The sequence below is a fragment of the Chloracidobacterium sp. genome (genome assembly GCA_016720705.1).
Taxonomy (GTDB): Bacteria; Acidobacteriota; Blastocatellia; order Pyrinomonadales; family Pyrinomonadaceae; genus OLB17.
Map to the genome: position 1 here is coordinate 1,037,584 of JADKKB010000007.1, position 57,671 is coordinate 1,095,254.

52 protein-coding genes (2 of these 52 only partly in view) are annotated in these 57,671 nt (G+C 51.3%); 36 read left to right on the forward strand and 16 right to left on the reverse strand.

Annotated elements, in window-relative coordinates:
* A protein-coding gene (locus tag IPQ00_11905) for a M48 family metalloprotease (GenBank protein MBL0241261.1) crosses the window boundary here: on the reverse strand, window positions 1-721 show its 5' portion. Its footprint begins 674 nt before the window's first position; only the first 721 of its 1,395 coding nucleotides appear in the window; the start codon lies at window positions 719-721; its stop codon lies beyond the left edge, outside the window.
* A gap of 225 nt (window positions 722-946) precedes the next feature.
* Between IPQ00_11905 and phoU the strand changes: the two genes are divergently transcribed.
* The 7 genes from phoU (at window position 947) to lon (ending at window position 8,143) form a co-directional block, all read left to right on the forward strand.
* Complete coding sequence (gene phoU / locus IPQ00_11910; GenBank protein MBL0241262.1) at window positions 947-1,717, forward strand: phosphate signaling complex protein PhoU; 771 nt, start codon at window positions 947-949, stop codon at window positions 1,715-1,717.
* 81 nt (window positions 1,718-1,798) lie between these two features.
* Window positions 1,799-2,419: a DUF47 domain-containing protein gene (locus IPQ00_11915; GenBank protein ID MBL0241263.1), complete on the forward strand. Its 621-nt coding sequence runs from the start codon at window positions 1,799-1,801 to the stop codon at window positions 2,417-2,419.
* Between the two features lie 18 nt (window positions 2,420-2,437).
* Window positions 2,438-3,517 carry an inorganic phosphate transporter gene (locus tag IPQ00_11920; GenBank protein MBL0241264.1) on the forward strand — a complete coding sequence of 360 codons (1,080 nt, stop codon included), beginning with the start codon at window positions 2,438-2,440 and terminating at the stop codon, window positions 3,515-3,517.
* A 93-nt stretch (window positions 3,518-3,610) separates the two neighbouring features.
* Window positions 3,611-4,723 carry a quinolinate synthase NadA gene (gene nadA, locus IPQ00_11925; GenBank protein MBL0241265.1) on the forward strand — a complete coding sequence of 371 codons (1,113 nt, stop codon included), beginning with the start codon at window positions 3,611-3,613 and terminating at the stop codon, window positions 4,721-4,723.
* A gap of 74 nt (window positions 4,724-4,797) precedes the next feature.
* The gene (locus tag IPQ00_11930) at window positions 4,798-5,265 is read left to right on the forward strand and encodes a CBS domain-containing protein (GenBank protein MBL0241266.1); all 468 of its coding nucleotides are present in this window, start codon (window positions 4,798-4,800) and stop codon (window positions 5,263-5,265) included.
* 35 nt (window positions 5,266-5,300) lie between these two features.
* Window positions 5,301-5,663: an Hsp20/alpha crystallin family protein gene (locus IPQ00_11935; GenBank protein ID MBL0241267.1), complete on the forward strand. Its 363-nt coding sequence runs from the start codon at window positions 5,301-5,303 to the stop codon at window positions 5,661-5,663.
* Between the two features lie 20 nt (window positions 5,664-5,683).
* A complete protein-coding gene (gene lon / locus IPQ00_11940; protein ID MBL0241268.1) occupies window positions 5,684-8,143 on the forward strand; it encodes an endopeptidase La in 2,460 nt (819 codons plus the stop codon).
* Between the two features lie 11 nt (window positions 8,144-8,154).
* On the opposite strand, the gene IPQ00_11945 is transcribed toward lon, so the two are convergent.
* The 3 genes from IPQ00_11945 to IPQ00_11955 form a co-directional block, all read right to left on the reverse strand.
* Complete coding sequence (locus IPQ00_11945) at window positions 8,155-8,652, reverse strand: hypothetical protein (protein ID MBL0241269.1); 498 nt, start codon at window positions 8,650-8,652, stop codon at window positions 8,155-8,157.
* Entirely contained in the window at window positions 8,630-10,408 is a 1,779-nt protein-coding gene (locus tag IPQ00_11950) for a hypothetical protein (GenBank protein ID MBL0241270.1), read from the reverse strand. Before IPQ00_11950 ends, IPQ00_11945 begins: the two co-directional genes overlap by 23 nt.
* A 1,066-nt stretch (window positions 10,409-11,474) precedes the next feature.
* On the reverse strand, window positions 11,475-13,379 hold the full coding sequence (locus IPQ00_11955; GenBank protein MBL0241271.1) for a tetratricopeptide repeat protein: 1,905 nt from the start codon (window positions 13,377-13,379) through the stop codon (window positions 11,475-11,477).
* Window positions 13,380-13,544: 165 nt separating this feature from the next.
* Here IPQ00_11955 and IPQ00_11960 point away from each other — a divergent pair, with 165 nt between their 5' ends.
* From IPQ00_11960 to IPQ00_11990, 7 genes are all read left to right on the forward strand, one after another.
* Window positions 13,545-15,653, forward strand: coding sequence for a carboxypeptidase regulatory-like domain-containing protein (locus IPQ00_11960; protein MBL0241272.1), 2,109 nt, complete (start codon window positions 13,545-13,547; stop codon window positions 15,651-15,653).
* A 296-nt stretch (window positions 15,654-15,949) separates the two neighbouring features.
* Entirely contained in the window at window positions 15,950-16,996 is a 1,047-nt protein-coding gene (locus tag IPQ00_11965) for a rod shape-determining protein (GenBank protein MBL0241273.1), read from the forward strand.
* A gap of 91 nt (window positions 16,997-17,087) precedes the next feature.
* Complete coding sequence (mreC, locus tag IPQ00_11970; GenBank protein ID MBL0241274.1) at window positions 17,088-17,981, forward strand: rod shape-determining protein MreC; 894 nt, start codon at window positions 17,088-17,090, stop codon at window positions 17,979-17,981.
* A gap of 13 nt (window positions 17,982-17,994) precedes the next feature.
* A complete protein-coding gene (gene mreD / locus IPQ00_11975) occupies window positions 17,995-18,540 on the forward strand; it encodes a rod shape-determining protein MreD (GenBank protein ID MBL0241275.1) in 546 nt (181 codons plus the stop codon).
* A gap of 24 nt (window positions 18,541-18,564) precedes the next feature.
* A complete protein-coding gene (mrdA, locus tag IPQ00_11980; GenBank protein ID MBL0241276.1) occupies window positions 18,565-20,457 on the forward strand; it encodes a penicillin-binding protein 2 in 1,893 nt (630 codons plus the stop codon).
* 3 nt (window positions 20,458-20,460) lie between these two features.
* The gene (locus tag IPQ00_11985; GenBank protein ID MBL0241277.1) at window positions 20,461-21,576 is read left to right on the forward strand and encodes a rod shape-determining protein RodA; all 1,116 of its coding nucleotides are present in this window, start codon (window positions 20,461-20,463) and stop codon (window positions 21,574-21,576) included.
* A 13-nt stretch (window positions 21,577-21,589) separates the two neighbouring features.
* Window positions 21,590-24,157 carry a PBP1A family penicillin-binding protein gene (locus IPQ00_11990; GenBank protein MBL0241278.1) on the forward strand — a complete coding sequence of 856 codons (2,568 nt, stop codon included), beginning with the start codon at window positions 21,590-21,592 and terminating at the stop codon, window positions 24,155-24,157.
* A gap of 51 nt (window positions 24,158-24,208) precedes the next feature.
* On the opposite strand, the gene IPQ00_11995 is transcribed toward IPQ00_11990, so the two are convergent.
* Window positions 24,209-24,943: an esterase family protein gene (locus tag IPQ00_11995; GenBank protein MBL0241279.1), complete on the reverse strand. Its 735-nt coding sequence runs from the start codon at window positions 24,941-24,943 to the stop codon at window positions 24,209-24,211.
* A gap of 100 nt (window positions 24,944-25,043) precedes the next feature.
* Window positions 25,044-25,730: a lipoyl(octanoyl) transferase LipB gene (gene lipB / locus IPQ00_12000; GenBank protein ID MBL0241280.1), complete on the reverse strand. Its 687-nt coding sequence runs from the start codon at window positions 25,728-25,730 to the stop codon at window positions 25,044-25,046.
* 49 nt (window positions 25,731-25,779) lie between these two features.
* On the opposite strand from lipB, the gene IPQ00_12005 reads away from it, so the two are divergent.
* Window positions 25,780-26,307 (forward strand): hypothetical protein, encoded by a 528-nt coding sequence (locus IPQ00_12005; GenBank protein ID MBL0241281.1) that lies wholly within the window; start codon window positions 25,780-25,782, stop codon window positions 26,305-26,307.
* A gap of 1,257 nt (window positions 26,308-27,564) precedes the next feature.
* On the opposite strand, the gene IPQ00_12010 is transcribed toward IPQ00_12005, so the two are convergent.
* The 4 genes from IPQ00_12010 to IPQ00_12025 form a co-directional block, all read right to left on the reverse strand.
* On the reverse strand, window positions 27,565-28,410 hold the full coding sequence (locus IPQ00_12010) for a VWA domain-containing protein (protein MBL0241282.1): 846 nt from the start codon (window positions 28,408-28,410) through the stop codon (window positions 27,565-27,567).
* Window positions 28,411-29,083: 673 nt separating this feature from the next.
* The gene (locus tag IPQ00_12015; protein MBL0241283.1) at window positions 29,084-29,629 is read right to left on the reverse strand and encodes a hypothetical protein; all 546 of its coding nucleotides are present in this window, start codon (window positions 29,627-29,629) and stop codon (window positions 29,084-29,086) included.
* A 160-nt stretch (window positions 29,630-29,789) separates the two neighbouring features.
* Window positions 29,790-30,146, reverse strand: a complete 357-nt coding sequence (locus IPQ00_12020) for a helix-turn-helix transcriptional regulator (GenBank protein ID MBL0241284.1) — start codon at window positions 30,144-30,146, stop codon at window positions 29,790-29,792.
* Window positions 30,147-30,501: 355 nt separating this feature from the next.
* Window positions 30,502-31,167: a redoxin domain-containing protein gene (locus tag IPQ00_12025; protein MBL0241285.1), complete on the reverse strand. Its 666-nt coding sequence runs from the start codon at window positions 31,165-31,167 to the stop codon at window positions 30,502-30,504.
* Window positions 31,168-31,367: 200 nt separating this feature from the next.
* Here IPQ00_12025 and IPQ00_12030 point away from each other — a divergent pair, with 200 nt between their 5' ends.
* Window positions 31,368-31,799 (forward strand): hypothetical protein, encoded by a 432-nt coding sequence (locus IPQ00_12030; GenBank protein ID MBL0241286.1) that lies wholly within the window; start codon window positions 31,368-31,370, stop codon window positions 31,797-31,799.
* A gap of 75 nt (window positions 31,800-31,874) precedes the next feature.
* Here the strand turns inward: IPQ00_12030 and IPQ00_12035 are convergent, their stop codons facing one another.
* Window positions 31,875-32,642, reverse strand: a complete 768-nt coding sequence (locus tag IPQ00_12035) for a ribonuclease Z (protein MBL0241287.1) — start codon at window positions 32,640-32,642, stop codon at window positions 31,875-31,877.
* A gap of 134 nt (window positions 32,643-32,776) precedes the next feature.
* Between IPQ00_12035 and IPQ00_12040 the strand changes: the two genes are divergently transcribed.
* The 14 genes from IPQ00_12040 to IPQ00_12105 all read left to right on the forward strand — a co-directional run bounded on the left by IPQ00_12040 (window position 32,777) and on the right by IPQ00_12105 (window position 46,369).
* Window positions 32,777-33,256 carry an Rrf2 family transcriptional regulator gene (locus tag IPQ00_12040; GenBank protein MBL0241288.1) on the forward strand — a complete coding sequence of 160 codons (480 nt, stop codon included), beginning with the start codon at window positions 32,777-32,779 and terminating at the stop codon, window positions 33,254-33,256.
* 111 nt (window positions 33,257-33,367) lie between these two features.
* Window positions 33,368-34,807: a Fe-S cluster assembly protein SufB gene (gene sufB, locus IPQ00_12045; protein MBL0241289.1), complete on the forward strand. Its 1,440-nt coding sequence runs from the start codon at window positions 33,368-33,370 to the stop codon at window positions 34,805-34,807.
* A 93-nt stretch (window positions 34,808-34,900) separates the two neighbouring features.
* On the forward strand, window positions 34,901-35,281 hold the full coding sequence (locus IPQ00_12050; GenBank protein MBL0241290.1) for a RidA family protein: 381 nt from the start codon (window positions 34,901-34,903) through the stop codon (window positions 35,279-35,281).
* Entirely contained in the window at window positions 35,278-35,709 is a 432-nt protein-coding gene (locus IPQ00_12055) for a hypothetical protein (GenBank protein MBL0241291.1), read from the forward strand. Before IPQ00_12050 ends, IPQ00_12055 begins: the two co-directional genes overlap by 4 nt.
* On the forward strand, window positions 35,710-36,519 hold the full coding sequence (locus IPQ00_12060; protein ID MBL0241292.1) for a PhzF family phenazine biosynthesis protein: 810 nt from the start codon (window positions 35,710-35,712) through the stop codon (window positions 36,517-36,519).
* Between the two features lie 22 nt (window positions 36,520-36,541).
* The gene (locus IPQ00_12065; protein ID MBL0241293.1) at window positions 36,542-37,690 is read left to right on the forward strand and encodes an alpha/beta hydrolase; all 1,149 of its coding nucleotides are present in this window, start codon (window positions 36,542-36,544) and stop codon (window positions 37,688-37,690) included.
* Between the two features lie 104 nt (window positions 37,691-37,794).
* Window positions 37,795-38,547, forward strand: coding sequence for a Fe-S cluster assembly ATPase SufC (gene sufC, locus IPQ00_12070; protein MBL0241294.1), 753 nt, complete (start codon window positions 37,795-37,797; stop codon window positions 38,545-38,547).
* A complete protein-coding gene (locus IPQ00_12075) occupies window positions 38,548-39,150 on the forward strand; it encodes an isoprenylcysteine carboxylmethyltransferase family protein (GenBank protein ID MBL0241295.1) in 603 nt (200 codons plus the stop codon).
* Entirely contained in the window at window positions 39,151-41,250 is a 2,100-nt protein-coding gene (locus tag IPQ00_12080) for a glycosyltransferase family 39 protein (protein ID MBL0241296.1), read from the forward strand.
* Between the two features lie 2 nt (window positions 41,251-41,252).
* The gene (sufD, locus tag IPQ00_12085; GenBank protein MBL0241297.1) at window positions 41,253-42,386 is read left to right on the forward strand and encodes a Fe-S cluster assembly protein SufD; all 1,134 of its coding nucleotides are present in this window, start codon (window positions 41,253-41,255) and stop codon (window positions 42,384-42,386) included.
* A gap of 94 nt (window positions 42,387-42,480) precedes the next feature.
* A complete protein-coding gene (locus tag IPQ00_12090; protein ID MBL0241298.1) occupies window positions 42,481-43,701 on the forward strand; it encodes a cysteine desulfurase in 1,221 nt (406 codons plus the stop codon).
* 77 nt (window positions 43,702-43,778) lie between these two features.
* Complete coding sequence (locus IPQ00_12095) at window positions 43,779-45,479, forward strand: formate--tetrahydrofolate ligase (GenBank protein MBL0241299.1); 1,701 nt, start codon at window positions 43,779-43,781, stop codon at window positions 45,477-45,479.
* Window positions 45,480-45,515: 36 nt separating this feature from the next.
* Window positions 45,516-45,965, forward strand: a complete 450-nt coding sequence (locus IPQ00_12100; protein MBL0241300.1) for an SUF system NifU family Fe-S cluster assembly protein — start codon at window positions 45,516-45,518, stop codon at window positions 45,963-45,965.
* Window positions 45,965-46,369, forward strand: coding sequence for a group III truncated hemoglobin (locus IPQ00_12105; protein MBL0241301.1), 405 nt, complete (start codon window positions 45,965-45,967; stop codon window positions 46,367-46,369). Before IPQ00_12100 ends, IPQ00_12105 begins: the two co-directional genes overlap by 1 nt.
* Here the strand turns inward: IPQ00_12105 and IPQ00_12110 are convergent.
* Window positions 46,305-47,822: a glycerol-3-phosphate dehydrogenase/oxidase gene (locus IPQ00_12110; GenBank protein ID MBL0241302.1), complete on the reverse strand. Its 1,518-nt coding sequence runs from the start codon at window positions 47,820-47,822 to the stop codon at window positions 46,305-46,307. The two genes, IPQ00_12105 and IPQ00_12110, sit on opposite strands and share 65 nt — an antisense overlap.
* 176 nt (window positions 47,823-47,998) lie before the next feature.
* Here IPQ00_12110 and IPQ00_12115 point away from each other — a divergent pair, with 176 nt between their 5' ends.
* Window positions 47,999-48,538, forward strand: coding sequence for a DUF2585 family protein (locus IPQ00_12115; GenBank protein ID MBL0241303.1), 540 nt, complete (start codon window positions 47,999-48,001; stop codon window positions 48,536-48,538).
* Here IPQ00_12115 and IPQ00_12120 read toward each other — a convergent pair.
* The 4 genes from IPQ00_12120 to IPQ00_12135 all read right to left on the reverse strand — a co-directional run bounded on the left by IPQ00_12120 (window position 48,535) and on the right by IPQ00_12135 (window position 51,780).
* A complete protein-coding gene (locus IPQ00_12120) occupies window positions 48,535-49,326 on the reverse strand; it encodes a hypothetical protein (GenBank protein MBL0241304.1) in 792 nt (263 codons plus the stop codon). The genes IPQ00_12115 and IPQ00_12120 overlap by 4 nt on opposite strands.
* A gap of 5 nt (window positions 49,327-49,331) precedes the next feature.
* Window positions 49,332-49,859, reverse strand: a complete 528-nt coding sequence (locus IPQ00_12125) for a DUF4149 domain-containing protein (protein MBL0241305.1) — start codon at window positions 49,857-49,859, stop codon at window positions 49,332-49,334.
* 69 nt (window positions 49,860-49,928) lie between these two features.
* On the reverse strand, window positions 49,929-50,705 hold the full coding sequence (locus IPQ00_12130; GenBank protein ID MBL0241306.1) for a WecB/TagA/CpsF family glycosyltransferase: 777 nt from the start codon (window positions 50,703-50,705) through the stop codon (window positions 49,929-49,931).
* Window position 50,706: 1 nt separating this feature from the next.
* Window positions 50,707-51,780 (reverse strand): glycosyltransferase family 4 protein, encoded by a 1,074-nt coding sequence (locus IPQ00_12135; protein MBL0241307.1) that lies wholly within the window; start codon window positions 51,778-51,780, stop codon window positions 50,707-50,709.
* Window positions 51,781-51,937: 157 nt separating this feature from the next.
* Here IPQ00_12135 and IPQ00_12140 point away from each other — a divergent pair, with 157 nt between their 5' ends.
* From IPQ00_12140 to IPQ00_12160, 5 genes are all read left to right on the forward strand, one after another.
* Entirely contained in the window at window positions 51,938-53,434 is a 1,497-nt protein-coding gene (locus IPQ00_12140) for a sugar transferase (GenBank protein ID MBL0241308.1), read from the forward strand.
* Complete coding sequence (gene prmC, locus IPQ00_12145; protein ID MBL0241309.1) at window positions 53,431-54,276, forward strand: peptide chain release factor N(5)-glutamine methyltransferase; 846 nt, start codon at window positions 53,431-53,433, stop codon at window positions 54,274-54,276. The genes IPQ00_12140 and prmC overlap by 4 nt, the downstream gene beginning before the upstream one ends.
* 194 nt (window positions 54,277-54,470) lie before the next feature.
* Window positions 54,471-54,662, forward strand: a complete 192-nt coding sequence (locus IPQ00_12150) for a hypothetical protein (protein MBL0241310.1) — start codon at window positions 54,471-54,473, stop codon at window positions 54,660-54,662.
* A gap of 221 nt (window positions 54,663-54,883) precedes the next feature.
* The gene (locus tag IPQ00_12155) at window positions 54,884-55,447 is read left to right on the forward strand and encodes a NifU family protein (protein ID MBL0241311.1); all 564 of its coding nucleotides are present in this window, start codon (window positions 54,884-54,886) and stop codon (window positions 55,445-55,447) included.
* Window positions 55,448-55,648: 201 nt separating this feature from the next.
* Window positions 55,649-57,671 carry the 5' portion of a hypothetical protein gene (locus tag IPQ00_12160; protein MBL0241312.1) on the forward strand. The gene runs 71 nt beyond the window's last position, so only the first 2,023 of its 2,094 coding nucleotides appear in the window; it begins with the start codon at window positions 55,649-55,651; its stop codon lies off the right edge, out of view.

Here is a 57,671-nt window from a genome sequence, read left to right on the forward strand (position 1 = left end):
CGGGATGACTGCTAAGCCATTCGGGGCCACCTCCGCCGCCCTGTGCTGAAATGGTCTTAAACATATTTGCCAGATCGCGAGGGTCGTAGCCGGCATCCGCCATAATTCGAGCACCGAGCACGTCCGCCTGTGTCTCATATTCGCGACTGTATTTGGTCATCCACGCGGCAGCGCCCATCGCACCGAGTTGAGCCCCGGCTTCGCCTGCGAGAATAGCTCCACCCAGGATCATTCCGATTATTCCAAGTTGATTTCCGAAACTTCCCTGTTTAGTCTGTTGGGCAGTGGCGTGACGAAGGGCGACGTGGGATATTTCGTGTGCCATAACGCCGGCCATTTCACCCTCGTTACGTGCGGATTCGATCATTCCGCGATTGACGTACATCGGTCCGCCGGGCAGGGCAAAGGCATTGATGTCGCTTGCGTTAACAAGCTTAAAACGATACTCAAATGCTGTCTGTCTAAATTGAGTCGGAATCGCCGAAACGAGGCGTGCTCCTACACGCTCGATGTACCGAGTCGCGTCACCATCATTGAGGATCGGAAACTGCTTTTCGACCTCTGTCGATGCCTGTGCCCCGATCTTCACATCGTCCTGCACTTTGTATTTATTTTTGGGCATCTTGATCTGTGTCTGCGATATCGCGGCGATCGGGACGATTAGGATCGCAAACATCAGGGATGTGACGGCCAACTTTCGCTGTATCAGATTACTCTTCATTTTATACTCCATCGGTACTTAGACCATTTAACTCTTGAAACTGTATTGACGGAAATCACTAACCGTCGATCGTTCGGTTTCGATGAAACCCGCAGGGGTTCGCGTTTGCCGCCGAATGGTAACGAGCATTTTTAGGTTAATGTTAACTATATGTTACAGAACGAATGGGCAGTCCGTGAAATCGGAATATGTTAAGTATACTGTAAAGCTTTGGACGGTAGTGTTGTGCGAATAGATCTTGCGAATAGTCGGTTGGCAAAATCGCGTGACCATAACTATTACGGCAACTTAGCAGGAACATTATTCGCCTCGATCATAGTTAGTCCTTTATCGATGACAATTTTTGAGATCAAAACACAGCTTGATACGCTCCGCGATAAGGTGTTACTGCTTGGCGGTAAGACCGAGGATGCGGTGCATCGGGCAATGCGATCACTTAAGGAGCGAGATTCTGATCTCGCCCGTAGCGTTTGCGAAGATGACAAATTGATCGACCTGATGGAACTCGAGATCGATCAATTGGCGGTTGAAATACTTGCAACACGGCAAATGGCGGAGCACGACCTTAGGTTTGTAGTGTCGGTAGCCAAGATAACGCCGATCCTTGAGCGAATAGCTGATCACGCATCAAGCATCGCTGAGGCCGCGATCGTTCTCAATAACGAGCCGCAGATCGACAGCTATATAGATTTTTCATTGATGGCTGATATCGCCGGTGGTATGCTGAGCGAATCTCTCAATGCCTTTACATCAGAGGATGCCGGTGCATCGCGTGAGATCATCGGCCGTGACCGTGAATTGGACCGTTGTTACCGCCGCGTTTTTGACGGATTGATCCAGACAATGGTCAAGAGCCCGATGGCGGCCAACGGGGCCGCTCGCCTTTTGTTTGTTGCCAAGAATATCGAACGCATTGGCGACTACGTTAAAGATATATGCGAACTTAACGTATATCTGATCGAGGCCGTGTTCATTAAGCACAGTGCTCGAATGTAATGTCCCACTTCGTGGACATCGCTTGCTCTTTGGAATATATTTAGTTTCTCAATTAAGAATTTAGTATCGGAGACGTCGAAAATGGCATTTAGCTTTTTACCGAAGGAAGATCAGTATTTTGCTCTGTTTCTGCAAATGACCGCAAAAATTCAGGAAGCGGCCGCAATATTGATCGAATTGATGAAGGGGCCGGACGGAAATTACGCCGCCCTTTCTAAAAAGATCAAGAATGTTGAGCACGAATGCGATGAGATCACCCATCTCATCACCATAAAACTCAACAAGTCATTTATCACACCTTTTGACCGCGAGGACATATATACACTGTCTGTCGCACTTGACGATGTCTGCGATTACATAGATGCGGCAGCTCGTGCGGTCGTGATGTATGACATCCACAATACGGACGAATTTGCCGTACAGCTTGCGGAGTTAATTCAGAAGTTGGCTCTTGAGATCGATAAGGCCGCAGCGTTGCTAAAGGACGCAAAGGGACTCGAAAAGCACTTGCTTGAGATCCAGCGGCTCGAAAACGACGCTGACGAAGTCTATTTCAACGCGATGGCAGCATTATTCAAGAACAATACGGATGCCGTTCACATCATCAAGTGGAAGGATCTTTACGAGATCCTGGAAAACGCCACCGATCGATGCGAGAGCGTCGGGAACATCATCGAAAGCATCATCCTCAAACATAATTAAAGAACTGCGATTCAAGTTATGGAAAGCACAACGGTCCTGGTTGTATTCATTATTGCGGTTGCCTTGATCTTCGATTACACGAATGGCATGCACGATGCCGCGAACTCGATCGCGACCGTTGTCTCGACGCGTGTACTCAGCCCGGGTGTCGCGGTTATTTGGGCAGCATTCTTTAATTTCATAGCGTTTTTGGTCTTCGGTACCGGCGTTGCCAAGATGATCGGCGGCGGCCTCGTTGATCTGAAACCTATCAACTCGGACCAGCATTTACTCGTTTTGCTCGCGGGGTTGCTCGGTGTGATAGCGTGGAATCTGATTACGTGGTGGCTAGGTTTGCCGACGTCGAGCTCTCACGCTCTTATCGGCGGCTACGCGGGTGCCGCCGTAACGGCAGCTTGGGGATTCGGAGTTATTATTCCTGCAGGCTGGTACCTCACGCTTGGATTTATAGTCGGAGCGCCGCTATTAGGAATGGCTCTGGGCTACTTCCTAATGACGGCGGTTTTCTGGCTGTTTCGGAAACTGCCGCTGGCTAGAGTAGATAAGTTTTTTCGCGTGGGACAGTTATTTTCGGCTGCTGCATACTCTCTCGGACACGGTGGTAACGATGCACAGAAAACGATGGGTATTATCACGGCCGTACTCGTCGCCGGGCACTTTCTCGAACCGGCTATCATCCCGTGCAAGAATATTGCCGAGATCGGCCCGTGTACGGGATTACCGGATATTCCGCTTTGGGTCGAGATCTCAGCTCAGGGAGCTATCGCACTCGGCACCTTGACCGGTGGATGGCGCATCGTTAAAACGATGGGCTCGAAGATTGTGAAACTCCAACCCGTGGGCGGATTTTGCGCTGAAACAGCGGGAGCTATAACGCTCGCATTTGCGACTCACTTTGGCATTCCCGTTTCAACGACCCATACAATTACTGGTGCGATCGTAGGCGTCGGTTCGGCAAAGCGGTTTTCAGCGGTTAAATGGGGCGTCGCCGGACGGATCGTCTGGGCGTGGGTATTAACTATACCTGCAGCTGCCGTAATCGCCGGTATTTCGTACGGCATTATCCACTTGATCGACAAACTTTTGTTCGCTCGATAGTATTTGGTCCTGCCGCCACACGGCCAAATCGGGCATTCACGCCTGCTTGCCTTAATTCCACCGAAGTGACATCATTTTTCTTAGGAGAAACTGATGTCAGCCACACTGGAAATAGCACAAACATTCGAAAATTATCTGGTTATGTCCGACTCCGAGTTGGCAGAACGGATCGAGGCGGCTCGTGGAGAATTAGGCAAGCGAGTCGTGATTCTCGGCCACCACTATCAGCGCAATGACGTCATCCGGCACGCCGATCTGACCGGCGACAGCTATCAATTATCAGTGATGGCCTCGCAGACCGACGCTGAATATATCGTATTTTGCGGCGTACACTTTATGGCCGAATCGGCTGATATCGTCGGCAAGGACAAACAGCACGTGATCTTGCCGGATCTAGGTGCGGGCTGTTCGATGGCGGATATGGCCTCGATCGATCAGGTGGAAGATGCGTGGGAACAGTTGCGGGAGATCGGGGTTTTGAATAGCAAAGTCGCTCCGATCACGTACATGAATTCTACAGCCCAGATCAAGGCATTTTGCGGACGCAACGAAGGCGTCGTATGCACATCGTCAAACGCGATCCCGCTCTTCGATATCTATCTCAAGGAATTCGACAAGATGTTCTTTTTCCCCGATCAGCATCTTGGAAGAAATACTGGTTCGAAATTCGGCATACCGCTCGAACAAATGGTTTTGTGGAATCCACACGAGGAACTAGGCGGTAACACGGAAGAGCAACTCCATCAGGCCAAATTGATTCTCTGGCGCGGACATTGTTCCGTACACGGGCGATTCAAACCGTGGCACGTGGACAAGATTCGCAAGGACCACCCCGGAATGAAAGTGATCGTTCATCCCGAATGCCCAAAGGAGGTTGTCGATATGGCCGATCTCGACGGTTCGACATCGTTTATTATCAAAACGGTCGAAAATTCGCCGACGGGATCGAAATGGGCGATCGGCACCGAGGTAAATCTTGTTACTCGTTTACAAGACCGCTTTCCGGACAAACAGATCCAACTGCTCGCACCCGACCTGTGTATGTGCGCGACGATGTACCGCATCGCCCCACAGAATCTGGCTTGGGCAATGGAGAATCTTGTCGAGGGCAATATTGTCAACGAGATCATTGTAGATGACGAGACAAAACATTTCGCCAACATCGCGTTGCAGCGAATGATCGACTTTACTGAGAAAAACGGGTAGCCCGCACTACGCGACTATTCCCTTGATTTATTGCCGTTAGTCGCCCAAAATAAGGCTATCAGGAGATGCAAAATATGACCGAAACCGATGCTCCCGCAAAATCGCGAAAAAAGTGCCGCGAAATTATGACCAATAGCGTCAGAACCGCGTCGCCCGAGCAAACTATAAGGCAGGTCGCCGAACTGATGCGTGACGGCGATATGGGAGCGGTTCCGATCTTGGATAATGGGAAACTCGTCGGCATCGTCACCGATCGGGATATTGTAGTCCGTTCGATCGCCGAGGGGATCGACGCCACTTCCCTTATTAGCAATGTAATGTCCAAGGACCTTTCAACGGTCGGGCCCGATGATTATGTCTTCGAGGCGATAAGGTTGATGGGTGACAAACAGGTGCGCCGAATCCCGGTTATCGATGAGACGGGCGGACTTGCGGGGATTATCTCGATGGCCGACGTTGCACTTGAGACCGAGGACGAACTCGAGATCGCCGAGGCTCTCGAAGAGATCTCGAGCGGAAGCAGTTTTTGGGGTAAGCGATGATAGCATCCATTTTGGGCGAATAGCAGTCACTATCAATGGCAAGATCTATTAATCGGAATTTTCAATTTCTTGGCACTTCTAAAAACGTCCAGTCCGGACGCCTGTGGTACCCCGCGGCTGATGTATTTCAGACGCCTGACGGTTGGCTGGTCAAGGTCGAACTCGCCGGCGTTTCAGCTGAGGACATAGAACTTGATGTACAAGGCAACGTCCTTTACATCGCCGGTTGTCGCAAAGACAGATCGTGCGGCACGGGCGTTTCGTATCAGCAGATGGAGATCACTTACAGCAATTTTGAGAAAACGCTCAAATTCCCAGCGTCGATCGAGGGAGCTGTCGTTGAACATAATTTTGAAAACGGTCTATTGATAATTCACCTGCGCAAGGCATCTAAGTAATTGGTTTGATCGAGGAGTCTATGGCTGACATTAATGATGAAGAGATCATCGATGCTGCGGTGCCGCCACTACCGCAACAACTAGAGATAGCGGTATTGCCGCTGCAAAACACCACGCTTTTCCCGGACACGGTCGTGCCATTGGCGGTCGGTCGCGAGCGTTCGACCCGCGCGGTCGAATCCGCTCTTGCCACCGAAGAAAAGCTGATCGCCTGCGTCACCACAAAAACCGAGAACGTGACCGGTGACGATGCGACACCAACCGACCTGTATCAGATCGGCACCGTCGTAAATATCAAGCGAATGATGCGTAATGAGGGCGTGATGCAGCTTATCGTCCAGGGTATCGATCGTTTTGAGGTACTCGAATGGACCGGTGAACAACCGTATCTCAAGGCCAAGATACAGATATTGCCCGTGCTTCGCCGCGACGATGACGAAGAGATAGAGGCACTTAAGCGCAATATTCAGGGGATGATCCAAGAAGCTCTGGCACTGCTTCCAAATGTTCCGCCCGAGATTCGTTTGGCAGTAATGTCGCAGGAAGATCCGGTTCAACTTTCGTATTTTCTTGCCTCGGTCCTCGATCTCGGGACAGAGACCGAGCAGAAGATGCTCGAATCAAGTAGCGTCGACGGCCTTTTGACGCTGGCGCACGCCGCTCTCGCCCGAGAGGTCGAGATTATGCAGATCCGTTCGAAGATTGCTTCTGAGGCCCAGCAAGAGATGGACAAATCGCAACGCGATTACGTCCTTCGGCAGCAAATGAAAGCGATCCAGAAAGAACTCGGCGACGACGAGTCCGGCGAGCAGGCCGAGGCGGAACAACTGCGCGAACGCCTGGAAAAGGCCGATTTGCCCGATGACGTCCGAAAAGAGGCGACACGCGAACTCAAGCGGATGGAGCAGTTGCCTCAATCGGCACCGGATTACCACGTCATTCGCACCTATATCGAGTACATTCTGGAATTGCCCTGGCGACGATCTAGCGAGGAGAAACTCGATCTGGCCGAGGCTCGCAAGATACTTGACGAAGACCATTATGGCCTCGACGATATTAAAGAACGCATCCTGGAGTCACTTGCAGTCGTCAAACTCCGACCTGATTCTAAGAGTCCGATCATCCTTTTTGTAGGACCGCCAGGAGTCGGCAAGACCTCACTAGGACGATCGATCGCTCGTGCCCTTGGACGTGAGTTTGATCGTATGTCACTTGGCGGAATGCGTGATGAGGCTGAACTTCGCGGACATCGCCGAACCTATATCGGGGCTATGCCCGGCCGTATAATCCAGTCGTTGCGGCGCGTGTCCGTCAACAATCCTGTGTTAATGCTCGATGAGATCGATAAGCTTGGCAACGATTTCCGCGGCGACCCTGCGTCTGCCTTGCTCGAAATACTCGACCCGGCTCAAAACAACACATTTCGCGACAATTACATCGACCTGCCGTTCGATCTTTCAAAAGTGTTCTTTATCGCGACCGCTAACCAGTTACAGCCGATACCAATGCCCCTACGCGACCGAATGGAGATCATCCATCTCGGTGGCTACAGCGATCGGGAGAAATTGGGAATCGCCAGGCAGTACCTTATTCCGCGGCAGATCAAGGAAAATGGATTGACCGAAGACCAACTTGAAATATCTGACGACGCTGTAAACCTTTTAACATCTCGTTATACCCGCGAAGCCGGCGTCCGACAGCTTGAACGAACCGTCGGCAACCTGGCACGAAAGGTGGCTCTTAAGGTTGCCGAGGGACTGAATGAAAAGGTCTCGATCACTGCCGAAGAGATCAAGGGGTATATCGGGCCACCACGAGTGTATCCCGAAGAAGCGAGAAAGGAACTGCCACCGGGAGTCGCGACCGGTATGGCGTGGACCGAGATGGGCGGAGAGGTTTTGTTCATCGAGGCGACGCTGTTGCCGGGCGGCAGCGGACTGACGCTGACCGGCCAACTTGGTGACGTGATGAAAGAGTCGGCTCAGGCCGCCCGTAGCTATCTGTGGTCTCACGCAGTCGAACTCGGGATCGATCCCGAGGCTATCAAGCAAAACGGTGTTCATATCCACGTGCCTGCGGGAGCGATACCGAAAGACGGGCCAAGTGCAGGTGTTACAATGGCCTCGGCTCTGGCATCGTTGTACACCGGCCGTAAGGTTAGGTCGGATACTGCGATGACGGGAGAGATCACACTCTCGGGACTTGTGTTTCCGGTTGGGGGAGTCAAAGAGAAGGTACTCGCTGCTCATCGTGCGGGTATTCGGCGAATTATATTGCCGGATCGAAACGAAGTTGATCTCGAAGAGATCCCCGATGACGTCCGAAAGGAACTTGCGGTATTTCCGGCAACAAGGATCAGTGATGTACTTAGTGCTGCACTCGAAAAAGATGCCAATGACAATGCGTTGACGTCGTACACTGTTCAGAATATCGATACTAAGCCCGACATAGCCGATCCGTTAATTGCAAAGGAGAATTAGTTATAATCAAGCTATTGTTTTAGGCTTGCGAAGAATTCGCCCTCCCTATCAGGCGGCAATTTCCCTCTCCAAACAGCTTGGATCAATCCGTGTCTATTCACGTCGATGATCGTGGGTGTGGCATTGATTCTGAGTGTCCGGAAAGGCACCGTTTTTACGTTGGGGAATTTGGGATTCATACCCTCTAAAAACCCTTTGCTATCTGGGTTTTCTTCACTGAAGACCGCGACCACTTTGATATCCTTAGCATTGGAGGCGTACTGCAGGAGACTTTGATAAAAATCCTTACTTTCTTCACAAAAATGACAATCATGTCGAAGAGCCACGACGAGGGTGTGATTCGAATTTGAAAAGTCGAGTTCGGGCACTACGATCTTTTCGCCAACACTTACCGAGTCAATTTTCGGAGTACCAAAGTAGTAATTTCTGGCGAGCAATCCGACCAAGACAATTGCTAAAATAATAATCGTCAAATTCGCAATGTTTTCAAGCTCTTTTGTGAGGTTCATTTTCTTTTTTCTTTTTATTTTGTTCAGCAGCATCGACATATTTAAGTGCCGATTCAGCGAGCATTCGTTGTAGATTAAGTCGCAGTACTAATGGCTGCATTTGCCGGCTTAAGTTTACGCACGGAAACCAGAAGTTGATCGCTAGCTTGCCTAGCTCTTTGGGAATCTCGACGTTCGTCGCGAGGACATCAAAATCGTAATCTGCAAAGTCCATGCCGCCTAAATGTGTATCAAACATCAAGCCTATCTCGTGCTTTTCTTCTTCTTGTTTTTTTGCCTCATTGGAGAATTTGACGGCTTGAGATAGTATTTCTAGCGATTTGCCCTCATCGTGTTTTCTAAACAACGAAGCTAGGATTAATGCCAATTGCGTTTTGTAATTTGTTGCGGCAGCCTTCTGTAGTGAATCTAGAGCAGCCTCATAAAGGTCGGCGGCTATCGAATTGTTTCCCCCTTGAAGTTTACCGATCACAATTAATTCCCAAGTCTTCAATTCGGGAAGGGATATTGAGCGGGCCTTTTTCTCTGCACCGGAGAAATCTTTTTGCTCCACGAGTGTTTCGATTTCTGCCATTTTGACATAGTCTCTAAGCGTCTCCCGAATTTCCAAATTCGATATATTGTCGGAGACGTCAATAGCAAGCGTAAGGTTATTTTTTTCGTTTCCTTTTCTTCTGCCTAACAACCACGTCGCAATTTTCACAAGTCGAGCATCTCGTTCCTTTGACCCGACGACTTTCATCGCGTCCTCAATCTGTCTTTCGATCGGCAATGGATTGCGAAGAGGATCAGTTAGTAACCCAGGGGAAACAAACTGCCTCATTTCCGACATTACCTCGTCAAGTGAAGCAAGTCCGCTGGTAAATTCATTTAAGGTGAATGCGTGTAACGGAAAGTTGAAATATGAATAGATCAAATCCATTTGATCTCCAGACAATCTGTTTGACTGTCCTTCCGAGCCTTGGCTTTGATTCCTAATAATTAGACGCCCGGAGTCCAGAAGATATGCGAATAACTTAGTGCGATATTCGACACTCGCATGCTTGGAGACGAGCAAGTTCATCGCCGCCAACAAATCTTCTCCGTCCAGACTGGGTCGATCCTTTATGAAATCTGAAATTCCTTTGAGAACGGATATCTCCAAATCTAAGCGATTCAGGACAACAAGCCGGTCAACGAAGGGCCCGAAGCCTTTCGACAACTTGCCGTATTGTGAAAGCGACGACAGGGCTAACGACACCGCCACATCAGGATTGGTTTCTAGTTTCGCTAAAGCAACCCGCAATGTAAGATTCGCCATTTCTCGGTCAGTCATATTGGCTGTTTTAACGTTTAGGCTTTCTTCGTCGATTTTATTTTGTGTTATTTCGCCCAACCACTTCTTCGCATATTCGGGCGCGATTTTAGAAGCAAGGTCAATGATTTTGTTTCGTTGCGAATTCGTATAAGGTTTGTTCTTTAAGTCGTCAGAAAAGCTATCGCGCCAGGCTTTTTCGAGAAAGTTTATTGAGATATTAGGATCATATTTATACAAAAGCTTAGCGGTTTGAAAATGTGACTCGATGCGTGAATTTCCATCGGTTAAGTCCAATGAATTCTTGCCTGTCTCACGAATTAGCTCGATTGCGTTGCTCTTGATTAGGGCTAATTGTTCATCAGTCAATAAGGGTTCGACCATTACAATTGTCTGACCTAGCGACGGCGTAGCCAAAGCGAGGTAAGTAAATATGAAAACAACTAGGTACTTAAGTTTCATAGGTCGGTTTAATCGGTTAGGCGCTATGTACGCACATAACGCCTAACATCATCTCCTCCTTGAAGACGATTAAGGTTGCATACAGGAATAATCACCGCCAATGCAAGAATAGAAATGTTGGGAACAGCCCGGTTCCCAATTTCCCTTGTTTACGCAACGATTATAACCACATTGACAAACTTGACAAGAAGTTCCGGTACAGCTGGTTTCTTCTAGTTCTTCCATGCCGTCCGCACGAACATTCTTTGCACCGGAGACAAAGTAAATCGCACAAACCAAAACAAAAGCCGCTAAAACTTTGAACAACACTTTCATATAGATTGACTCCTTAATTGTGACAGACTTGGAACGCACATTATCCCCCCCCCCAATCGTGTCAAGCTCAAAATAGCCAGAAATGAATTTTAATTGAGAACCAAGAAGTCGAATGTTCGGAATCTATGAAGAAAATGCAACCGTAACGAATCTACTTGGAATTGATATAGAGTTAGACCAACTAAGGCTTTCAGAACTAGTTCCAAGCGATTACAAAAATTGGAGAGAGTCGGACTACGGGCCAGACCAAAATGGGGTCGGAGGTCAGCGACGGGGCTATTGGAAATGTTTTGACGTGCGCCAGCGGCACAAATTCCGGCATATCGAAGCTCTGAGTGGAGGGATTCCGTCCCTTGTTGAACAAACGAAAGGTAAGGTCGTGTTGGTGTTCGTCTCGGCTATAATTCAGAAAAAACCGGAGGTGTCGACAAGGATCGATCCTGGACCTCGTGGATGTCCACGTCTTCGCGAGCCCGATTGGCATCAATGTTCTCATTATCGGTGCCAGCCAGATACCCTTAACTAGCAGAACCAAGGAGTTTACAAATCCCGGATGACGTCCGAAAGGAACTTGCGGTATTTACGGCAACGAGGATCAGTGATGTACTTAGTGCTGCACTCGAACCTGTTCCATCTGAAACCGTCGATCCGACATACGTATTACCGCAAAAGGATACGGGAAAGGAAAGTGCTAAAGATCATATGACCGAAGCCCCGAAGTAGGTACGATTTGATCAATTGCGGGCTTGACCTAGCGGTCACCGGAACTGAGCATCCATCGTGTTTGTATCGATGGGTCAAGTTTTACGGCTCGTTGGAAGTTTTCTTTGGCGATCTCATTCATCCCGGTCTTTTGAAGCCGTAACCCTAGCATAAAGTGAAATCGGGCGTCGGCCGGTACATACTGGCTGGCGCTTTTCCTATACGCCGCCGCCGCATCCGGCTGTCCCATCGACTCGGCCGCCCCCGCCAAAAAACTGTTTGCCAACACAAGTCGTGGATTATTTTTTACAGCGTCATTCCACGTAGCGATCGCATCCTCTTTGCGTCCGAGTTGCCATAATGACTCGCCCTTTTCCTCGCGTGCCGCGGCCAGATCGGGTCGCTCTTCGAGGGCTTTATCGAGGCTGATCATCGCCTCGTCAAAGCGTCCAAGACGATTCAGGATCGCACCGCGATAATAGAGGCTCAGTGCCCTACCCTGCCCCGTTTGCCGTTCGGCCGCCGTGGCCAAGTGAACAATGGCCTGCTCAGGGTTGCCCGAAAGGTACTCAAACCAAGCCAGTTTCGGGGCGGCATCGATGTTGGTAAATAGTCCGGCATTTGCGGCTTTGTCGAAATGATCTTTTCCTTCAGATATGCTCTTACGATCGGCCACACTCAACCACGGGTCCGGATTTGACCGAGCAAGTGCGAGTTCGTCAGGTATTTGCAGACTCTGAAATGCCATTGCACCCGCACGCTCGTTGTAACGTATCCAACCGCTGTGGACGTTCAGCCCGATCCAGATGAAAGAAAATAATAGAAACGTCCAGCCCGCGGTCTTGATCATTCCGGATGATTTTAAGCTATATCTGTAAAACGACAGGTCATCGACCGTCAAAAGCCGCCAAGTACGCATTGCAACAAATGTGGTGACTGCAGCGATGCCGAGTGCCATAAGCATCGGAACCAACTGGTAAACGTCCCAAACTGCCATAAAACTCGCAAAGAAAACGACGGCGGCGACGATCTCTTCCGGCCAGGTCAGCGAAAAGTTTTTCTTAACCGATTTTGCGATCGCAGTCGCAGGCTTTCCAAATCCAAAATAGAGTGCATCATTTGGACAAACGCTAACGCAATCCAGACACTTCATACAACCGGCATCGACGACCATTCCGAATTCGGCGACTTCAGCGTGGACTAATACATTTGATGTGCAGACCGCCGTGCAATGTCCGCATTGATTACAGTCATCGGTCACGCGGATCCTGCCCGGAGCGACCTTGTCGGCAAGGCTGAAAAATCCTCCGTATGGACACACATAAGTGCAAAAGCCCTTCGATCCGAGAAAATATACGGTCATAAAACCGCAGATAAAAAGGAATGGTATCGCGACCGCGATCGGCGGAAATGTGCTCCAAAACTCAGTCGTAATAAGGTGATTTGTAAACTGGGGGATCACCGGGCCGGTTTCGGGTGCCAAGAAAAGTCGGCTGAAGGTCGGCCACACGAACATATAGAGTGCGACCGCAAGCGGCACAAAAACTAACAGTCTCGACCGAAACGGACGTGGCGTAAACCCGATCTTTTTCAAAAGCCACGCACATAGATCCTGAAGTGCGAGGATATGACATCCCCAACCGCAGACGAACCGCCCAAATATCAATGTCGCTAATATCGCCAGTACGAAGAAGATAAACCCGGCATTTATCGTTCCCTGCTGGAGCGTGTACATCGATTCCGACGGCTCGATCGGCGAAAGGGTTCGACCCATTATGAGCCATTGAATGATATGAAGGGCGATAAGGAGATTGACGCCGATCAGAACTGCGGCCCGCCATCGACTCGTAGTCGACGCCCTGATCTTGCCGGGCTTTTTTCCCGATTCCTTAAGAATTGGGAGTTCGACCGATCTTTTTTTTGATGATTTCTTATCCTCGCAACCGCTTTTCATACAAAAATTACGGACAATTCGGGCGCGTCCGGCCACAGGCGACAATACTTAAGACTTGATTAAAACACCTAAAAGATGTAAAAGAAAAGGCAACATCTACTCAACAGTCTCAACTTTTATCGTTTTTCGCTCGTAGGACAGCGTACTTAGCTAGGAAATAAATTTATGTTGAAAATAGTTCTGATCGCATTGCTCCCGTTACTAGTCCTGTTTAGTTACGGCACAAATAAAATGCTCACCGGTAGCGGTGAGAAGCCGCGTTCGGTTGACACCGGCACACTCGAAAAGATGATCGTTTCTAATGGAAGCGCCACGATCGACCTTGATATGAGCCGCCTTGCAAGTTCGGGTAAAGGGGCAAAAGCTCCGCGAATAAACTCACTTAGTTTTGACCTCGAGCACGATACATATTTCACCGTTATCGTTTTTAACGGCGAACTTCGCGGACCGCTACCAAGTAGTATACCGATCATACCGCAACGGGCAGCGGCATTGCCGGGCAAGCTTAACAGTTCATATAGGCAACTGGTCGTGGAAAACACCTTTCCGGGCAGCCCCTATGAATACGTTATTCGCGATGCTAAGACCGGCTATGTTTTCTTCAACGTCGAGGGTCACGAGTACGAGTATGACGCAAACCAACGCCTTCTGAATATCCGCGGTGGCCGTGTCCTATTGTCCAACGAGTACGCTAAAGAACTTGGCCGGCCGGCCGATACGGGAACGATCATCGGTGAGATCAATATCTCGGCGACATTGCGTCCGATCGAGGTTTCAGAGGTTGTTAATGGCGAAGTTGCAAGCGAAGTTTTGCCCGCAGACCCGCTAAGCGGCACGACGCCCGGGCCCGATGTGATCGTGGGTGATCTTAACGGCCTTGCCCAGTTTGGTTCAGCCAGCGGCACTCAAGTTGGTCTTGCAGTTGGGACTGACTCGTGCAACGCCGGGACTGTTAATCTGCATTGGTTTGCGATGCCGGACAACGACCACCCTGTCATTCCGCAAAATATGTATCGTATGAGCGGTGGAGCGAGCAACAACGAGAGATTTGAGCAGATCGGACAGTCGCAGATGAAGCACGGCTTTACGGCTTTGACGCAAAATCTTTGCGGATTTGGCTGTAACGGCGTCGGCGGGGCCAACCTCGGCTCCGGATGTTCTGATCCTTATACCGCGAGCCTCAACTCAGGCCCGAGTCTTGGTTCGAGAGCCTGGGTAAATCCTTTCACGGGCTTTTTCCCGCGGGGTGATTCGGCAACGCCTTCCAACAGTCACACTGGGCACACCCACACAGGGCCGTCGCACCGCATCCTGACCGAGATCAGTGACCTCAGCACGGCATCAAACCCCGGAGCGACGTATTTTGCTGAAGCTCAATATATTACCAAGCACGAATACGATTGGTGCCAAGCTAATCCGACTCAGTGCAATATGTACAACAACGTCTCTTACAGACAGTACAACGTCTCCGGAACGGCTAGCCCATTTAGCTTTTCGCCCGTCGGTACAACCCAACGATCTAAGCGGGCGATCTCAGCCTGGACCGGAGCCACACTGGTTGAATTCATCCCCGCACCCGGTATTGACGGTGTCGGAGTTGTCGGCTACAAGGTCACCAATCCGTCACCAGGCGTATGGCATTACGAATATGCCGTTTACAATGAAAATCTAGACCGCGGTGTCCAATCTTTTAGTATTCCGATCGGGGGCGGCGTAACGCTTACTAATGTCGGATTCAAATCACCGCCCCAACATCCGGGATGGAGTGCTGATGGCACCGTTGGAAACACGGGCTACTCAAGCACGCCGTGGCTCGCCACACAGGCCGGAGGTTCTATTACTTGGGCGACGGAAACATTTGGTCAAAATCCGAACGCCAATGCTGTTCGTTGGGGAACACTCTACAATTTCCGTTTCGATTCCAATCGACCACCCGCAGACGCCAATGCAACGATCGAATTCTTCAAGACGGGATCACCCATCCAGGTAGCGGTCCAAGGACCCGGTGCAGTTGCGACAAACGCATCGATCTCAGGACGCGTTGTAAATCAGAATGGTACGGGCGTCAGAAACGCGATCGTCACGCTCGTTGATTCGGGCCCAAGTGCTCGCCGCACAGTAATAACCAATCCGTTTGGATATTACAGGTTCGATAATGTGCTGACAGGTTCGACGTACACCGTTTCGGTACTTTCGAAGTTGTTTACCTTCAACTCACAGAACGTCCAGCCGTCCGGCGACCTGACTAACGTTGATTTCACAGCATTACCCTAGCGGCAATATTGCCAATAGTTGAAACTGTAAGGCGGTCTTCGGGCCGCCTTTTTTTGTCTGCGTGACGCTCACCAGTACCGCCTGCGAGCCTGATCGGAAATTGTATTGATAAAAAAACCATAAATAACCATCTTTACAGTAGAAAAATGGCTTTGAATGGGTGTATGCTTAGTGGTTAGACGTTTTGGCCAACGGTAGCCACATATGCAATCGGGAAACACGGTTTTCGGGTAGGATTTTCACTCCGTTCGACACGATATCTAAAATTAAATTTTTGCTCGGGTTTTATATTTAAAATGGCATTTAAGTCTTTATTTAGTTTGTTTTCGAGCGACCTTGCGATCGACCTTGGGACCGCGAACACGCTCGTATACGCGAAGGGCCGTGGAATCGTCGTTAGCGAACCTTCCATCGTCGCGATCAATAAAATTACTAACCAAGTCGAAGCGGTCGGTCGCGATGCGAAAGAAATGTTAGGCCGCACTCCGGGCAACATCGTCGCGATCCGTCCGATGAAGGACGGTGTTATCGCCAACTTTGAGGTTACGGAAAAGATGCTGCAGCATTTTATCCGCAAGGCTCACAACGGCAAATCTTGGGTTCGTCCCCGCGTCGTCATCGGCATTCCGTCGGAGATCACGCAAGTCGAACGTCGCGCGGTCGAAGATTCGGCCTATCGAGCAAAGGCATCTGAGGTGTACTTGGTCGAAGAGGCGATGGCCGCGGCGATCGGCGCCGGATTGCCCATCACCGAACCACACGGCAATATGGTCGTTGATATCGGCGGTGGCACTACGGATATCGCCGTGATCTCGCTTTCGGGTATCGTTTACTCGCGTGCCGTTCGGGTGGCAGGTAACGAAATGGACGAGTCGATCACCCAGTACATCAAACGAAAGTACAATCTGCTGATCGGCGAACGTACGGCCGAGGCGATCAAGATCGCTCTCGGAAGCGCCTTTCCGCTCGAAGAACCGCTCTCGATGGACGTCCGCGGACGAAATCTTATTGAGGGCATCCCCAAGACCATCACGATGACCGACGAAGAGATCCGCGAGGCACTTTCGGATTCGGTTTCGACCATTATCAACGCGGTCCGCGTCGCACTCGAACGGACTCCACCTGAGCTCTCGGCCGATATCGTTGAACGTGGTATCGTTCTGACCGGCGGCGGAGCCTTGCTCAAGAATTTGGACAAACGCCTAATGATCGAAACCGGTTTGCCGGTGGTGATCGCAGACGATCCACTTTCGTCGGTCGTTCTGGGTACCGGCAAGATGCTTTCGGACTTCGAACTCCTGAAACGCGTCAAATGGGATAATTCGTTAATGACCGGCAGCTAGACATAACCGTTATTTGTGAATGATGAGGGATGAATTTGTCGCGTTGATATTTTTCATCCCTCATCGCCCTTCTACTCGTCCCTGATCCGAAATGGTTGAGCGAAGTCAAAAAGAAGTATGGCGATTGACACCCTGGCTGATGATCGCACTTTTGCTCCTGAACTTTATCCTTATGGCGTTTGACGCCAAAGAGATAACAACGGGACAGCGCGTCGTTCGTACCTGGACTCAAACCGCAGCGGATTTCGTCCAATCGCCGGTCACCACCGTCAGTTCGTCGATCTCAAACTACTTTATATCGATCTCCTCGCTCAGATCGGCCCAATCAGAGAATGATCTGTTGAAACAGCGCGTTCAGGAACTCGAGGTCGAGGTCAAACAAAAATCGGATCTTTCATCTGAGAACGAACGATTAAAATCGCTGCTGCAGCTTAAAGAAACAAGTAAATACAAGGTGCTCACTGCTAGGATCATCGGTCGTGACCCTTCAGTCTGGTTTGATTCTTCGATCATCAACCGTGGCAGCCTCGACGGCGTAATGCTGAATATGGCGGTGGTGACCGACGGCGGACTGGTCGGACGCGTCACGGCGGTCGGGCCGTTGACATCACAGGTCGATCTGATCACCTACAACAAGACCGGCGTCGGCGGTATTATTGGTGAGGTTGGAACTTCAAGTGCTCTCGGTGTGGTTAGCGGTACGAGTAAAAAAGATCTGCTTGAAATGAAATTTGTTCCCGGCAGTGTCGAAGTGCAGGTCGGACAACCGGTTTTCACGACGGGTCAAGACGGGATCTTTCCGCCGGGGTTGAAGATCGGCGAAATAATCAGCGTCGTTACGGGGTCAGCCACGACGCCGCACCAGATCCAGATCCAACCGGCCGCCAAACTAAATTCAATGCAGGAAGTGGGAGTTTTGCTTTACGAAGCCCCGCAGAAACCGGAATTTGAGCAGAAATTGCCAAATGCCGTGAAGAAGAAATAGGACCGAACGATAGATGGAAGGCGTAAAACTCACGATCGCACTGATCATCGCTATATTGTTGCAGTGGACACTGCGCAATGTGGCCGAGCCGATGGCGTTTGTCAATTTTCCGCTTATCATAGTCGTTTACGCCGCACTTCAACGAAATTCGATCCGCGCGATCCTTTTTGGGACCATCTCCGGTATCACGGTTGACGCCCTAAGCGGTGGACTACTCGGCGCCAACGGATTTACCCAGACCATCGTGGCATTTGCCGTTTCCGAGATCGCCCGCAGGGTCTATTTGGACAACCTTATTTTGCGGATTCCCGTCATAGCCGGTGCGTGCTTACTGAATTCGTTTATCTACTATTGGCTACACCGACTGTTCGGCCAGACGCCGGCAGGAGACCCGATCGTGACGGGTGCTTACACGTTTATCGGCACTACTATTGCGGGCACTGTGATCTATCTTTTACTTGAGGCAATGTCGGGCGACAAGATCCGGCGGCGAAAGACGGATGTGTTCAAACAGCGGCGCCAGACGCGGCGGCGAAATCCGATCCGATTGAACAAATAGTACTTAAAGTTTCGAGGCTGTACAATGAAACTCAACGACCACGTTCAGAATTTGGGGGCAAGGGTCTTTACGATCCAGGTGGTGGCATTCGTGCTATTGATATTGCTTGGCGCACGACTGTACTATCTCCAGATCGTGAAGGGCGATTACTATAGCGAACGCGCCGAGAATCAACGCATTCGTCTGATACCCATACCGGCACCGCGTGGAGCAGTATTTGACCGCAACGGCAAATTATTGGTCGACTCTCGACCAACTTACAATGTCGTCCTCTCTAATGAACCGCTCAAAACCATCAATGTCAATGATCGCGTCGACGACTATTCAAGAGGTCTCGCCCTGGACCGTCAGTTCGTTGTTGAACGGCTCAATTTGATCAAAAAGCAGAACGAATTTGAGGCGATGGTCTTGAAGGAGAATGTCGGGATCCAGGATATTGCCTGGGTTGAGTCGCATTCGCTTGAGTTTCCCGAGCTTCGGATCGAACTTCAACCGCAAAGGCATTATCCGCTTGGGACATCTCTCGCCCACGTACTTGGCTACGTCGGCGAGATCAGTCCAAAACAACTGGAAGACCCTGACATACGAGAAAAGGGCTTCCGGCCTGGCGATATCATCGGCAAAGGTGGCCTTGAGCAATACTATGATGAGTTTCTGCGTGGAAAGCCGGGTTACCGTAAGGTCATAGTCGATAGTCGCGGTCGAGTCCAGGCGGAGGTCGAAAAAGTTGAACCGCAGTCCGGCCAGGATCTTATCACAACGATCGACTACGACCTTCAACTTGCGGCCGAAACGGAATTAGCAAATTCCTCGACCAAACGCGGCACCATAATCGCGATGGATCCAAATACCGGAGCTATTTTGGCGATGGCATCGGCTCCGTCATTTGATCCTAACGTTTTTGTTCAAGGCAGTTCGACACCGGAGGGACGCAAGCAGATCGCCGCTTACTGGCAGGACGAAAGCCGACCACTCTATAATCGTGCGATCCAAGGCCGATATCCGCCGGGCTCTACCTGGAAAATACCCGAGTCAATGGGAGCTCTGATGCAAGGCGTCATCACGCCAACGCATTCCAATTTGGCTTGTGGCGGCGGAATAATGGTCGGCACCAAATTTACACGCTGTATGGGCAGTCACGGGTCGCCACCGCTTAGTTATGCGATCACGAAATCGTGCGATGGTTACTACTATCGCCTAGGCCTGAAGATGGGTGTCGACGGCCTGATAAATATGATCGAAACCTTTGGCTATGACAAGCGTTCGGGCGTCGATCTGCCCAACGAAAAGGTTCCGCAAACACCCAAAACGTGGATGCCCTACATCCTCAAACACGAGGGCAAGTGGAGTGACATCCGGACCGTCTATGCGTCGATCGGACAAGACACGGTAGTCGTAACGCCGATCTCAATGCTGCGTGCTGTCGCCAGTGTCGGTATGCACGGAAAGATGTACACGCCGCATTTTCTGCAGGAGTTCAGAGCGATCGGCCCCGTAGGGGAAGAAGGCGATTCAACCTTTTTGCCGGGTCGGCCGAGCTTCGGATTTCTACACCCCGAGCCGAAGATCATACCGATGACTGACGACCAGTACGACGTAGTAGTTAAGGGAATGTGGGGCGTCGTCAATGGCGGTGGTACCGCCGGATCGATCCGCATCGCTGGATTTGATATAGCCGGTAAGACCGGTACGGCGCAGGTTGCGGAGGTCGGTAAGGACAGTGGTAAAAATAAGGATCACGCCTGGTTTGTAAGTTTTGCCCCGGCGTTCAAGCCTGAGATCGCAGTCATAGCACTGATCGAAAACTCAGGTTTCGGCGGCTCGAATGCGGCACCCGCCGTTCGGGCCATATATAGCGCATATCTTGCAAAAAAGGGTACTCCGAGACCCGAAGGCCAGGAGGTCTCAACCCGTTAATCTATGGTCGCAATCCTCGAAAAACGTGACCTCCGGGACCTTGACTGGCAAACGGCCGTATTGGCTATAATGATCGCCTGCTTTGGCGTTTGGCAGATCCACAACGCTACGCCCACAGAGAATATTTGGTCAAAACAGATCTATGGCATCGGTATAGCATTGGTCGCGTTTGGAGTTGTCGCATTCACGGATTACCGACGACTGATCGATTCTGCTCCGGTATTTTACGTTGGCGGACTTTTACTGCTTTTACTCGTGCTGACGCCGCTCGGTGTTCAGGTTAACGGACAAAAAGCATGGCTGCGTATAGTCGGTTTGCAGTTTCAGCCATCCGAATTCGTTAAAATACCAACTGTCTTGATGCTCGCCAAATATTTTGGCGGTAGAAAGTCGACGGTTCTGACGTTCAAGGAAATGATGATCGGCGGGCTTATTTTTGCCGGCCCTGTGGGTTTGATCATGCTCGAACCGGATGCGGGTCAGGCGATCACGTATTTCCCGATCCTTGCCGCGATGTTCTTCCTCTCCGGTATCAAGCTTAGATTCGTGGTGCTGGCAATTGTCGGCGTTGCGATCTTTGTGCCCGCGGCGTATATCGGCGGTGTAAAATCCGGAATGATAAAAAAATATCAACAAGAGCGTATTAATGCGATCATCGACCCGGATAGCGTAGATCCGCGAGGTTATGGGTACCACACGATCCAATCGACGATCACTGTGGGCAAGGGCGGGCTCTCGGGCATTAAGGGTGAAACCGAGACGTCGCAGAGCGTTCTGAAGTTTTTGCCCGAGCCTCAGACAGATTTTATTTTCGCAGTCACGGCTGAGAATACCGGCTTTATCGGTTGCGTTTCACTGCTCCTTGCTTATGCACTTTTACTTTCGCGAATGATCGCAGGTGCACGGCAGTCTTCCGATAGAGCGGGAATGCTTGTTATAATGTCGATCGTCTGTGGAATGGTATTTCAGATATTTATGAATGTCGGAATGGCCTTGGGTGTCCTACCTGTCATTGGGGTTCCACTACCGCTTATGAGTGCGGGGCTTTCGGCTATCCTTTCGACCTTTGTTGCTATCGGATTTGTCGTTAGTGTTAAGTTGCGTCGATTCGTGAATTAGGAGAAGTAGTTGTATGGCGAGAGAATTGAGAAAATTAGGCACGACCGAGGTCGCCGCGAGTGGTGCAAAACGCAGCGGGATGGCGACGATCGGATTATTTCTTACGGCGGTGATCCTTGCGTTGTCTGCCGGAGCACTGACCGGAGTTTTGGCGTCGTACTACCTTAATAATTCGCGCTACTCGGTCGAGGTTTCGGCTCTTGCAACATATCGGCCGCCGCAGGTCACCACGATCTACGCTGACGACGGTGAGACCGTTCTGGCCGAGTTCGCACTCGAAAAGCGCATTCCGATCAAGATACAGGACGTGCCGGACAAGGTAACTGACGCATTGCTCGCGATCGAGGACTACCGCTTTCGCGACCATATAGGGATCGACCCGTACCGCATCCTCGGTGCCGTTTTCAAGAACATCACTACCGGCAAGACCGAGGGCGCATCGACCATCACACAGCAGTTGGCCAAGAATCTATTTCTCTATAAAGATCAGACCTACACGCGAAAGGTCAATGAGTGGGCGGTCGCACTGCAGATCGAACGGCTATATACCAAGGATCAGATCCTCGAGATGTATATGAATTACGTCTTTCTGGGGGCCGGAGCATACGGTTTTGAAGCCGGTTCGCGCACTTACTTTGGCAAGGGTGTAAAGGATCTCAGTCTCGAAGAAGCGGCACTTCTGGCAGCCATTCCAAAGTCACCCGAGTATTCGCCGACCCGAAACAAAGAAAAGGCAAGAATTCGCCGCGACATTGTGCTTGATCAAATGGCCAAGTACTTCCCCGACCGATATTCGGCGGCCGATGTCGCTGCCGCAAAAGCAAAAGACATTAAGCTCGCCGACACTGCGTATTACCAGTCTCAGCCCAAATCCACGGCTTGGGATTATCCGGTCGAAGAAGTCCGCAAATATCTCGAAGAAAAGTACACGACCCGCGTAGCTCAGGGGGGGCTCAAGGTTTACACGACGGTCAATATCGAAGCCCAGAAGATCGCGACCCGATCGATCCGCGAGCGTCTCCGCGGTTATGACCGTGGACGAGCGTGGAGGTCTGACTATCAGAACATCCTGATCGACGAGAACGATCAGCCGTTGACCGACGAAAAAGATATCGACAAGATGCTTTCTACCTTCAAGCACGCCGATTGGTACGGCGACGAGTACGAAGAAGGCGAATACATCAAGGGCCTTGTGATGAAGGCCAATCCGGGTGCTGACGAGGTCGGAGTACGATTTGGCCGCTACAAGGCAGTTGTCCGTCCGGGCAATATGGGCCGCAGCGGACGACGGCCCAAGGACGAACTCAAACCCGGCTTTCTGGCAGAGTTTCTAGTCAAAAAGGTCGACCGAACAAATCAGGTTCTCGAGGTCGAACTCCAGCAGGTGCCCGAGGTTCAGGCGGCACTGACCTGTATCAACTCGCACAATGGCGAGATCGTCGCAATGGTCGGCGGATACGATTACCACACTAACCGGTTCAATAACGCCACGCAGGGATTGCGTCAGACGGGATCGGCGTACAAGCCGTTTATTTACACTGCTGCCGTCGAAGACGGTATGACGCCCGATATGATCGTCAGCGGAGCACCGATCAAGCGTGGCGGATGGACACCGCATAATTACGACGGCAGTCTCAGCCACGGTAATGTTCCGATGAAGATCGCGCTTGCCAAGTCGTACAATATTGCTGCGGTCCACCTGCTCGAACAGGTCGGCATCCAGGCCGGAGCACAGATGGTGCGTCGATTTGGCATCAGCAATCCGATGGCTCCGAGTTTGCCGTCGGCACTGGGAGCAAGTGAGGCATCGCTGCTCGAAATGACCGCCGCGTATTCGGTGTTTCCAAATAAAGGCGTCCGAATGGCTCCGCATCTGATCCGAAAGGTCTATAGCCGCGACGGTAGCCTACTCGAACAATACGAAAACCAGAGCACAAAGGTCACCAGCGAATATGTGGCACTGACGATGGTCCAGATGATGCGCGGCGTGACCGCGGGCGGCGGAACGGCCTCGGGTGCGAGTGCGGGCGGAGCCCAACTCGCCGGCAAGACCGGCACGGTCAATGATCACACCGACGTCTGGTTTATCGGCTACACGCCGACCTACGTGACCGGCATTTGGATGGGCAATCCGCTCCGAAAGGAATCGCTTGGCGGAGGTATGACCGGTGGTCACGGAGCGGTGCCGTACTTCAATGCCTTTATGATCCCGTTTATGAAGGACAAGCCGCGTGACTCGTTCCCGGGCGTGCCGCCGATGCCCAACGACATCAAGGCTCTTGCCGAACGCAATAAACGCGAAGAGCTCGAAAAACTCGAGGACGCGGATCTTGCGGGTAAAAAGACCGGCATCGTCTTTACGCCGGGCGTAAAATTACCTGACGAACCCGGAATGACGCCGGCCGATAAGGTCGGCGGTGAAAAACCGGGCGAGGATACCAAGGGCGACAAGCCTGCGACCACCACCGACCAACCGCCGGTGCAGCGTCGGCCGCCGGTCCAACCGCCGACCGTCAAACCCGATCCGCCATCGGACCGACCCGAAGGCACCAGACGGAAAGGCAAGAAGGGCGACGGTTAATGATCGTCAACAGGAAAGGGAGCGGATCGCCGCTCCCTTTTTTTGTCCGTTCTATTTCAGAAATTCGCCGAGATAGTACGGCAGCATCTTTCGCCACCACGGCCAGTCGTGTGCCACATCGTGCCCCCAAAGCTCAAGGCGGTGCGGTATTCCCTTTGAATAGAGCACACGCGACAGATCACGGCTACGATCCGGCGCCTCATAATTGCCCTGCCCTGACACAATGACGATCGAATCAGCGTGGCGCAGACGCGGCAGGTGATAATCATCATTGAGATTCTTGAGGTACATCATCGGGTTATTAAAGTACACGTTGTCGTCGTAGTAATGCTCAAGATAATTATAGATATCGTAGCTACCGCTCATCGCGATCGTGCCGCGAAAAGCATCAGAATGCTTAAAGTAAGTGTTGGCCGCGAGTAGCGCCCCGAGGCTCGCACCGGTGGTCAAAGGGCGTGCATCCGGCCCACACTCGTTTCGTATCAGCGGCAAGACTTCGTCTGTAATATAGCTATCGTAACGCGACAGCATCTCGACCTTCCACGCGGGATGCGATTCTTTATTGAGCAGGCTGTATTTATTGACCGAGTTGATCGAGTACGCCCTGATCAGTCCGGCGTCCAGAAAGTCCTTGATCGCATCGATCAGATGAAACCGCTCATATTCCAGATAGTCGGCCGCGGCCGTCGGAAACATCAGCAGCGGATAGCCTGCGTGTCCGTATGCCACAAGCGGCATATCCATATTCAAGTTTTGGCTGTACCAAGAGGTCGTTTCACGTCGCATAATTAATACCTAATATCTATTCCACAAACACCGAATAAGAGAGGTTAAAAGAAATCCGACAGTTCCGCAAGATGCGAGGCATCCATCGTTAGAACACCGCTCACGCCTGCCGCCGCACGGCACTCTCAGGCGGTGCAGCATCTGCCGTCGGGCTTATACCGAAAACATCCTGAAAATTTGCAACTATACGATCTTCGACCTCGGACATATCGATCTCGCGGCCGAGCAATTTGTCCATCGACGTGACCGGTTCGCCCTCGCAGGCGATGATCCAATTGTAATAGCTCAGGTCGGTATTCACGTTCAAGGCAAAGCCGTGGGTCGTCACCCATCGCTTGAGATGAACGCCGATCGCCGCAACTTTGCCGTCAACCGTATGCACGCCGGTCAGACCCTCGATGCGAAAGGCTTCGATGCCAAAATCGGCCATCGTCCGGATCAGCACTTCCTCGATGTCGCGAACATATTTATGAACGTCCTCGCGATCCGGTGAGAGGTTGACGATCGGATAGCCGACCAATTGCCCGATGCCGTGATACGTCGCCTTGCCGCCGCGGTTGATCTCAAAGACCTCGACACCCAGCTTTTTGAGTATCTCGGCCGTGGCCAGCACGCCGTCATTTTTCGAACGCCGCCCGAGTGTAAAGGTGTGCGGATGTTCGAGCAGCAGTAAATGATCCGGTTCGCGGCGGGCGATCACCTCGGTCTCGATCTCTTTTTGTAGTTCGAGCGACTCGGCGTAGCCAACGCGCCCGAGCCTTCTGACCTCTAAATACCGCTGATGCATTGCATCTATGATAAAATTTTCGAGGTCATTTGAACAGGAAGGAAGAATTATGAGGCATCTCCGAATTGTCGTTTTAGCGATCATCACTCTTGCGATATTTGCGGGAGCCGCCGATGCTCAGAAAAGATCGGTCAAAAAGCCGAACGCCAAAAAACCGCCGGCAAACAAAACCGTTCCGCCGCTCGATGTCCGTGCGGCCCGCGAAAAGGTCGATGTCCAACTCGCTAACGTGACACGGTTTGTTGACGTTCTCGGTCCGATCGCCCAGAGCATCGAGGACCTCGACGCCTCAGCCAAAACCAAGCGTCTGCCCAAGGCGACTCTCGACCAAAACGAAGCTAACAAGCAAAAGGTCATCATCGCGATCCGCAATTTGCGTGACGCCCTCACGACGCTCGAGTCTGAGTTTCGCACCAAGCCCTTGCTCGCAAAGTATCTGCCGAGCATCGAGGGCATCAGCGGCCTCGGGTCCCGCTCGGAGGACTCCGCGATCGCCGGCCGTTTCGTCGCCGCCAAAGACCCGCTGCGCGACGCCGCCCAAAAACTGACCGACACCCTTGCCGTTTTGCCCAGATAGATATGTCGGCCCGACGCGTCATACTGCCGGCGAGTGTCCCAAATTAGTTCAATTTAATTTGAAACAGTCGGCTTACACGTTTTGTAACGCTAAACCGTGCGTTTGCTGTGCGTTACGGGCAAAAAGTGTTTCAAATTAATTTCACGTTTTTGGCGAATTTGAAACAACTTAAGTACTTTGTTTAGCGACTTTAACCCCCGATTTTGTTTCAAATTAATTTTCATCCCCTCAGGCTTTTTGCAGAATGTGCTCGGAACTGCCGTAACCAATTTGTTTAGAGCAGTTACGGCATCTCGGGTGTTTCACAATACAATTCCATATATCCGGACAATCTGATTCATTCTGCTTCGACTATTCTGCATTCCGGATGCTCCGTTGTTGGTTGACCAAGGTGTCCCATGTCCCGACACCTCAGAGCGCGCAGCGTTTCATTGATGCTCGATTCGGAGTCGCACAACTCATTAGTTTTCAAAGATCAATTGACTGGTTAAATTGTATCACGAATTGCAGTGATACGTTACTGTCGCATAGATGCAACGTCACGAGAAGGCTTTATGCAAGTGCGGATGACGCGGATCTTACGGATCGATCTATAAAAGATGATCTTAAGATCCGCCCTTATCTGCGTCATCTGCGTTTAAGTTATTCGTTAAATCAAAAAGAGCCGCCGACCGCTCAGACGATCCCCGCGTTAGGGAACTCTTCGTTGATCTCTCCCGCCACTTGTCACCCGTCACCGTATCGACCAAAATTGTATTGACACCAAAGCTCAACAGGTACAAAATGACGTTATCGTCGCCTCGCCAAACCCCACGGACGGCGAACGGACCAAAAGACATCACGCTTTCGCTCGATCGCATCGAAGTGGAAGGACTATGTCCGGAGAAGTTTAATGAAGAATCATAATAGTGAAATCGTGCTCCGTATCGCTGCATCGACACGGCAACCCGGATCGCTCACACGATGGGGCAGTATGAATCTAAATAGAGAATTGCACGATTGCAACTCTGACCCCCAATTTAAAACACATGGAAGAAAGTTCAGGAGAAGTACAAACAGAGAATCGCACTATCGCATGTTTGACCCCAAATCTTGTTCACGATCATGCACTGTGACCGGTAGCGTTACAAGGTCGGTGTAAACCCGAATTGCCTCATCCTGCCCCCGCGTTATCATCGCCAAACCCAAAATTACCACGCTCATGTATACGAACGGCAATCTGGCGGTGATGCGATGAAATCTCATGGCAAATCCTTTTTATTTCTTAGGTTTCTTAAATATTACCTCATTCCGCGATCTGACGGCGACATTTGGGATATTTACTTTCACCGTTATCTTCCGCCGCTCACCGTCTTTGCCGGATTCACTCGCGTAGTACCCCAACGTGTATGTTTGCCTAAGCTCGTTGGTTATTTTTGTGAACGTTTCCGAAAGGTCGGCAATGTCGTCAAAAATATAATGCCGTCCTCCGGTCTTTGCCGCCAACCCTTCCATATAACGTGTCGCAATTTCGACGGATTTGGCGAATTTCTTTGGATCTGTGAAAGGAGGATTGGGATAGTCTCTCATTTGGGCGGCGTAAATAATCGCTTCCTGTTCTTCAGCCGCTCTAATTGTGCTCTTAAAACTCGCGGAAAGGCCGGAATCATCATTTCCGTCACCAAAAATTATTAATGCCTTCCGTCCCTTCACCTTTTTTAATTTCTTTTGGGCAAATGCGACCGCGTCGTAGATAAGCGTTTGAGGATCGAATTGTTGATAGTGTATTCGAAAGTTTTTCTTCAAATCCTTTATCTTTGTCGCATCCAATATTGGATATACACGGTATGCGAAGCTGGCAGCTATTAATTGGTCGTCGGGCCGGAGCATATTCACAAATTCATTTACGGCTTTCGCCATTCCAGCAGTTTGCCCATAGGTTATGGAACTACTAGCATCCAACAAAAGCATTACGGTGATAGGCTCCTCAGTCGACGCAAAAAACTCATTCTTTTGCTTGATTCCATTCTCATAAATCTCAAAATCCTTATCCGTGAGATCAGCGATATACCGCCCGTCACGATCCAAGACCGTGACGGGGATTGTTACCAGATTTGTATCCACTCTTATATTTTCCCCTTGAGCACAACCCAATGAGACTTCCAGGGCAATAAGCCATAAGAATGTCCCTGTGAAAAACAAAACGCGGAGTACAAACTTTCCATTTATTAAATCCATATTCGATTGTTTTTAGGGTGAAACATGAATTAGGGGTAAAATCCTGCGAAACACCATGGAATATCCGGGTTGACACCATAGCAGTAACCTTCGGTGCATGAGACGCACTCGGCACCGCCAAGATTATGACACATTAAATAGTAGCCATAATAGGCTCCCTGATTAGTGTTGCAAGTCAATCCGCTACCATACGGTACACAGTGAAGTCCAAATTCTACAGAGCAATGGCCAGGAATTACATCCAAATTTTGACATGACACAGCGTAACTTAGGCATTGGAAGTAGGTGTGAGAACATGCTGAAAAGCAACTTGAGCATGCGGCATCTGTCGAATCTTCACGACAATAAATGTCACATAGGTCGTTACATCCATTCTGATTACTCTCACACTCCTGAATGCACGGAGCGGAGGCAAAACCGATCGACACATTGTCTGAGTAGCCGAAAACATAGACACAACCTGACAATATCGCTATTATCATCCATTTTCGATAAATTGACCACATATTTTTTGTGAACATACATCCTCCATTACAGTTTGTGGGTCGATCGCCGCTAGTCACATACCGACCATGACGACGGGGGAGAAGGCTCGTTCGAGCACTTCATTTTCTTTTTCGGGTGGCAGTTTGCCAACCCAAGTGTCGAGCACGACGCCGTTTTTATCGACCAATAGCAGAGTCGGCGTACCCCTGACCATCGCCTCGCCAGGATTGGCTTTTATCACCTGATCGACCGTGACATTGTTATCAGCAAGATATTTTGTGGCTTCGGGCACGTCCTGCGGCAAAGCCGCGATCATCCGCACACTCTTACCTGCCGCATTTTTCTCGATCAATCTCTTATAGAACGGCATACTCTCGGAACAGAAATGACACGCGGTCGATAGAACCATCAGCAGATTTCGGTCGCTCCCACTCCAATCGACATTTACCAACGGGAGTTTTGCTCCCGGCTTTATCGCCTCGGCCTGCGCCGTCGCTCCCGACGCGGGAACCGACGGCGGTGAAAAATATCGTCCAATGAGGTAAACCCCAAGCACGACCGCAACAACAATGATCGCCACGTTCGAACCGATCTCCAACAGTTTTCTTAATTTATCCATGAGATCCTGATCGCACATTGCCTTTTTAAAACGACAATGATTGTTTCTTAAAAAATTTTGAGACTGAATTTGTTCTATGGATATTTTTGATCGGGAGCGACGGGAAATCAACGATCATTTCTAGGCTTAAACTAGCAATCATTAGTCAGATCTAGCATTTCTATTCATTTGGCGGATTTGATTGGTCTTTTTCCCATGCCAATGAGCGACAATCCGTCGGCGTTACGCCAAATTTCTTTTTGAAATCCCGCGTAAAATTGCTTTCATTCAAAAAGCCGCACCGAAGGCGAATTTCCTTGATCGCGTCGAAACAGGCTGGATCTGAAAGTATGTCGTGAGCTTTTTGAAGCCTTAGAGTTGCGAGATACGTAGCGGGCGGCACACCGACCATATCCCGAAATACACGTTGGAGATGTGCCGAAGTGATGCCGATGGTAGCCGCCATCATCTCAACCGTCCATGGTCGATCAAGTTGGTCGGCAATCTGCTTTTGAATGTGGAATATACGTCCGTCCATAGGAGTAGAAGTCGTATACGGTTTTTACTAATTGCTTACATAATATTGCCCCCCCCCCAATTTTTGTCAAACTATTCTTTTTCCAAGTCGTTGATATGCCCTGTCTTTAGATGTCGTAAAATCGGGGCCATTTACGAAGTAACCCGGTGATGTCCAGCACACTTAGAGTGAGAACACCGGTTGGGTGCTTTGAGGTGCTTGGGTTTCTGACAACAGAACAAACCCAGCGCCTCCTATTTAGTTAGGACGTTCACTTACAATCTCGGTGGGGCGACAGGTCGAAATGCAATATCCGTCAGGCATTGTCGTTAAGAACACTATTGATGCGTCGGGCGATGTGGTGAAGGCAGTTTGGTCAAGGTTTGACCAAGGTGGCGGACTTTTTATCGGGGTCGCAGACTTCGATCTTGGCGGCTCTTGATGTCGTGGGTTTGGCGTCAATGGCGGGCAGTCCGAGCTTTTCGCGGATAAATTTTTCGCCTTCGATCTCGATCATCTCGCCATTGATGATGTTAGATCTTTTGACGAGCGTATCGCCTTTTTTCTCAAAAGCGGCGGGTTCGAGCAGGATGTACCAGGGCGAACCCCAACTGCGGTTATCTCCGGTCGCGTGGCGGTATTCGTAATGTTGGTTCTTCAGCCTATCGCCGCGGCTTTCCGACTCGTAAACCACAGGGAAAGTCACCTTTAGATACTCAAGGTTGTTTTTCATAGACGACAGCGGATCGTATTCGCCGACGCCGACGATCTGCAGGCCGTTCGCCTTATATTTATCGTAAAAACGCTGCAGAAACGGTGCATCGTGGCGCCAGTTCATACACCACGGTGCGTAATAAACAACGATCACCAGTTTTTTGCCGACGCTCAGATCACGGAGCGTAATATCCTCGCCGGTACGAACGCTCTTGAGAGTCCAATTTTTGTAACTGATCTCTTTTTCGACGATCGGCGACTGCTCATTTTGGGCAAAGCCGAGCGAAAACGCGAACAATACAATAGCGATGGTCAGGATGCTCTTCATTACAGATAATTCCCCGTCGTCAAAAGACTATCTTGTCAGATGCCAAACATCAAGAAAAAAGTTGGTCGGGTAAAAGTTTGCAGGCGATGGACTCAGGCCGACGCAGGTCTCGCAATTGGATCTAAGTCAGCGATTCGGTCATTTGAAGATTAATTTCCGTGTAAATCTGTGTTAATCTGTGGCTTATAGGTATAGGCATTATGAGCGACAAAGCAACCGTTTCAGACATTTTCCGCCGGGCATTAGAGATGCGTAAGGCTAACCCGGCGCAGGCATACACGGACGTCAAGGCACAGATCGTCAGCGAATACAGCGGCAAGGCGTTTCCTGATACAGCGTTTCTGACCATTCCCGAGTACGACAACATTACCCCGGAGGAAGATTGGACCGCGGGCCTGCCGATCGTGATGCGCGGCATTCAGAACGAGGATTGGAATGACCTCGCTCAGGGCATCATCATCAGCCTCGAACAGGTCGAAAATTATCCCAAAGAATCGCTCCGTGAGGACGATCCGGTGAAAGAGTGGCGCAACCGCGATCGCCGCATCGCCGCCGCCGAAGAAAAGAACTTTAACAAATGGATGCCTGAGGAACTGATGGCAATGGCCAAGAACAACGTCGGCGGAAAATAGTAAATAGCTGAACGATGAGATCTAAGAGCGTATGGCGGCCGTTGGGCTTGCTGTACGCTTTTTGCTTTTGTGCGGTTACGAAATGTCGAGCCGCAGGCCGTCGATGGCCTCGATCACTTCGCACGGCGGATCGAACCGGGCGACCTCATCTTGAAAATCGGACGAATCCCACTCAGGGTAAAAATGCGTGAGCATCGCCCGTTGCGGCCTTGCCTTGCGGATCAGGTGCATCGCCTCGGACAGCTCTAAATGCAATTCGACCGGCTTATTTCGGACAAATGAGCACTCGGTGATATAGAGCCCAACGCCGCCGGCAAAGCCCGTGATCGATGGATCAAAGCCGGTATCCGCCGTATAGACCATCGTCGCCTCACCGTCGCGGATATGGATCGCGTGGCTCGAGTCGGTATGCGGCGTTTTCATCGCCGCCGCCTCGACACCGGGCAGTATCTCAAAAGGCTCAAGAGCGGTGACCTCGACGATCTCTATCGCAAATCGCTGGCTGAGCAGACGATAGTCGCCTGCCGCATCGAATCGGCGAACCAATTCGGCCAGTCCCGGACCGCCAAATATACGCAACGGTTTGGTACGTGCCTGCGTCTCAGCGGCGTGCTTGATGCCAAATAGATATGCGGGCAGTCCGCCGCAATGGTCCAAATGGAAGTGCGAGATCCAGATCGCATCGAGTCCGGCCCAATCGAGGTTTTCCTCGGCCATTCGGTGGATCGCGGACGCTGAACAGTCCAGCAAAACGCAGCCGCCCGCTGTCTTTAACCAATATGCCGAACTGCTCCGCCGCGGATGCGGCACCGACGTGCCTGAACCTAAAACCGTCAAATTCATATTGTCATTCTAGCAAAATACCGACGGATCGATATTACGGCCGCACTTGCCCTTTACCAATCTTGACAAAAAAATAATGTTTTGCGATTCTAGTGGTTACGGGAATCCCCAAATTTATTGTCAGATAGTGGTTTATGAAAATATCAGCACAAGAAGAATATGGACTGAGGTGTCTGGTGCAATTGGCAAATTTACGGGCCGGCGAAAGCCTCACTCTGCCGCAGATCGCCGAGCGCGAGGGCATCTCGACAGCCAATGCGGGCAAGCTGATGTGGCTGCTCAACAAGGCCGGATTTGTCCTTTCGACCAGAGGGACCAAGGGCGGCTATATATTGGCTCGTCCGGCGAGCGAAGTACGGCTAAATGAGGTAATTAAGGTGCTCGACCAGGACGTGCTCAACAAGCATTGTGAGAGCTATACCGGCGTGCTCGATTCGTGCGTCCATAATGGCGATTGCGGTATTCGCCCGGTCATCGTCGGCCTCCACGAGATCGTCGAAAATGCCCTGTCGCAGATCACTCTGGCTCAACTCGTCGGCACCGAAAGCTCGGTCGACGCGATGTTTCACTCCATCCAGGGAATACACAGAACGCTCGAGGCACCGAGCATTTAAGGTTTAACGTACAAGTCGGCCGCGGATCTTTGCAGATGACGCGGTTCGACAAGATCAAGTCAGGAGTTTGGTATCTGCGGTAAACGCATTCATCTGCAGGCAAAAAATAAAATGTCGACAGCAGCAGAATTACTTACTAATCGAGAATATAAATACGGTTTTGTCACTGATATCGAGACCGAGACGATCGCAAAGGGTCTGACGGAAGATACCGTCCGCCTTATTTCGAGTAAGAAAAGCGAGCCCGAATGGCTACTCGATTTTCGTCTAAAAGCTTATCACCGTTGGCTCGAAATGACCCCGCCGGACAATTGGGCTAACTTCCACTATCCGAATATCGATTTTCAGAATATCTCGTACTATTCTGCGCCGAAGCACAAACCGTCAAAGGCAAGCCTCGACGAGGTCGATCCGGAATTGCTAAGGACATTTGAAAAGCTCGGCATCCCGCTCTCGGAGCAAAAAATGCTTGCCAATGTGGCGGTCGATGCGGTATTTGACTCGGTCTCGGTTGCGACGACATACAAGAAAAAACTGCTTGAGGCGGGCGTGATATTTTGCTCATTCACCGAGGCGGTCGCGGACTATCCGGAGCTCATCAAGAAATATCTCGGCTCGGTCGTGCCGGTTGGCGATAATTATTACGCGGCATTGAACTCCGCAGTTTTCTCCGACGGATCGTTTGTCTATATCCCAAAAGGCGTTCGCTGCCCAATGGAGCTCTCGACCTATTTTCGCATTAACACGCAGGAGTCAGGGCAGTTCGAACGCACGCTGATCGTCGCCGAGGAAGGCGGCTATGTCGCCTATAACGAAGGCTGCACCGCACCGCAATTTGATACAAATCAGCTCCACGCGGCCGTCGTTGAGCTCGTCGCTCTGGACGACGCTGAGATCAAATACTCGACCGTGCAGAACTGGTACGCCGGCGATGAGAACGGCAAGGGCGGCATTTATAACTTTGTGACCAAGCGTGGTGCTTGCCGCGGCGTTAACTCAAAGATCTCGTGGACACAGGTCGAGACCGGCAGTGCCATCACTTGGAAATACCCAAGCGTTATCTTGCAGGGCGACAATTCGATCGGCGAATTTTACTCGGTCGCTCTAACCAACAACGCCCAGATCGCCGACACCGGCACCAAGATGATCCACCTCGGCAAAAACACGAAATCGACGATCATCTCAAAAGGAATTTCGGCCGGACGCTCAAATAACAGCTATCGCGGATTGGTCAAAATAATGCCCAAGGCCGAAAACGCGAGAAACTATACTCAGTGCGATTCGATGCTGATCGGCCAGACGTGCGAGGCGAATACATTCCCCTACATCGAGGTGATGAACAACACCGCCCGCGTCGAACACGAGGCGACGACGTCGAAGATCAGCGAGGACCAGTTGTTCTACCTGCAGCAACGAGGCATCCCGCAGGAAGACGCCGTTAGCTTGATCATCAACGGATTTTGCAAAGAAGTTTTCCGCGAATTGCCGATGGAATACGCTGTCGAGGCGACGAAGTTGTTGGGATTGAAGCTTGAGGGCTCAGTTGGGTAACGAAATGTTTCACCACAGAGATCACAGAGAACACAGAGGATCGTTTGGTGTTTTTCTCAGTGGTCTCTGTGATCTCTGTGGTTAATAGTTCTTATGAAAACGATACAACCTGCAAACCAACCGCAACCGAAAGGCCACTATTCACCGGGCATCGAGCATAACGGACTGATCTATGTTTCGGGGCAGTTGCCGATGACACTGGATACGCGGGAGGCTTTTACGGGTGATATCGGTGAGCAGACGGAATTGGCTTTGAGGAATGTCGAGGCAGTTTTGCACTCGGCGGGGAGCGATCTGAATCACGTTTTGCAGATGACGATCTACGTTTCGGATATGGAAATGTGGGGCAAGGTCAATGAGGTTTACGCCCGCGTGATGGGCGATCATCGTCCGGCGAGAGCAATGATACCGGTCAAAGATCTGCATTTTGGCACGCAGATCGAGATACAGGCGATCGCGGCCGTCAAGGAATGATCTATTATCTTGCTCCCGTATTGATCATTTTCGGATTGGTGGTCTACCAGATCGCTCAAAAGTCGACCGATCAGAATGCGAACCCATTCGTCGTAGTCATTCTGGCCTACTTGATCGGGATCGCAGCGTGCATTGGCGGTTATTTTTTGTTCCCGAGGCAGGACGCAGAGATCGTACCGATGGTTCGGACGGCCATCTGGTCAGCGGTCGGCATCGGACTCGGAGCGGCGGCGATCGAGATCGGTTTTATGCTCGCCTATCGTGCCGGTTGGAATCTGAGCCTGTTGCCGGTCTCGGTAAATGTGTGCGGTGCCGCGCTATTGATGCTGATCGGCTTGATCGTGTTTAGAGAAAGCATTTCGATAGAAAAGGTGATCGGCATCCTATTGTGCATCGGCGGACTGGTTTTGATAACGCTTAAAAGATAGATGAAATTACAGATATTTCAGGTTGACGCATTTACAAGCGAACCCTTCGGCGGCAATCCGGCGGCCGTCGTGCCGCTCGACGCGTGGCTACCGCCTGAGACGATGCAGGCGATCGCGTTGGAAAACAATCTGTCGGAAACCGCGTTTTTTGTTCCCGGGGGCGATGGGCAATACGAGATCCGCTGGTTCACGCCGACGTTTGAGATCGATCTTTGCGGCCACGCGACGCTGGCCTCGGCATTTACGATCTTCGAGGTCTTGAAGCTTGAGAGCAACATCGTCAATTTTCACTCGCATAAGAGCGGAAAGTTGTCTGTCGAGAAAAATGGCGATGTATTGACTCTCGATTTCCCTTCCCGGCCTGTTTCGCCGGCGGAGGCGCCGGATGGCTTGATCGAGGCGATCGGCAAAATGCCGAAAGAGGTTTTCAAAGCCCGGGATTATTTTTTGGTTTACGAAAATGAGCAAGAGATCTTGGATATTAAGCCAAATTTTTCCGCGCTTCTGGAATTGTCAGAGCGTCTTAAGATCGAGGCTCACGGCTTTATCGTCACCGCTCCGGGAGATTCCTCAGATTTTGTATCGAGATTTTTTGCCCCTGAGGTCGGTGTTTTCGAAGATCCGGTAACCGGTTCGTCGCACTGCAATTTGATACCTTTTTGGGCGGAAAGGCTTGGGAAGACAGTGATGTTTGCCCGACAAGTGTCGGCCCGCGGCGGTGAACTATTTTGCGAACTTGCGGGTGACCGCGTAAAGATCGGCGGGTCTGCGGCTTTATATTTGAAGGGCGAAATTTTCGTAAATGATTAGGAATTTAAAACGACAAGAACTTATGCGTATCATTCCGGCAATTTTGTTTTATTTCATTCTGCTATCAACCTCGGCGGCGGCGCAGAGTGGTGAGGTTAAGAATGAATATGCAGAGGGAAGAGAAATTATTGCCGGCCTGGGGAAAATCACGAATCCGACCGGTATTCAGGAAAACTATAAAGTAAAAACGGGCGGCATCGAACAGTGGATTTACGTTCGCGGACAAGATCGCAAGAATCCCGTGATTTTATTTGTTCACGGCGGTCCGGCTTCGCCTATGTCGCCCGCGATGTGGATGTTTCAGCGACCGATCGAAGAATATTTTACGGTCGTAAATTGGGACCAAAGAGCATCGGGCAAGACGTTTCTCGAAGCCGAGCCGGATTCGATCAGTGGTTCGATAAACATTAATAAATACGTTGATGACGCGATCGAGTTGGCAGAATTTATCAACAAGCGCTACAAAACCGAAAAAGTCATCCTTGTCGGTCATAGTTGGGGAACGATCATCGGTTTGAAGGCCGCACTGAAACGTCCCGATCTTTTTCACGCATACGTCGGGATCGGACAGGTTATAAATACGCGAGACAATGAGCGTTTAAGTTTTGAGTATGCAGTTTCGCAAGCCGAAAAGCTCAAGAATGCAGCTGCGCTGAAAGAACTAAAATCGATCGCGCCTTATCCGGGCGATCAACCAATTACGCGCGAGCGCATTATCATCGCGAGAAAATGGGCGCAGTATTACGGCGGGTTGAGTGCCTTTAGAGATGAGTCGAAATACTATTTCAACGCGCCGCTGTTGTCGCCGGAATACGTGGAGAAAGACGTCTCGGCAATAGATAATGGAAACTTGTTCACGTTAAGCAGAATTTTGCCCGAATTTTTAGCAGTTGATTTCAAAAGCGTTAAAGAATTTCCGATCCCGATCTTTATGTTTATGGGGCGGCACGATTACACGACTCCGTCCGAGCCAACGGAAGCGTGGCTGAAGAATGTAAAAGCGACGACGAAAAAAGCAATCTGGTTTGAAAATTCCGCACACTTGATCCCGTTTGAAGAGCCGGGAAAAATGCTTGTCAGTTTATTAGATTACGTTAGGCCGACCGCCGTTACAGATTCGAGGTCAGCAAATATTTATAAAGGTTACCAAAATTGCGATCGTTACTTTTGATAAATTCACCCATTTTCATCTTGATGTCGACGGCGGAAAACGTTCAGGAAAAATACTAATTAATTGCGAATCATAAATATTAAAGTTAAAGAGACCATATAAAAATGTTATTAGAAGTTAAAAATCTACACGCCGGAATCAACGGCAAAGAAATATTGAAGGGCCTGAATCTCGAGGTCAAAAAGGGCGAGGTCCACGCCATTATGGGGCCGAACGGGTCGGGTAAATCGACGTTGTCAAAAGTTCTCGCAGGGCATCCGTCATTCGAGGTGCTCTCAGGGAGCGTATTGTTTGACGGCAAAGACCTGCTCGAACTCGATCCTGACGTTCGTGCACGCGAGGGCGTTTTTATGGCATTTCAGTATCCGGTCGAGGTGCCCGGCGTATCAAATTCGCAATTTCTGCGGCTCGCCTATAACCAGAAAGCTCTCCATCACGGCCTGGAAGAACTCGATCCGCTTGAGTTTAACGACTATCTGAAGGAAAAGGCCAAGATCGTCGAGATGGATCCGCAGTTTTTCAAGCGTTCGGTCAACGAGGGGTTTTCGGGCGGCGAGAAAAAGCGTAATGAGATACTCCAGATGGCCGTGCTCGAGCCTAAACTCGCGATCCTCGATGAGACCGATTCAGGCCTCGACATCGACGCTCTTCGCATCGTCGCTGAGGGAGTCAACAAACTCCGTTCGCCCGAGAATGCGATCATTCTCGTGACGCACTATCAACGGCTTTTGAACTACATCCAGCCTGATTTTGTACACGTCCTCGCGGACGGCAAGATCGTCAAAGAAGGCGGCAAGGAACTCGCCGTCGAGCTCGAAGAAAAGGGCTACGATTGGGTGAAAGGTGTGGGCAAATAGGTGAGCGAAGCCCTGAGGATCATCTTGCCGCTCTATCTGGTGGCATTCTTTATGATCGCTTTTGTTGGGCGCTCGTATCTCGTGTGGAAACGCACGGGTATAAATCCTTACGTCGTTCGCAAAGCCGGACGGCCGATCGACTTTATCGAGGGGCTATATCGACTTCCGCTTATATTGATCCTGATCACGACGCTTGTGTACTCGCTGGCACCGCAGTTTTACGAATATACAGCACCCATTATTTGGCTTGATGGCCCGGGCGTCAAGATCGCGGGCCTCACGCTGATGGCAATCGCTTTGGCCTGGACCGCTATGGCCCAGATGCAAATGGGCAAGTCCTGGCGTATCGGTATCGACGCTGATAATAAGACCGATTTGGTCGAAATAGGTTTATTCGGCGTTTCGCGAAATCCGATCTTTCTCGGTATGCGTCTCGCTTTGTTCGGATTTTTACTATCGCTGCCGAATGCGTTGACACTAGCGTCCGTTGCTATGGCAGACACATTGATGCAGATCCAGGTGCGGCTCGAAGAAGAATTTTTGACGAAAACTCATAAAGATCAATATATCGAGTTTTGCGGCCGTGTACGCCGCTGGATATAAATGACACAGGATAGATCAAACAAGCAGACTCTTGCAGCGGCCGCTTTTGCGGTCTTTGCGGTCGTTTGTCTGATCGCTTTTCTGGCTGGCCGAACGGCTGATATTTGGCAACTGCAAATACTTGCCGGCAATCTCGGGGGAGGCCCGTTGATCGGGGCCGAAGGCATTTGGCAAAGTGCGGCCGGATCTATTTTCGCCGTTTTGATCGGCGTTGCGTGGTTTGGGTTGGGAAGTTTCGTATCCTTCCTCATTCCCGCGACTCGATCAGCAAACCACTCGCATGTGCTGGAACTCGCGTCGAAGATCGCTATCGGTTCGGCCTTTTGGTCATTGATATGGTTTTTTCTGGGGCTCGCGGGTGCCTACTCGGGAACGACTGCTGTGGCGACACTCGTCATTGGCCTTGTCCTCGCCGGCCTCAATGTGAGTCGGATCCGCGAAGCAAAAAGTGAAAGCCGCGTGCCCGAACGTGCGGGAGCGTTCGACAAAGCGTTGCTGCTGCTGATCGCCGTTCCCGTGGTGCTCGCGCTAATTTCCGCCGCCGCGCCGCCGACTGCCAAAGACTCGCTGCTCTATCATTTATCGGTGCCAAAGGCTTTCATCGCTCAGGGCAGCAATACATTTGTCGAGGGCAATATCGCGAGCTATCTTGCACTCGGGACCGAGATGCACATCGTCTGGGCGAGACTCCTTGGCGGCATTTTCAGCGAACGAACGGCCGAGGTCGCTGGGACGATAGTCGTGTGGTTATTCTTTCCATTGCTGCTCGCCAGCATTTTTGGTTGGGCTCGCGAGACCGGAATTTCGCGACGATGGTCGCTGATCGCCGTGCTAATGGCCGCGTCAGTTCCGACGGCGTACCACGTTGCATCGAGCGGATATATCGACATCGCTCTCGCTCTATATATAACGCTTGCGATCTATAGTTTATGCCGTTGGTGGGGCCAGCCGTCGAACGCGACGGCTAGCGCAATTGCCATCTTTCTCGGTGCCGGACTGGGCGTCAAAATGACAACGGTGTTTGTGATCGCGGCATTTGCGTTGGTCGTCTTACTCCGTGCGAGAAATGCGGCGGACACAGGCAAGATCATCGCTACCGGATTTGGATCGCTCATTCTCGCCGGTGCGATCGCCTCGCCCACCTATATTCGGACTTGGGCCGTGACGGGTTCGCCCGTGTTTCCATTCTATATGAGCATCTGGCCGGGCACGGCCGCAGGCTGGGATGTTGAGCGTTCGAACCTATTCCAAGGAATGAACGCACAATACGGTGGTGCCGAGTCCAACAAGGCAAATTATCTGACTGCGCCCGTTCGCGTGTCGGTGATGGCTCAACCGGAGGAACCCGCAAATTACGACGGCGTTCTCGGCGTCGCATTTTTGATCGGGCTGCCGCTGCTCATCTGGGCATTGTGGAAACTCGAAATCCCGACTGAGGCGAAGATCGCGGCCGGAGTTGCGGGCGTGATGTATCTATTTTGGCTGTTTTCGAGTGCGCAATTGCGATACTTGCTGCCGATAGTCCCGGCGCTTGCAATTGCGATCGCCGCGTCAGTTGAGGCATTTGGCGATAAACTGCGCGGCATCGCCCAGTACGCATTTGCCGCGTCAGCGTTGGCCGCAACACTGACTGCCGTGGCTTGGTTCTGCCAAAAGGCACCGCTTCGGGTCGTGCTGGGCGGCGAGACTCGCGACGAGTATCTGACACGAAACCTCGATTATTATCCGTTCTATCAGGCCGTTGATACTGATACGCCTAAAGACTCAAGCGTCTGGCTGATCAATATGCGGCGTGATACTTACAACATCGAACGATCGGTCTATTCGGATTATCTTTTTGAAGATTGGACCCTGCGAACACTCGTTTGGGATTCCGCGAATATCGGCGAAGCTCGTGCAAAGGCCAAAGCACTGGGCGTGCAATATATTCTTACGAGATACGATTTCCTCTTTAATTACGACCGCTCAACGTTGGTCGATGACAAAAAGCCTCGTAGCGAGAATGAGTCGAAGCTCAAGATGGCCAAGGATCTGCTTTTGGATCCGGCGGCGACGATCAAAAGTGACAATAAATTTAGTTTAGTTAGGTTAGGTGCGTAAAAATGAGTAGTACGACAGCAGTAATGGAGACACAGTTTACAAAGCAGTTCACCGAGTTTCGCTCGACCGTTGGCGATGACGCGATGACAAAGTTACGTGATGCGGCATTCGCATACTTCGAATCGGTGGGATTTCCGACCGTTCACGAAGAAGATTGGAAATACACTAATGTTGCGTCACAGGTCGCGGGTCAGTGGACGATCCAAACGAGCGGAAACGCGAGTGTGGACGAACGGGCATCTGATTTCGACTACAAGCGCAATGGATTCACGGCTCTGAATCTAGCGTTTGGTGAATTTCAGATTATCCGAATTCCAAAAGAAACGAGCGTTGCGGAGCCGATCGAATTGAATTTTGCGGCGGAGGACGGCACCGCGATATTCCCGCACATCATCGTTGTCGCCGAGGCCGGGAGCAAGGCCACGATCGTCGAAACATATGCATCGACTGCTAAAGGATTTACGAGCAGTGCAATGCAGATCGTGGTCGAGGAAAATGCGAATTTGACGCATTATCGCGTGCAGAAAGACGCGGCCGAAGCTTTTAACTACAACGTGACGGAAGTTGAGGTTCGCGGCGGCGGCCATTACGATTCGACGAGTATCAATCTCGGTGCCGCACTTTCGCGACACGACATCGAATTGAAGTTTACTGCCGAGGGCGGCGAGGCTTGGGTTGACGGCCTCTATATGTTGGGCGGCAGTCAGCATCACGACACACACTCGATCATCGATCACACCGTGCCGAATTGCCTTTCGCATCAGACCTACAAGGGCGTGCTGAACGAGCATTCGAGGGGTGTTTTTAACGGAAAGGTATTTGTCCGAGCAAATGCACACGGCACCGACGCTCAGCAGTCGAATAAGAACCTTTTGCTATCGAATGACGCTCGCATCGACACCAAACCGCAGCTCGAAATTTACAACGACGACGTAAAATGCGCACACGGTGCGACCGTCGGACAGATCGAGGAAGAAGAGTTGTTCTATCTGCTGACCCGCGGTCTGCCGCCGACGCTTGCCAAAAATTTGTTAACCTACGGCTTTGCCGAGGAAGTGATAAACAAGATCGAGATCGACGCGATAAAGGCCGAACTGGACGCGATGGTACTGAATAGGCTGGGAACGGAAATATAACCACCGAGGACACAGAGAGCTCAGAAATCTCTGTATCGTCGAATGAAATCTTGGAAATCAATTCCGGCGGTGCTCTCTGTGGTGAATTAATCTTATGAATTTTGACGTAGAAAAGATTAGAAAGGATTTTCCGATACTCGCGACTGAGGTTAACGGCAAACCGCTAGTGTATCTCGATAACGCGGCATCGTCGCAGGTGCCGCAGTCGGTGATCGACCGCACTTCAAAGTACCTCGCCGAGGAACACTCGAATATTCATCGCGGCGTGCATTATCTGTCACAACACGCGACCACCGCGTATGAGGCGGCCCGCGAAAAGGTAAAGCGGTTCATCAATGCTCCGGATGTGAATTGCTGTATCTTCGTTCGCGGGACGACAGAGGGTATCAATCTCGTGGCATACAGTTTCGGCAAGGGATTCATCAATGAGGGCGACGAGATACTCGTCTCGCAGATGGAGCACCACTCAAATATCATCCCTTGGCAGGTCGCCGCCGAGGAACGCGGTGCGAAGATCGTCGTGATCCCGATGAACGAACGCGGCGAACTGATAGTCGAGGAATACGAACGCCTGCTCAACCAGCGGACAAAGATCGTTGCCATCGGACACGTTTCAAACAGCCTCGGTACGGTCAATCCGGTCAAGGAAATGATCGCAACGGCTCATAAATTGGGAATTCCTGTTTGTGTCGATGCCGCCCAGAGCGTACCGCACTTTCCGGTCGATGTGCAGGATCTCGACGCCGACTTTTTTGTATTTTCGGGTCACAAAATGTTTGCACCGACCGGCAGCGGCGTGGTTTATGGCAAACGCGAGTGGCTCGACAAGATGCCGCCATATCAGACCGGCGGCAGCCAGATCCGTACCGTGAGTTTCGAAAAGACGACCTACGCGCCGCTGCCGGCAAAGTTTGAAGCCGGAACGCCGGCCATCGCAGCGGGGATCGGGCTTGGAGCGGCGATCGACTATATAAATTCGATCGATTTCGAGGCTGCCGCCGCGTACGAACACGAATTGCTGGAATACGCGACACAGCTTCTCTCTGATATTCCTGAAGTCAAAATAATTGGCACGGCCGCGGAGAAAGCAAGCGTTGTCTCGTTTACGATCGAGGGCATACACCCGCACGACATCGGCACGATCCTCGATCAGCAAGGGGTCGCGATCCGTGCCGGCCACCACTGTGCTCAGCCGGTAATGGAGTTTTTTGACGTTCCGGCCACGGCTCGTGCAAGCTTTGCTTTTTACAATACGCGTCAAGAGGTTGAGAAGCTCGCCGATGCGATCCAAAAGGTCATAGAAGTTTTTGCCTGACAACGACGGCAAAATTTTCGGTGCCGTTTGTGAGTTTCGTCACATTACTAAAACGGAAATCAGAGGATACTCTCGATATGCAATCTGACCTCTATATCGCTCAACACGCTAAACTTCGCCCAATTTCTGAAATAGCCGAACAACTCGGCCTCGGCCCTGATGATTTTGACATCTACGGGAGCCCATACATAGCCAAACTCAGGCTCGACATCCTGGACCGGATAAAGGATCGGCCCAACGGCAAGTATATTGACATCTCAGCCATTACGCCGACACCGCTCGGCGAGGGCAAATCGACCACACTGATCGGACTCGGCCAGGCGATGAAACACCTCGGCAAAAAGTCTGTCGTAAGCCTGCGGCAACCGTCGCAAGGGCCGACTTTCGGTATCAAGGGCGGTGCTGCCGGCGGCGGCTATGCTCAGGTCGTGCCGATGGAGACGTTTAACCTCAATCTAACGGGCGATATCCACGCCGTCACCGCTGCAAATAATCTACTCGCGGCGATGATCGACAACAAACTGCTCCGCGGCAATCCACTCAATATCAATCCGCACAGCATCACCTGGAAACGCGTGGTGGACACCAATGACCGGGCACTGCGTAAGATCATCGTCGGACTCGGAGGCCGTATGGAAGGCGGCATTCCGCGTGAGACGGGATTTGATATCGCCGTCGCATCCGAAGTGATGGCAATACTCGCTCTGACCACGTCATTGCAGGATATGCGCAAGCGATTTGGCCGCATCGTCGTCGGTATGACGCACGATAAAAAGCCCGTGACGGCCGAGGAGATCGGTGCCGCGGGAGCGATGACCGTGCTTATGCGAGACGCAATTCGTCCGACTATAATGCAGACGCTCGAAAACACGCCCGCGCTCGTACACGCCGGGCCGTTTGCCAACGTCGCTCACGGCAACAGCAGTATCCTGGCCGATCTGATAGGTATTAAGACGGCAGATTATCTGATGACCGAATCCGGATTTGGTGCGGACATCGGCGCTGAAAAATTCTTTAATATTAAATGCCGTTACAGCGGATTGGTGCCTGACGCGTGTGTGATCGTCGCGACCATCCGCGCACTGAAATCGCATAGCGGTAAATACAAGATCGTCGCCGGCAAACCGCTCCCGCCGGAGATGCTCGAAAACAATGTCGCCGATGTCGAGGCCGGTGCAGCCAATCTACGTAAACAGATCGAGAATGTCAGGCACCACGGTGTCACGCCGGTGGTTGCGATCAACGCGTTTGAGACGGACCACCCTGAGGAGATAGCGGCAGTGAGGCGGATCGCGATCGAATCGGGAGCCCTCGGGGCAGCGGTTTCGAACCATTGGTCCGATGGCGGTAAGGGTGCGATCGAGCTTGCGGAAATGGTCATCGCTGCGGCGGATCAGCCGAGCAACTTTAAGTTTTTATACGATCTCGATCAGCCGATCAAGACCAAGATCGAAATTATCGCCCAAAAGATCTATGGCGCAGCAGACGTGTATTTCGAACCGTTCGCAGACCAGCAGATCGCCTCATACGAGGCGAACGGATTCGGTAATTTGCCGATCTGTATGGCAAAAACTCACCTTAGTCTGAGTCACGACCCCAAGCTAAAGGGTGCGCCGACCGGTTTTACGCTGCCGATCCGCGAAGTGCGGGCCAGCGTCGGCGCGGGATTTATTTATCCGGTTTGCGGCGATATGCGGACAATGCCCGCTCTGCCCGAACATCCGGCAGCAGAAAGGATCGATATTGATGCCGATGGCAACATTGTTGGCCTTTCCTAACTAGGTTATGTCGTTCGGGCATAATAAAATATATTTATGTCCGAATTGAGTGATCTGTATCAGGAAGTAATTTTAGAACACAACAAGAATCCGCGAAATTTTCGTGAGATAGAGGACGCAGATCAGACCGCCGACGGAAAAAACCCGTTATGCGGCGATGCTCTGCGTGTGTACGTGTCGATGGACGGCGATAAGATCGCAGACGTCTCCTTTAAGGGTTCGGGCTGCGCTATTTCAAAGGCATCCGCGTCGATGATGACCCAAGCCGTAAAGGGTAAAACGCGAGATGAGGCCGAAACCATCTTCAATGAGTTTCACGAAATGGTAACTGGCGGCCTCGACATCGAAACTGACGAGAACACGCTCGGCAAACTAAAGATATTTGCCGGCGTACTCGAGTTTCCCGCTCGTGTAAAATGCGCAAGCTTGAGTTGGCACACGCTTCACGCCGCACTTGCGGGCGATGATGCGGTCACCACCGAATAATGGCCTCCGACATCAATTCGCGCCGGGATATCGAACGGTTGATCGATCATTTCTACTCGATCGCTGTCAATGACGCGGTCATTGGACATCATTTTACGCTGATGGATCTCGATGCCCACAAGCCCATAATGTGTGATTTTTGGGAAAAGACGATCCTTGGACGTCCCGTCTATTCCGGCAACCCTCTGCTCGTACACCAGACATTCGATGCTCGAGAGCGGATGGAACCCGGGCATTTTGTCCGTTGGATCGAAATTTTTGTCGAATCCGTGGATAAATTTTACTCCGGCGAAAATGCGGAAGCGGCAAAATTGCGAGCGCGAATGGTCGCGGACAGCATCAATCAGCGTCTGAATCAAGACCATCGCCTAACGGAATTAGATAATCACGGGCGAGCGTACTAAATTCGTCGATCTGGCGTTTTACCCAATCATCATCTTTTTGCAATTCTAACGCTAAAATCTCTGCGACTAACGGAGCGATCTCGATCGCCGCAGTTGCGTTCAGGAATAAGGCTCTTGAGCGGCGGGCGAGAACATCCTCGACGGTCCGGGCCATCTCAGACCGAACGGACCTGATCACATCATCCTCCGTAAGATCGATCTCCTGATGCAGTTGCCGCCCATTTCCCGATCGTTCTTCGTGATCGATCGTTACACTTTCAGTAACCGACGGTTGAACATCCAGTCCGCCGACTTTAGCGGCATTGTCGATCGCATCTTCGGCCATTCGCCGGTACGTCGTCCACTTTCCACCCGTAATCGTCACGAGTCCCGCGGCGTCGATAAATATATCGTGACTACGCGAGATCGACGAGGTTCGATCATCAGACCCTGACGAGATCAATGGCCGAACTCCGGCAAAAACACTCCGGACATCTGCTCGACCGGGTGCGGAGGTCAAGTACTTCGCCGCAGTTTCGAGTAGAAAATCGATCTCGGAGGCGAGGGCTTTTGGCTCGAGTGTCGCCGAGTCGATGGGCGTATCGGTCGTGCCGACCAGCGTATATCCTTGCCAGGGAATACAGAACAGAACCCTGCCGTCACTTGTTTTGGGGATCATTATTGCCGTCTCGGCAGGCAGAAATCTGCGGTCAATGACAAGATGAACGCCCTGAGCAAACTTGATCAGCGGGACAGCGGACGGATCGCTCATTTTACGAACCGGATCCGTAAAAACTCCCGTTGCATTGACCACCGAACGCGATCTAGCAGTCATCTTTTCACCGGTCTCGACGTCGATGAACGATACTCCGGTTGCTCGGCCCGATCGATCTTTGGTAATACCCGTAACTATTGCGTAATTGAGGAGACACGCACCGTGCGATGCCGCCGTCTTTACGAGATCGACGAGCAATCGAGTATCGTCAAATCGCCCGTCAAAGTAAACAACTCCGCCGACAAGTCCTTTAGACACAAAAGTTGGGGAGATCTGCAAGGCCTCAGCCCGCGACACGATGCGCGACCTCGGCAAGGCATATTTGCCGGAGAGAATGCCGTAAGCTTTGAGCCCGATACCGTAAAACAACTTCTGCCATCTGCTATAGCAAGGCACTATAAACGCCTGTTCCTTTACGACATTTGGGGCATTGCGAAGCAGTATGCCGCGCTCGCGCAGAGCCTCGCGGACGAGCGGGATATCGCCTTGCCGGAGATATCGGACGCCACCGTGGACCAACTTGGTACTACGGCTCGATGTGCCCTTGCCGAAATCGTGCTGCTCAAGCAGCAGTACCGAATATCCGCGCGTCGCCGCATCGACGGCACAACCTACGCCGGTAGCTCCGCCGCCAATGACGATGACGTCCCACGGAGTGTTTTTATCGCGAATGGTCGCGGTGATCGTATCTCGTTCCATCGGGCGCGGATCTAACGGGTCTAAGTTTAGCAGACTGTCGGCGGGTTGGCTGTTTGATGCTCGCAGCTCATCTCCCTTGCTAATATATCGCTTTGCCACGACAATGTGACGATATGAGTGCGGACGATCCGATCAAACAGAGTCTGTGGGCCGACATTACCGATAACCGATACGCGATGGCCACGTATCTGATGATGGTCGTCGCGGTCGTCGTAATACTGCAGATGCAGGGCCGCGTATGGTGGTGTCAGGCCGGTGATATGGTTCCCTGGGCGTGGAATATATGGTCAACACACAATTCTCAGCACATCATCGACCCGTACTCATTCACGCACGTACTGCACGGCGTTATAGAATTTTGGCTGATCGGGTTTGTATTCAGGCGAATGCCGATCGTATGGCGTTTGGCTCTCGCGATATTTATTGAGAGCTCGTGGGAAGTCGCCGAGAACTCTACTATGGTGATCGAGCGATATCGCGCGGCGACCATTTCGCTCGATTATTTTGGCGATTCGATAATCAATTCGATCGCCGACATTGCCTGTTGTGCGACCGGATTTGTAATAGCCTACAAGCTGAAGTTTTGGCGTTCGCTGTTGCTATTCCTGACTACCGAGGCTCTCCTGATCGTGTTTATCAAAGACAGTCTGGTCATCAACATCATAATGCTGCTGTTCCCTATCGACGCGATCAAAAACTGGCAAATGAGTCCTTAACGCTCACCGCGTGCGGCCTCGACCTGGCTTTGTTGGATCACGCTTAGCTTACGCGAACCCGGTTGATCAAAGGTCTCCATCAATCGTAATGTCTCGTCCACAATACGGAGTTGATACTCGGGCCAATTTGGTTCGCCGGCGACGGAGCCAAAATTGCCTTTGTAGTAGGCAGTTCGCGGCGGCCTGACCTGATCGGTGATCTTTGAGTCGACCGATATGTTGATCGTCGGGATCCCGCTGGCTTCGATAGCACGGGCAACGATGCCGAGAGTCTGATGGCAAAGTTTCGAGGCGGGTATCAACAACACGGCCTGAATTCGGTAAAATTTTATTCGGTCGACCAAGCTTGGGGCCAGTATTTCGGCGACGGCGTTAGCATCAGGTATGAAACTACTTACGCTCCACCACGCGCTATTCAGACTGCCCAGCACCGAGTTTGCCTGATACTCGAGTAGTCGGTCGATCGGGATAAGTGAGTTTCTGTCTTCGCCGACGGCCTTAGGATCGTAACCCTTCGCGGCATATAGAAGGTCCGCCGCTTCGATCTCGACCGGTATCTCGCGATACGACGTATCGCCGCCCTTGGATTCGAGATCGAATGCCTCGGTACCGTTAATGTACGCACCGGCAGACGAAATAAGGCCGAGATTCATCATCGGCAACGCTCGCCGTACCGGCGTGAATGGAGCGTGAATATTTTCGATCCACGGATAACCCGTCAGGTCTTCGTTAGCATTCCAACGGCCAAAACGAGTCGAAAACTCGCCCGATCTTTCTATAAGTTCCATATAGTCTATATCTTAAACTCTTTCTGAAAATCGTAAACATCTGATGCGGCAGAACTTTCGGTGCCGAATCTCCGATTAGCGATAATAAAGAAAGCGATCAAAGCAGCGATCATACCGGCAAATAAAACCCAAACCGAATACTCGTGAAGAGTGTTGAATTGAATTCGCAAAGGGTCGTCGACGGCAACATCATCGATCGGACGGCCAAGCTGGAGTCTGATAGATGACAACCAAAAGCCGATCACAAATTGACCGACGGCACACGACGCGGCAATCACAAGCAGCAGAAACCTTTCGACCCACAACCATAACTGCGAGATCCGCGACGAGGCGATCAGCGACGTCAGGATCAACACCACCGAGATAATTAGCCCTGAATAATTTATGATCGCCAACGTCCGATTGACGACGCTTCCGGCCAATTCGCGTGTCGGCAATACCGCGAACGAAGATTGTGCGACGCCTATAAAGAAGACGGCGGCACCCAACCAGATCGCCAAAAATAGAAGCCTAATATCCGAGAAAAATTTCATTTATCCGATGCGTCCGCAAGCCTGTATTATCTAGCTTTTTGTCCAAAAGGGCAAAGCACGACGTACGACCTAGCGTTCAAATCGTTTGAGGCCGGTCAACTGTCCGATCGTCAGCAGAATGAACCGCGGATTCAGTACTAGATATCGATACCACAACCGCCGCGGCTCCTGCGTAAGCCGAAATAGCCATTCGAGCCCGAAACGGCCAAGCCAGGGCGGACATTCGCGAACATTACCGGCAAAAAAATCGAACGACGCACCAACGCCGAGCATTACCGAATCAACACGGTCGCGGTGAGCGTACATCCAGTTTTCCTGCTTCGGACACCCCAATCCCATAAACAGAAGGTCCGGCCGAACGCGGTTTAGTTCGTCGACGATCGCGGCATCCTCTGCCTCCGATAACGGTCGAAATGGCGGCGAATAAGCATACGAGACCTTTAGATCCGGAAACTCGTCCGCCGCGCGATGCTTGATCGCATCAATGACCTCCGGAGCGCCGCCATAAAATCCTACCGTCAACCCTTTTTCCTGAGCGAAATGGCAAAGTGCGATCATCAGATCATTGGCACGCACCCTTGATGCCGATCGACCGCCCTGAAGACGCTGCATCCAGACCAGCGGCATACCGTCGGTCACGATAATGTCTGCGCTGTTTACCTTGTCACCGAAGTCGGGATCATCGTACGACTCCATCACCATATGAACGGTCGAAAAACACACGTACGCCCCGGTATCGCGTTGAACGAGTTCATCGATCTTGCCGATCAACGCATCACTTTCGCAAATATCGGGAAACAAGCTAACCACTCGCAGTTGTTTTTGCTTTCGTTCGGTAAGGTTCATTTTAACTGTCGTCAACGGCCCGTAAATATATCGAGTCGAGTGCGGCAAAATAGTCGTCGGACGAGAATTTATCTGCTACCGTTTTTCTAGCGGCGTCACCGATCATAGGCCAATCTTCACGCGCCGCAATTACCTTGGAAAGGGTCTTGGCAAGCGCATCGGCGTCGCCCGATGGCACGATAAAACCGTTTTCGCCGTTATCGATCACGGCGGTGATCGATGCATTGTCCGATGCTATAACGACGCACCGACACGCCATTGCCTCAAGCATTGCCATCGGCATTCCCTCGCCGTAAACGGACGGCAGGACAAAAATATCACTTGACGCAAGCGTCGCCCATTTCTCCGTCCCCGCAACCACACCGCGATATTCGAACGCAGTCTGAAGTTCGTCGGTCATCGCATCAACGAACCATTTCCGCTCAGGCCCGTCACCGCAACATCTTAGGATAAACTCGGTTCCGGAGCGATGCACTTTGCCACAAGCTTCTGCCAACTGGCGAATGCCCTTTGACTCGTGGATACGGCCGAGAAAGACGACTACCGGCACGTTATTTGACCGCTCGATCAGCGGAGCATTTCTGCGATCGACAGCATTTGGCAATACGGTCAGTTCAATATTCGGCCAACGGCGGGAAAGTGACGCTCTTTCGATCTCGCTCAGGACAATGACCGCCGCGGAGTGTCTGAGCATAAATCCGATCGCCCGATCGACGCTTGCGCTCGCAGGCCTGCTCATAAGGTATTTGCCGCCGTGAATAGCAAGAATGACCGGCCGACGGGCAACCCGGCCAACCAATAGCAACATTAGGTCGCGCCAGATCGAGAGGTTGGTCAACGCGGTATTCAGGTGGATCAGGTCGGGCTTTGAGCGAATTACCGCAATCAGAAACCGCAATGGCAACGCGATCTGCTTCAACGCCCATCGAGCTCCTTTTCCCTCGCCATCGGTGCTTCCCGCGACAAAATGCGTGTATCTCGACGGGCAATTTTCAATGATCTGCCGCACCACCGTTGAGATTCCGCTGACATTGCGGGTTTCGTCTAGTTCTGGCGCGGTGATGAGAATTTTCATTGAACAAACGAAAGAATATACCAATAGAAGTAATATGTCAGCAATGGGCTCGAAACCGCATTTGCATACCTTGGCCCATTAGCATAAAAAGTAAGTGGCGAATCTACGCCCGCCCGATACGATGTCTGACGCGAAAGCAGAAATTCCTAAAAACATTATGCCAACCTGGGTAATGCCGTTTGTTAAGCTTATCGCGCTTGTGATCGATGCGGGGCTTTCGGCGTTGAGCCTTTGGGCGGCATTTGTGGTGCGTCAGGGCCAGCCGATATTTGCCCCGGGATCGTGGTCCTGGTCAGCAGAGTTTGCACCATATTCGGGAATATTGTATTTTGCCGTGCCGGCCCGTTTGGCGATGCTGATCTATCAGCGGGCCTATCGTTTTGACGGTGCGTTTTCGTACTCGGCCGAGGCGATCCGGTACTTACAGGCAGCAACCGTGAGTTCGCTTTTGACCGTGGCATGGGCGTTTCTGTTCCGAGGCGGATTTGCCTACCGCGAATTCTCATATTCACGAAGTATTTTTATAGCAGACTTTTTCTTCTCGCTTTTGATGATCGGCGGATTTCACTTTGCGATCCGGCGTATTCAAGCCGGGCTTCGCGAACGCGGTATCAATCTGATCCCGACGATGATCGTAGGCACGTCGAACGAAGCGGTCCGGACCGTACAAGAACTTTCTGAACGCAAATATCTCGGTTATAAAGTGATAGGTCTGGTTGCGACCGGTGACTCCGCACCCGAGACGATCACACTGGACGGCGGAAAAATCATTCCGGTGGTCGGACACGTCCGAGACCTCGACTTACACATCGTCCGATACAGGATCCAAGAGGTGATAATCACCGATGACAGTTTCTCCGGTGATCGTTTGTTTGAGGCAATGATGAAACTAGGACGCAACCAGCGAGTGGAATTTCGCTTTGCGCCTAATCTTTTCAACGTATTGCCGCAAAAGACGAGCGTCGATCAGATCGGTGTCCTACCGATGGTCCGTCTTTTTCGTGAACCGCTGACAGACGTCCAGCGATTTGTAAAACGTCTATCCGATATCGTTTTGGCAATTGTAGCCGCGATCATTACGGCTCCGATCTGGCTGGCGGCCGCAATATTGGTACGGATCGATTCCAAGGGACCGCTGATCTACCGTCAGGAACGCGTCGGGATGGATGGCAGGATGTTTCTATGCTTTAAGTTTCGCTCGATGGCTGCCGACTCGGACGACGCGATCCATCGCGAAGCATATCAAAAGAATATTGTCGGCGACGCCGAGGCAAATGCCGGCAACGAAAGCTCACCGATATACGGCAAGGTGAAAAATGACCCGCGCGTCACTCGCGTCGGCTCATTCATTCGCCGCACAAGTATCGACGAATTACCGCAACTTTTAAATGTCATACGCGGCGAAATGAGCATAGTCGGCCCGCGTCCGCCGATCCCATACGAGGTCGAGGAATACGACATTTGGCACCGAAAGCGGCTCGATATGAAACCCGGGATAACCGGACTCTGGCAAGTGTCGGGCCGCAATCGCCTGACATTTGACGAGATGGTCAAGATAGATCTCTATTACATCGAGAACTGGTCCTTGCTCCTGGATGCCAAGATAATGTTACTTACGATACCTGCGGTCTTTCGCGGTGATGGGGCACGATGAACATCGCCGAGGCATTGGCCGCCGCGACTGAGCGGTTGGAAAATAGCGGAATACCTGAATCCCGCCGTGAGGCGGCGTCGCTGATAGCTTTTGCGATCGGCCGTGAACGCGTTTTTCTGATCGCGCATCCCGAGTATATTTTAACGGTTGACGAGACGGCGGCGATAGATGAATCGGTCAAGCGCCGCTCATCTCGGGAGCCGTTTCAGTACATTGTCGGCCGCCAGGAATTTTACGCTCTCGATTTTGAAGTCAGCCCGTCGGTACTGATACCACGCCCCGAGACGGAGTTGCTGGTTGCTCGGGCTATCGACGAACTCAGCAAGATAGATGAACCCCAGTTTTGCGAGATCGGCGTTGGTTCAGGCTGCATCTCAATTTCGGTGCTTTACAATGTTCCGAACGCAACGGCGGTAGGACTGGACATTTCGGAAGCTGCGTTGGCAGTCGCCCGAAAAAATGCCGATCGACACAATGTGCTTGGCCGCCTCGATCTTAGATCGTCAGATATTTACGGATCGCTGACGCCGCGGCAGTTTCACGCGATTCTCTCAAATCCGCCCTACATTCCCTCAAGCGATATGCCGGCCCTTCAACCGGAGGTCTCCGAGTTCGAACCGCGTGTCGCTCTGACAGATGGCGGATCCGGCATCGAGATCATAGAAAGGATCATCGCCGGGGCTCCGACATTTCTGCTAGATGGCGGCATATTGATGCTTGAGATCGGTGCCGGACAATCTGAGATCGTCTGTGAAATGTTCGATCCAATGGTCTGGCGTACCGTCATTGTCCTGCCGGATCTCCAGCAAATACCTCGAACGGTGATCGCCGTTAAAAAATGATTTGGGCGATCGGTTGATTTTACTTGCCTTTAACAACAAAGTGGCGTTAATATGAGGGTGAATTCCACAAGACGTTTGAAATGGTTCAGTTTGCGTTCGAAGTAGCTAGGTTTTTTCGGTAAGTAAGGTGCGAATGATATCGGCTGACAAACTTCGAATTTTCCGGCCCTATATCTAGATCGGAGGTGACTATTATGCTAAACGGTATTTTGGCGGTTCTTTCAGCAATAATTGCTGCGTTTTCATTCTATCAATACTCAACGAGTGGAGACAATAAACTTTACTTGGTAGTTTCGATCATCTTTCTGATCGCGTTTCTCGCACTGGGAGCAATGTTTCTCTCAAGCCGAGTTAACAAGACCGAGGACATTCATATCACTGAGTAATCAGAGCATCATCTTCCGGTTTATATCCGATGTTTATTTCCGGATATGAGTAGGGGCCTATTTTTGTTTTTGGCGGCCGTACTGGCGATCAGTGCGGCTGCCATTTTTGGATCTAATCGCACCTGGCACGGTGATCCCTAATTGGAAATCTAATGTTGACAATAATGTAAGGATTTATCATCCTATTAGTCTAGGCTTGTCTTTCAGGCCGTAGTTATTAGATGCCAAAGATCGCAGACATACAGGAAACGCCGAATCCGAACGCGGTAAAGTTCATTTTAAAGGAGCCGGTCTCGCACGGCACGTCCCACTCGTTCAAGTCGGCTGAGGCGGCGGCGGACGATCAATTCGCCCGCTCGATCTTTGAGACCGGATCCGTTGTCTCTGTATTCTATATGGACAAAATGGTCACGGTCGAAAAGACCGATGACGCTGAATGGGACGAGATACTACCGGAACTTGCCGTTCCGATCAGAGCGGCTGAGGCGGTTGCGACTAGCAAGGGCAAAGCTGCTGCTGCGATGGTCGGCGGAGCGATCGCCGCGGCCGCAAGTGACGACCCTAAGCTCGGTGAGATCAATGCCCTTCTCGACGAACGCATTCGTCCATATCTTGCGGGTGACGGGGGATGGCTGGAAGTACTCGAACTTGATAACGACATATTGAGGATCCGCTATGAGGGTGCCTGCGGCAGTTGCCCCAGTTCGCTTACAGGGACGCTGATGGCGATCGAAAATATGATCAAAGAAGAGATCGATCCCGCCATAACAGTCGTTGCTACCTAGTCAAAAACGCTACATTACCATTTCTTTATTTTGTTGAATCAAAAGAAATTCTTGACATAATTCGGTCAAATTGGTCATAATTTGTTTTGTGGCGGTTTACGCGTATCGTCACTCCGACCACAAACTTATTTTCTACTCATATCTACAGACCTTTTACATCCCGATTTTAGGATCGTTGCCAGCCAATGGAGGAAAGACCCAGTGAATAGCGAAGAACTCGAACAAAGTCTGAAGGCCGAATTTGAGAATTATCTCAAACAGGTCATCGCGGAGATGCGCGATGACGTTACGGAATTTCAGATCAAGATAGAGAGCGAGTTTGAAAAACACAAATCCCACATCGATGAGGCATTCAATGGTTTTTCTGCTCGTTTTGACTCAGAACACACGTTCGACGAAGGATTCCGCGAATCGGTAGTCGAGCATATGCGGCTTGCCCGTGACGAGGGCGCGAAGATCACCGCAACGGCCATCACTAACGCGGAAGAAATGGAGAGACTCGCGACTCCTGAGTTTAATCTCGCCGACATTAAAGAAGCCGTTATTGATATCAGCAGTAAAGATTCGCAGTCAGCGATCCTTAAAGCGCTCATTCAGCACGCGGCATCTTTCACGCCTCGCGGTGCGTTTTTTATCATTAAGGGTGATCATTTTGTCGGTTGGAAAGTATTTGGCAAAGAAGCCGGTAATGGTGAGAATGCGGTTCGCGACATTCACTTCCCGGTTGCGGCAGATTCGATCTTGGGCAATTCGGTACGGGGTCAATCGATGTCCGAAGGTTGGTTCGGAACCTATACCGAAGACAATTCCTTTTTGGAACCGCTTGAGTTTGGCCAGCCCGATCGGATGTACGCGATCCCGCTGGTCGCTCGCGGCCGCGGCGTCGCAGTTTTGTACGCTGATTACGGCCACGAAGGCGTTGCCGTAAACACGGACGCCTTAGAAATGCTGGTTCGCGTGGCAGGCCTGACGGTCGAAATGCTGGCATCGGCAAAGGCTGCTCGATATGGTTCTGAACCGGCGGCCGTTGCGGAAGTCGCAGACGACAATCACGAAAACGAGTCGGTCCATAGCGAGAGTTCGTTCGACGCTGTCCCGGTTGTCGCATCGCCGTTTTACGAGTCCGCGGACGCTCACAGCGAAAACGCTGACATTGACGCAGATCAGGCCGAAGTTGTCGCAGAAAACGAGGCAACGCACCCGCCGGCATTCGGCTACGACTCAGAGCCGTACAGATCGGAGGAGAATGTCGCCGATATGTATCCTGAGGCAGACGTCGAAACTAAACATATTCCGGAAACTCCGGTTTCAGAATATTCGGCGGTCGTAGAGACTGCCGAAGGTGAGATCACCGATAATGAAATTGTTGAAGCTGAAACGCCTGAAGTAGAAAATGTTTATGAGGTAAATGTCGACACGGAAATCGTTGATGATGAACGTGTAGACGCAGAAAATGTTGATACTGATAGTGACCACGCTGATCACGCCGTTGCCGACGCAACGGACGATACTCCGGCCGAGTCAAAGGATTTCGAGACTCCGGAATTTTTGCGATCTGAAAGCGTTCAGTTCGAGACCGTGTCGTCGATAACCGAAACCCACACAGAGATCGTCGATTCTTCGTCGATCACGGTGGAAACGGCAGAAATTCATACCGCGGAGGTCGAACACGTCATCGAATCCGAAAGTTTCGCGGCGTATGAACCTGCTGTCGATCACAGTCCGGTAGTTGAGACGGCGTTTGATCATTTCAACGTCGAAAAGGAAACATCGGACGAGGCCGAGACTCCATATACGGCGCCGACCGTTCAATTCGATACACCCACAGTTTCGGAACCGGCAGTTTCATTCAATGACGTGTCGCCCTTTGACCGACCGATCGAGAAATTTGAGCCAGCGACAGCGATCGGTGCTATTCCGGCGTCCAATCTCACCCCCGTGGTCGAAAAGGTCTCGCTTCCGATCGGAAGCCGTCTTAGCGATCGCAATGTCGACCTGCCCATCGAGGTCGCAGATGAGGAACGCCGTTACCACAATGACGCACGGCGGTTCGCACGACTGCTAGTATCCGAGATCAAGCTCTATAATGAGAAAAGGGTGCAGGAAGGGCGCGAGGCTCACGATCTTTACGAAAGGCTTCGTGAGGCGATCGACCGCTCACGCGAGATGTACGACAAGCGCGTTCAACCTCCGGTAGCGTCCAAATTTGACTACTTCCATTATG

What these genes read in the sequence shown, in the direction of transcription:
- IPQ00_11915 (MBL0241263.1), top strand. Translation starts at nt 1,799, where the DNA reads ATGGCATTTAGCTTTTTACCGAAGGAAGATCAGTATTTTGCTCTGTTT.
- IPQ00_11920 (MBL0241264.1), top strand. Translation starts at nt 2,438, where the DNA reads ATGGAAAGCACAACGGTCCTGGTTGTATTCATTATTGCGGTTGCCTTG.
- nadA (MBL0241265.1), top strand. Translation starts at nt 3,611, where the DNA reads ATGTCAGCCACACTGGAAATAGCACAAACATTCGAAAATTATCTGGTT.
- IPQ00_11930 (MBL0241266.1), top strand. Translation starts at nt 4,798, where the DNA reads ATGACCGAAACCGATGCTCCCGCAAAATCGCGAAAAAAGTGCCGCGAA.
- IPQ00_11935 (MBL0241267.1), top strand. Translation starts at nt 5,301, where the DNA reads ATGGCAAGATCTATTAATCGGAATTTTCAATTTCTTGGCACTTCTAAA.
- lon (MBL0241268.1), top strand. Translation starts at nt 5,684, where the DNA reads ATGGCTGACATTAATGATGAAGAGATCATCGATGCTGCGGTGCCGCCA.
- IPQ00_11945 (MBL0241269.1), bottom strand. Translation starts at nt 8,652, where the DNA reads ATGAACCTCACAAAAGAGCTTGAAAACATTGCGAATTTGACGATTATT.
- IPQ00_11950 (MBL0241270.1), bottom strand. Translation starts at nt 10,408, where the DNA reads ATGAAACTTAAGTACCTAGTTGTTTTCATATTTACTTACCTCGCTTTG.
- IPQ00_11955 (MBL0241271.1), bottom strand. Translation starts at nt 13,379, where the DNA reads ATGAAAAGCGGTTGCGAGGATAAGAAATCATCAAAAAAAAGATCGGTC.
- IPQ00_11960 (MBL0241272.1), top strand. Translation starts at nt 13,545, where the DNA reads ATGTTGAAAATAGTTCTGATCGCATTGCTCCCGTTACTAGTCCTGTTT.
- IPQ00_11965 (MBL0241273.1), top strand. Translation starts at nt 15,950, where the DNA reads ATGGCATTTAAGTCTTTATTTAGTTTGTTTTCGAGCGACCTTGCGATC.
- mreC (MBL0241274.1), top strand. Translation starts at nt 17,088, where the DNA reads ATGGTTGAGCGAAGTCAAAAAGAAGTATGGCGATTGACACCCTGGCTG.
- mreD (MBL0241275.1), top strand. Translation starts at nt 17,995, where the DNA reads ATGGAAGGCGTAAAACTCACGATCGCACTGATCATCGCTATATTGTTG.
- mrdA (MBL0241276.1), top strand. Translation starts at nt 18,565, where the DNA reads ATGAAACTCAACGACCACGTTCAGAATTTGGGGGCAAGGGTCTTTACG.
- IPQ00_11985 (MBL0241277.1), top strand. Translation starts at nt 20,461, where the DNA reads ATGGTCGCAATCCTCGAAAAACGTGACCTCCGGGACCTTGACTGGCAA.
- IPQ00_11990 (MBL0241278.1), top strand. Translation starts at nt 21,590, where the DNA reads ATGGCGAGAGAATTGAGAAAATTAGGCACGACCGAGGTCGCCGCGAGT.
- IPQ00_11995 (MBL0241279.1), bottom strand. Translation starts at nt 24,943, where the DNA reads ATGCGACGTGAAACGACCTCTTGGTACAGCCAAAACTTGAATATGGAT.
- lipB (MBL0241280.1), bottom strand. Translation starts at nt 25,730, where the DNA reads ATGCATCAGCGGTATTTAGAGGTCAGAAGGCTCGGGCGCGTTGGCTAC.
- IPQ00_12005 (MBL0241281.1), top strand. Translation starts at nt 25,780, where the DNA reads ATGAGGCATCTCCGAATTGTCGTTTTAGCGATCATCACTCTTGCGATA.
- IPQ00_12015 (MBL0241283.1), bottom strand. Translation starts at nt 29,629, where the DNA reads ATGGATAAATTAAGAAAACTGTTGGAGATCGGTTCGAACGTGGCGATC.
- IPQ00_12020 (MBL0241284.1), bottom strand. Translation starts at nt 30,146, where the DNA reads ATGGACGGACGTATATTCCACATTCAAAAGCAGATTGCCGACCAACTT.
- IPQ00_12025 (MBL0241285.1), bottom strand. Translation starts at nt 31,167, where the DNA reads ATGAAGAGCATCCTGACCATCGCTATTGTATTGTTCGCGTTTTCGCTC.
- IPQ00_12030 (MBL0241286.1), top strand. Translation starts at nt 31,368, where the DNA reads ATGAGCGACAAAGCAACCGTTTCAGACATTTTCCGCCGGGCATTAGAG.
- IPQ00_12035 (MBL0241287.1), bottom strand. Translation starts at nt 32,642, where the DNA reads ATGAATTTGACGGTTTTAGGTTCAGGCACGTCGGTGCCGCATCCGCGG.
- IPQ00_12040 (MBL0241288.1), top strand. Translation starts at nt 32,777, where the DNA reads ATGAAAATATCAGCACAAGAAGAATATGGACTGAGGTGTCTGGTGCAA.
- sufB (MBL0241289.1), top strand. Translation starts at nt 33,368, where the DNA reads ATGTCGACAGCAGCAGAATTACTTACTAATCGAGAATATAAATACGGT.
- IPQ00_12050 (MBL0241290.1), top strand. Translation starts at nt 34,901, where the DNA reads ATGAAAACGATACAACCTGCAAACCAACCGCAACCGAAAGGCCACTAT.
- IPQ00_12055 (MBL0241291.1), top strand. Translation starts at nt 35,278, where the DNA reads ATGATCTATTATCTTGCTCCCGTATTGATCATTTTCGGATTGGTGGTC.
- IPQ00_12060 (MBL0241292.1), top strand. Translation starts at nt 35,710, where the DNA reads ATGAAATTACAGATATTTCAGGTTGACGCATTTACAAGCGAACCCTTC.
- IPQ00_12065 (MBL0241293.1), top strand. Translation starts at nt 36,542, where the DNA reads ATGCGTATCATTCCGGCAATTTTGTTTTATTTCATTCTGCTATCAACC.
- sufC (MBL0241294.1), top strand. Translation starts at nt 37,795, where the DNA reads ATGTTATTAGAAGTTAAAAATCTACACGCCGGAATCAACGGCAAAGAA.
- IPQ00_12080 (MBL0241296.1), top strand. Translation starts at nt 39,151, where the DNA reads ATGACACAGGATAGATCAAACAAGCAGACTCTTGCAGCGGCCGCTTTT.
- sufD (MBL0241297.1), top strand. Translation starts at nt 41,253, where the DNA reads ATGAGTAGTACGACAGCAGTAATGGAGACACAGTTTACAAAGCAGTTC.
- IPQ00_12090 (MBL0241298.1), top strand. Translation starts at nt 42,481, where the DNA reads ATGAATTTTGACGTAGAAAAGATTAGAAAGGATTTTCCGATACTCGCG.
- IPQ00_12095 (MBL0241299.1), top strand. Translation starts at nt 43,779, where the DNA reads ATGCAATCTGACCTCTATATCGCTCAACACGCTAAACTTCGCCCAATT.
- IPQ00_12100 (MBL0241300.1), top strand. Translation starts at nt 45,516, where the DNA reads ATGTCCGAATTGAGTGATCTGTATCAGGAAGTAATTTTAGAACACAAC.
- IPQ00_12105 (MBL0241301.1), top strand. Translation starts at nt 45,965, where the DNA reads ATGGCCTCCGACATCAATTCGCGCCGGGATATCGAACGGTTGATCGAT.
- IPQ00_12110 (MBL0241302.1), bottom strand. Translation starts at nt 47,822, where the DNA reads ATGGAACGAGATACGATCACCGCGACCATTCGCGATAAAAACACTCCG.
- IPQ00_12115 (MBL0241303.1), top strand. Translation starts at nt 47,999, where the DNA reads ATGGCCACGTATCTGATGATGGTCGTCGCGGTCGTCGTAATACTGCAG.
- IPQ00_12120 (MBL0241304.1), bottom strand. Translation starts at nt 49,326, where the DNA reads ATGGAACTTATAGAAAGATCGGGCGAGTTTTCGACTCGTTTTGGCCGT.
- IPQ00_12125 (MBL0241305.1), bottom strand. Translation starts at nt 49,859, where the DNA reads ATGAAATTTTTCTCGGATATTAGGCTTCTATTTTTGGCGATCTGGTTG.
- IPQ00_12130 (MBL0241306.1), bottom strand. Translation starts at nt 50,705, where the DNA reads ATGAACCTTACCGAACGAAAGCAAAAACAACTGCGAGTGGTTAGCTTG.
- IPQ00_12135 (MBL0241307.1), bottom strand. Translation starts at nt 51,780, where the DNA reads ATGAAAATTCTCATCACCGCGCCAGAACTAGACGAAACCCGCAATGTC.
- IPQ00_12140 (MBL0241308.1), top strand. Translation starts at nt 51,938, where the DNA reads ATGCCAACCTGGGTAATGCCGTTTGTTAAGCTTATCGCGCTTGTGATC.
- prmC (MBL0241309.1), top strand. Translation starts at nt 53,431, where the DNA reads ATGAACATCGCCGAGGCATTGGCCGCCGCGACTGAGCGGTTGGAAAAT.
- IPQ00_12150 (MBL0241310.1), top strand. Translation starts at nt 54,471, where the DNA reads ATGCTAAACGGTATTTTGGCGGTTCTTTCAGCAATAATTGCTGCGTTT.
- IPQ00_12155 (MBL0241311.1), top strand. Translation starts at nt 54,884, where the DNA reads ATGCCAAAGATCGCAGACATACAGGAAACGCCGAATCCGAACGCGGTA.